48 protein-coding genes and 1 pseudogene (1 of these 49 running past the window's edge) are annotated in these 57,671 nt (G+C 63.6%); 33 read left to right on the top strand and 16 right to left on the bottom strand.

The window, feature by feature from the left end; genetic code table 11:
* From sdhA to APH25_RS07215, 9 genes are all read left to right on the top strand, one after another.
* Positions 1-619, top strand: partial view of a succinate dehydrogenase flavoprotein subunit gene (gene sdhA, locus APH25_RS07255; RefSeq protein ID WP_028632221.1) — the end only. Its footprint begins 1,154 nt before the window's first position; only the last 619 of its 1,773 coding nucleotides appear in the window; the start codon falls outside the window, past its left edge; the stop codon is at positions 617-619.
* A gap of 11 nt (positions 620-630) precedes the next feature.
* A complete protein-coding gene (locus tag APH25_RS07250; RefSeq protein WP_028632222.1) occupies positions 631-1,335 on the top strand; it encodes a succinate dehydrogenase iron-sulfur subunit in 705 nt (234 codons plus the stop codon).
* Positions 1,336-1,578: 243 nt separating this feature from the next.
* Positions 1,579-4,410, top strand: a complete 2,832-nt coding sequence (locus APH25_RS07245) for a 2-oxoglutarate dehydrogenase E1 component (protein ID WP_060481498.1) — start codon at positions 1,579-1,581, stop codon at positions 4,408-4,410.
* A 42-nt stretch (positions 4,411-4,452) separates the two neighbouring features.
* The gene (gene odhB, locus APH25_RS07240; RefSeq protein ID WP_060481497.1) at positions 4,453-5,673 is read left to right on the top strand and encodes a 2-oxoglutarate dehydrogenase complex dihydrolipoyllysine-residue succinyltransferase; all 1,221 of its coding nucleotides are present in this window, start codon (positions 4,453-4,455) and stop codon (positions 5,671-5,673) included.
* Between the two features lie 96 nt (positions 5,674-5,769).
* Complete coding sequence (gene lpdA / locus APH25_RS07235) at positions 5,770-7,206, top strand: dihydrolipoyl dehydrogenase (protein WP_028632225.1); 1,437 nt, start codon at positions 5,770-5,772, stop codon at positions 7,204-7,206.
* Between the two features lie 172 nt (positions 7,207-7,378).
* Positions 7,379-8,545: an ADP-forming succinate--CoA ligase subunit beta gene (gene sucC / locus APH25_RS07230; protein ID WP_028632226.1), complete on the top strand. Its 1,167-nt coding sequence runs from the start codon at positions 7,379-7,381 to the stop codon at positions 8,543-8,545.
* Entirely contained in the window at positions 8,545-9,429 is an 885-nt protein-coding gene (gene sucD / locus APH25_RS07225) for a succinate--CoA ligase subunit alpha (protein ID WP_016393102.1), read from the top strand. The genes sucC and sucD overlap by 1 nt, the downstream gene beginning before the upstream one ends.
* A 383-nt stretch (positions 9,430-9,812) precedes the next feature.
* Positions 9,813-11,126 (top strand): branched-chain amino acid transport system II carrier protein, encoded by a 1,314-nt coding sequence (gene brnQ / locus APH25_RS07220; protein ID WP_028632227.1) that lies wholly within the window; start codon positions 9,813-9,815, stop codon positions 11,124-11,126.
* Between the two features lie 213 nt (positions 11,127-11,339).
* Complete coding sequence (locus tag APH25_RS07215) at positions 11,340-12,089, top strand: DUF599 domain-containing protein (protein WP_028632228.1); 750 nt, start codon at positions 11,340-11,342, stop codon at positions 12,087-12,089.
* A 66-nt stretch (positions 12,090-12,155) separates the two neighbouring features.
* Here APH25_RS07215 and APH25_RS07210 read toward each other — a convergent pair whose 3' ends face one another.
* On the bottom strand, positions 12,156-12,428 hold the full coding sequence (locus APH25_RS07210) for a hypothetical protein (RefSeq protein WP_028632229.1): 273 nt from the start codon (positions 12,426-12,428) through the stop codon (positions 12,156-12,158).
* Positions 12,429-12,735: 307 nt separating this feature from the next.
* On the opposite strand from APH25_RS07210, the gene htpG reads away from it, so the two are divergent.
* From htpG to APH25_RS07195, 3 genes are all read left to right on the top strand, one after another.
* Positions 12,736-14,640 carry a molecular chaperone HtpG gene (gene htpG, locus APH25_RS07205; protein WP_028632230.1) on the top strand — a complete coding sequence of 635 codons (1,905 nt, stop codon included), beginning with the start codon at positions 12,736-12,738 and terminating at the stop codon, positions 14,638-14,640.
* A gap of 64 nt (positions 14,641-14,704) precedes the next feature.
* Complete coding sequence (locus tag APH25_RS07200; RefSeq protein WP_060481496.1) at positions 14,705-15,430, top strand: dienelactone hydrolase family protein; 726 nt, start codon at positions 14,705-14,707, stop codon at positions 15,428-15,430.
* A gap of 85 nt (positions 15,431-15,515) precedes the next feature.
* Complete coding sequence (locus APH25_RS07195) at positions 15,516-16,520, top strand: amidohydrolase family protein (RefSeq protein WP_060481495.1); 1,005 nt, start codon at positions 15,516-15,518, stop codon at positions 16,518-16,520.
* Positions 16,521-16,582: 62 nt separating this feature from the next.
* Here the strand turns inward: APH25_RS07195 and fabB are convergent, their stop codons facing one another.
* From fabB to APH25_RS07170, 5 genes are all read right to left on the bottom strand, one after another.
* Positions 16,583-17,803 (bottom strand): beta-ketoacyl-ACP synthase I, encoded by a 1,221-nt coding sequence (fabB, locus tag APH25_RS07190; protein ID WP_060481494.1) that lies wholly within the window; start codon positions 17,801-17,803, stop codon positions 16,583-16,585.
* A gap of 11 nt (positions 17,804-17,814) precedes the next feature.
* Complete coding sequence (fabA, locus tag APH25_RS07185; protein WP_008089108.1) at positions 17,815-18,330, bottom strand: 3-hydroxyacyl-[acyl-carrier-protein] dehydratase FabA; 516 nt, start codon at positions 18,328-18,330, stop codon at positions 17,815-17,817.
* Between the two features lie 207 nt (positions 18,331-18,537).
* Complete coding sequence (locus APH25_RS07180) at positions 18,538-20,466, bottom strand: ATP-binding protein (RefSeq protein WP_060481493.1); 1,929 nt, start codon at positions 20,464-20,466, stop codon at positions 18,538-18,540.
* On the bottom strand, positions 20,463-21,353 hold the full coding sequence (locus APH25_RS07175; RefSeq protein ID WP_060481492.1) for a hypothetical protein: 891 nt from the start codon (positions 21,351-21,353) through the stop codon (positions 20,463-20,465). Before APH25_RS07175 ends, APH25_RS07180 begins: the two co-directional genes overlap by 4 nt.
* Positions 21,353-23,467, bottom strand: coding sequence for a TonB-dependent siderophore receptor (locus APH25_RS07170; protein ID WP_060481491.1), 2,115 nt, complete (start codon positions 23,465-23,467; stop codon positions 21,353-21,355). Before APH25_RS07170 ends, APH25_RS07175 begins: the two co-directional genes overlap by 1 nt.
* A gap of 181 nt (positions 23,468-23,648) precedes the next feature.
* On the opposite strand from APH25_RS07170, the gene APH25_RS07165 reads away from it, so the two are divergent.
* The 14 genes from APH25_RS07165 to APH25_RS07100 all read left to right on the top strand — a co-directional run bounded on the left by APH25_RS07165 (position 23,649) and on the right by APH25_RS07100 (position 37,708).
* Complete coding sequence (locus APH25_RS07165; protein WP_060481490.1) at positions 23,649-24,674, top strand: NAD(P)H-dependent glycerol-3-phosphate dehydrogenase; 1,026 nt, start codon at positions 23,649-23,651, stop codon at positions 24,672-24,674.
* 36 nt (positions 24,675-24,710) lie between these two features.
* Complete coding sequence (locus APH25_RS07160; protein WP_060481489.1) at positions 24,711-25,058, top strand: DUF4389 domain-containing protein; 348 nt, start codon at positions 24,711-24,713, stop codon at positions 25,056-25,058.
* Positions 25,055-25,513 carry a phosphohistidine phosphatase SixA gene (sixA, locus tag APH25_RS07155; protein WP_060481488.1) on the top strand — a complete coding sequence of 153 codons (459 nt, stop codon included), beginning with the start codon at positions 25,055-25,057 and terminating at the stop codon, positions 25,511-25,513. Before APH25_RS07160 ends, sixA begins: the two co-directional genes overlap by 4 nt.
* Positions 25,514-25,625: 112 nt before the next feature.
* Positions 25,626-26,009 (top strand): hypothetical protein, encoded by a 384-nt coding sequence (locus APH25_RS07150; protein ID WP_060481487.1) that lies wholly within the window; start codon positions 25,626-25,628, stop codon positions 26,007-26,009.
* 92 nt (positions 26,010-26,101) lie between these two features.
* Positions 26,102-26,890, top strand: a complete 789-nt coding sequence (locus APH25_RS07145) for an alpha/beta fold hydrolase (RefSeq protein WP_028632241.1) — start codon at positions 26,102-26,104, stop codon at positions 26,888-26,890.
* Positions 26,887-27,741 (top strand): alpha/beta hydrolase, encoded by an 855-nt coding sequence (locus APH25_RS07140; protein WP_060481486.1) that lies wholly within the window; start codon positions 26,887-26,889, stop codon positions 27,739-27,741. Before APH25_RS07145 ends, APH25_RS07140 begins: the two co-directional genes overlap by 4 nt.
* 109 nt (positions 27,742-27,850) lie before the next feature.
* Positions 27,851-28,645 carry a DUF4892 domain-containing protein gene (locus tag APH25_RS07135; protein WP_060481485.1) on the top strand — a complete coding sequence of 265 codons (795 nt, stop codon included), beginning with the start codon at positions 27,851-27,853 and terminating at the stop codon, positions 28,643-28,645.
* Positions 28,646-28,657: 12 nt separating this feature from the next.
* Positions 28,658-29,707 carry an AI-2E family transporter gene (locus APH25_RS07130; RefSeq protein ID WP_060481484.1) on the top strand — a complete coding sequence of 350 codons (1,050 nt, stop codon included), beginning with the start codon at positions 28,658-28,660 and terminating at the stop codon, positions 29,705-29,707.
* 137 nt (positions 29,708-29,844) lie between these two features.
* Positions 29,845-29,934 carry a K(+)-transporting ATPase subunit F gene (gene kdpF, locus APH25_RS07125; RefSeq protein WP_033727914.1) on the top strand — a complete coding sequence of 30 codons (90 nt, stop codon included), beginning with the start codon at positions 29,845-29,847 and terminating at the stop codon, positions 29,932-29,934.
* Positions 29,935-29,943: 9 nt separating this feature from the next.
* Entirely contained in the window at positions 29,944-31,638 is a 1,695-nt protein-coding gene (gene kdpA / locus APH25_RS07120; protein ID WP_060481483.1) for a potassium-transporting ATPase subunit KdpA, read from the top strand.
* A gap of 9 nt (positions 31,639-31,647) precedes the next feature.
* Positions 31,648-33,702, top strand: a complete 2,055-nt coding sequence (gene kdpB, locus APH25_RS07115; RefSeq protein WP_060481482.1) for a potassium-transporting ATPase subunit KdpB — start codon at positions 31,648-31,650, stop codon at positions 33,700-33,702.
* Positions 33,703-33,712: 10 nt separating this feature from the next.
* Positions 33,713-34,264, top strand: a complete 552-nt coding sequence (gene kdpC / locus APH25_RS07110) for a potassium-transporting ATPase subunit KdpC (RefSeq protein WP_028632247.1) — start codon at positions 33,713-33,715, stop codon at positions 34,262-34,264.
* Between the two features lie 97 nt (positions 34,265-34,361).
* Positions 34,362-37,016 (top strand): sensor histidine kinase KdpD, encoded by a 2,655-nt coding sequence (locus APH25_RS07105; RefSeq protein ID WP_060481481.1) that lies wholly within the window; start codon positions 34,362-34,364, stop codon positions 37,014-37,016.
* Positions 37,013-37,708 carry a response regulator gene (locus tag APH25_RS07100; RefSeq protein ID WP_060481480.1) on the top strand — a complete coding sequence of 232 codons (696 nt, stop codon included), beginning with the start codon at positions 37,013-37,015 and terminating at the stop codon, positions 37,706-37,708. Before APH25_RS07105 ends, APH25_RS07100 begins: the two co-directional genes overlap by 4 nt.
* Positions 37,709-37,726: 18 nt before the next feature.
* Here APH25_RS07100 and APH25_RS07095 read toward each other — a convergent pair whose 3' ends face one another.
* On the bottom strand, positions 37,727-38,632 hold the full coding sequence (locus APH25_RS07095) for a LysR family transcriptional regulator (protein WP_028632250.1): 906 nt from the start codon (positions 38,630-38,632) through the stop codon (positions 37,727-37,729).
* A 116-nt stretch (positions 38,633-38,748) separates the two neighbouring features.
* Complete coding sequence (locus APH25_RS07090; protein ID WP_060481479.1) at positions 38,749-41,679, bottom strand: aminotransferase; 2,931 nt, start codon at positions 41,677-41,679, stop codon at positions 38,749-38,751.
* 243 nt (positions 41,680-41,922) lie between these two features.
* Between APH25_RS07090 and APH25_RS07085 the strand changes: the two genes are divergently transcribed.
* From APH25_RS07085 to APH25_RS26220, 3 genes and pseudogenes are all read left to right on the top strand, one after another.
* Positions 41,923-43,707: an EAL domain-containing protein gene (locus tag APH25_RS07085; RefSeq protein ID WP_060481478.1), complete on the top strand. Its 1,785-nt coding sequence runs from the start codon at positions 41,923-41,925 to the stop codon at positions 43,705-43,707.
* A 34-nt stretch (positions 43,708-43,741) separates the two neighbouring features.
* Positions 43,742-44,317 (top strand): annotated as a pseudogene (locus tag APH25_RS26225) (PAS domain-containing protein); the annotation flags it as partial.
* An 87-nt stretch (positions 44,318-44,404) separates the two neighbouring features.
* Complete coding sequence (locus APH25_RS26220) at positions 44,405-44,854, top strand: methyl-accepting chemotaxis protein (protein ID WP_236408551.1); 450 nt, start codon at positions 44,405-44,407, stop codon at positions 44,852-44,854.
* Here APH25_RS26220 and APH25_RS07075 read toward each other — a convergent pair.
* The gene (locus tag APH25_RS07075) at positions 44,835-45,215 is read right to left on the bottom strand and encodes a MerR family transcriptional regulator (protein ID WP_028632254.1); all 381 of its coding nucleotides are present in this window, start codon (positions 45,213-45,215) and stop codon (positions 44,835-44,837) included. The two genes, APH25_RS26220 and APH25_RS07075, sit on opposite strands and share 20 nt — an antisense overlap.
* A gap of 87 nt (positions 45,216-45,302) precedes the next feature.
* Between APH25_RS07075 and APH25_RS07070 the strand changes: the two genes are divergently transcribed.
* A complete protein-coding gene (locus tag APH25_RS07070) occupies positions 45,303-45,758 on the top strand; it encodes a hypothetical protein (protein ID WP_042141255.1) in 456 nt (151 codons plus the stop codon).
* On the opposite strand, the gene APH25_RS07065 is transcribed toward APH25_RS07070, so the two are convergent.
* The 7 genes from APH25_RS07065 to gloB all read right to left on the bottom strand — a co-directional run bounded on the left by APH25_RS07065 (position 45,713) and on the right by gloB (position 55,491).
* Complete coding sequence (locus tag APH25_RS07065; protein ID WP_060481477.1) at positions 45,713-47,320, bottom strand: ABC transporter ATP-binding protein; 1,608 nt, start codon at positions 47,318-47,320, stop codon at positions 45,713-45,715. The two genes, APH25_RS07070 and APH25_RS07065, sit on opposite strands and share 46 nt — an antisense overlap.
* 1 nt (position 47,321) lies before the next feature.
* The gene (locus APH25_RS07060; RefSeq protein WP_028632256.1) at positions 47,322-48,341 is read right to left on the bottom strand and encodes an ABC transporter permease; all 1,020 of its coding nucleotides are present in this window, start codon (positions 48,339-48,341) and stop codon (positions 47,322-47,324) included.
* Between the two features lies 1 nt (position 48,342).
* On the bottom strand, positions 48,343-49,416 hold the full coding sequence (locus tag APH25_RS07055) for a microcin C ABC transporter permease YejB (protein ID WP_028632257.1): 1,074 nt from the start codon (positions 49,414-49,416) through the stop codon (positions 48,343-48,345).
* 1 nt (position 49,417) lies between these two features.
* Entirely contained in the window at positions 49,418-51,253 is a 1,836-nt protein-coding gene (locus APH25_RS07050) for an extracellular solute-binding protein (protein WP_060481476.1), read from the bottom strand.
* Positions 51,250-53,079: an extracellular solute-binding protein gene (locus tag APH25_RS07045; RefSeq protein WP_201162955.1), complete on the bottom strand. Its 1,830-nt coding sequence runs from the start codon at positions 53,077-53,079 to the stop codon at positions 51,250-51,252. Before APH25_RS07045 ends, APH25_RS07050 begins: the two co-directional genes overlap by 4 nt.
* Before the next feature lie 101 nt (positions 53,080-53,180).
* Positions 53,181-54,611, bottom strand: coding sequence for a lytic transglycosylase domain-containing protein (locus tag APH25_RS07040; RefSeq protein ID WP_028632260.1), 1,431 nt, complete (start codon positions 54,609-54,611; stop codon positions 53,181-53,183).
* 100 nt (positions 54,612-54,711) lie between these two features.
* Positions 54,712-55,491, bottom strand: a complete 780-nt coding sequence (gloB, locus tag APH25_RS07035) for a hydroxyacylglutathione hydrolase (RefSeq protein WP_060481474.1) — start codon at positions 55,489-55,491, stop codon at positions 54,712-54,714.
* An 85-nt stretch (positions 55,492-55,576) separates the two neighbouring features.
* Between gloB and APH25_RS07030 the strand changes: the two genes are divergently transcribed.
* The 3 genes from APH25_RS07030 to dnaQ all read left to right on the top strand — a co-directional run bounded on the left by APH25_RS07030 (position 55,577) and on the right by dnaQ (position 57,649).
* Positions 55,577-56,350, top strand: a complete 774-nt coding sequence (locus APH25_RS07030) for a methyltransferase domain-containing protein (RefSeq protein ID WP_060481473.1) — start codon at positions 55,577-55,579, stop codon at positions 56,348-56,350.
* A gap of 13 nt (positions 56,351-56,363) precedes the next feature.
* Complete coding sequence (gene rnhA / locus APH25_RS07025) at positions 56,364-56,810, top strand: ribonuclease HI (RefSeq protein ID WP_028632263.1); 447 nt, start codon at positions 56,364-56,366, stop codon at positions 56,808-56,810.
* A gap of 80 nt (positions 56,811-56,890) precedes the next feature.
* Positions 56,891-57,649 carry a DNA polymerase III subunit epsilon gene (gene dnaQ / locus APH25_RS07020; RefSeq protein WP_060481472.1) on the top strand — a complete coding sequence of 253 codons (759 nt, stop codon included), beginning with the start codon at positions 56,891-56,893 and terminating at the stop codon, positions 57,647-57,649.
* Positions 57,650-57,671: the final 22 nt, after the last annotated feature.

Here is a 57,671-nt window from a genome sequence, read left to right as displayed (position 1 = left end):
GTTCGCCGTAGGTGAAGTGGCGTGCGTATCGGTTCACGGTGCCAACCGCCTGGGCGGCAACTCGCTGCTCGACCTGGTGGTGTTCGGCCGTGCGGCCGGCCTGCACCTGGAGAAGGCGCTGAGCGACGGCATCGAGCACCTCGACGCCAGCGACACCGACATCGATGTTGCCCTGAGCCGCCTGAACAAGCTCAACGAGCGCTCCACTGGCGAAGACGTTGCCAGCCTCAAGCGCGAGCTGCAGAGCTGCATGCAGAACTACTTCGGTGTGTTCCGTACTGGCGAATACATGCTCAAGGGTATCGAGCAGTTGGCCGGCCTGCGCGAGCGGATTGCCAACGTCAAGATCAACGACAAGTCCCAGGCCTTCAACACCGCGCGTATCGAAGCGCTGGAGCTGCAGAACCTGCTGGAAGTTGCCGAAGCTACCGCCATCGCGGCCGAAGCCCGTAAAGAGTCCCGCGGCGCTCACGCCCGTGAAGACTTCGAAGACCGTGACGACGAAAACTGGCTGTGCCACACCCTGTACTACCCGGGTGTGAAGCGCGTTGCCAAGCGTGGCGTCAACTTTGCGCCGAAGACCGTACCGGCCTTCGAACCAAAAATCCGGACTTACTAAGGGTGGCTGCTATGTTGAAAGTCGAAGTTTATCGTTACAACCCCGACACCGACACGGCCCCCAAGATGGAGTCGTTCGACGTCGACACCGGCGGCAAGGACCTCATGGTTCTGGACGTGCTGGCGCTGATCAAGGAAAAGGACGAGGGCTTCTCGTACCGTCGCTCCTGCCGTGAAGGCGTGTGCGGTTCCGACGGCATGAACATGAACGGCAAAAACGGCCTGGCCTGCATCACCCCGCTGTCGGGCGTGGTCAAGGGCAACAAGCTGGTGCTGCGCCCGCTGCCGGGCCTGCCGGTCATTCGTGACCTGGTCGTCGACATGAGCATCTTCTACAAGCAGTACGAGAAGGTGAAGCCGTTCCTGCAGAACGACACGCCGGCCCCGGCCATCGAGCGCCTGCAGTCGCCAGAACAGCGCGAGAAGCTCGACGGGCTGTACGAGTGCATCCTGTGCGCCTGCTGCTCCACGTCCTGCCCGTCGTTCTGGTGGAACCCGGACAAGTTCCTGGGCCCAGCTGCGCTGTTGCAGGCTTACCGCTTCCTGGCCGACAGCCGTGATACCAAGACCCAGGAGCGCCTGGCGTCCCTGGATGACCCGTTCAGCGTATTCCGCTGCCGCGGGATCATGAACTGCGTAAACGTTTGCCCGAAGGGTCTGAACCCTACCAAGGCAATCGGTCACGTACGTAACATGCTGCTGCAAAGCGGCACCTGATATACCCGTTGTACCTGCAGTATGCCGAGGTGCGGGCGCTGAGCCCGCACTGAGGTAAAACCCGAACCGGGGCTCACAAAGCCCTTGTTCATTACCTATGAAGATGAGACCAGCAGGGGCTTTCCGGGCTGGTACCCGGAAAATCAGCAGGATCCAGGTGGCGTGGTTCAGTCGCTGTTTTCGGACTTTTCCAGGTTTGCTGTGGCTCTCGCCGATCAGTCCCCTAACCGAGGGTGACCAAGCATGCAAGAAAGCGTGATGCAGCGCATGTGGGAAAGCGCCCACCTTTCAGGTGGTAACGCTGCATATGTGGAAGAGCTCTACGAACTCTACCTGCACGACCCTAACGCTGTGCCAGAAGAGTGGCGCACCTACTTCCAGAAGTTGCCCGCCGACGGCAGCACCGCTACCGATGTCTCGCACTCGACGATTCGCGACCATTTCGTATTGCTGGCGAAGAACCAGCGCCGCGCCCAGCCGGTGTCTGCCGGCAGCGTGAGCAGTGAACACGAGAAGAAGCAGGTTGAAGTGCTGCGACTGATCCAGGCCTATCGGATGCGCGGCCATCAGGCTGCCAAGCTTGACCCCTTGGGGTTGTGGCAGCGTCCAGCGCCTGTAGACCTGTCGATCAATCACTACGGCTTGACCAATGCCGATCTTGATACGACCTTCCGTGCCGGCGACCTGTTCATCGGCAAAGAGGAGGCGAGCCTACGCGACATCCTCGACGCGCTCCAGAAGACATATTGTCGCACCATTGGCGCCGAGTTCACCCACATCGTCGATTCCGAGCAGCGCAGCTGGTTCCAGCAGCGTCTGGAAAGCGTGCGTGGCCGGCCCGAGTTTTCCGCTGATATCCAGTCCCACCTGCTCGAGCGTGTGACCGCTGGCGAGGGCCTGGAAAAATACCTGGGCACCAAGTACCCAGGCACCAAGCGTTTCGGCCTGGAAGGCGGCGAAAGCCTGATCCCGATGCTGGACGAGATGATCCAGCGCTCCGGTTCCTACGGCACCAAGGAAGTGGTCATCGGCATGGCCCACCGTGGCCGCCTTAACGTGCTGGTCAACACCTTCGGCAAGAACCCGCGCGAGCTGTTCGACGAGTTCGAAGGCAAGAAGATGAACGAGCTGGGCTCCGGTGACGTGAAGTATCACCAGGGCTTCTCCTCGAACGTGATGACCCCGGGTGGCGAAGTGCACCTGGCCATGGCGTTCAACCCGTCCCACCTGGAAATCGTCTCGCCGGTTGTCGAAGGTTCGGTGCGTGCCCGTCAGGACCGTCGCAACGACAGCGTGGGTGACAAGGTGCTGCCCATCTCCATCCACGGCGACGCTGCATTTGCAGGCCAGGGCGTGGTGATGGAAACCTTCCAGATGTCGCAGACCCGCGGTTTCAAGACCGGCGGCACCGTGCACATCGTGATCAACAACCAAGTGGGTTTCACCATCAGCAACCCGCTGGATGCGCGCTCCACCGAGTACGCCACCGACGTGGCCAAGATGATTCAGGCGCCAATCCTGCACGTCAACGGCGACGACCCGGAAGCCGTGCTGTTCGTGACCCAGCTGGCGGTCGACTACCGCATGCAGTTCAAGCGTGACGTGGTCATCGACCTGGTCTGCTACCGTCGCCGCGGCCACAACGAGGCTGACGAGCCGAACGGCACCCAGCCGCTGATGTACCAGCAGATCAGCAAGCAGCGCACCACCCGTGAGCTGTATGCCGAAGCGCTGATCCAGGCCGGCCGTATCGATGCCGATCGCGCCCAGGCCAAGATCGACGACTACCGCAGTGCGCTGGACAACGGCCTGCACGTGGTCAAGAGCCTGGTCAAGGAGCCGAACCGCGAGCTGTTCGTCGACTGGCGCCCTTACCTGGGCCATGCCTGGACCGCACGCCACGACACCCGCTTCGACCTCAAGACCCTGCAGGAGCTGTCGGCCAAGTTGCTGGAGCTGCCTGAAGGCTTCGTGGTGCAGCGCCAGGTCGCCAAGATCTACGAAGACCGCCAGAAGATGCAGGCCGGTGGCTTGCCGATCAACTGGGGTTATGCAGAGACCATGGCCTACGCCACCCTGCAGTTCGAAGGCCACCCCATCCGCATGACCGGCCAGGACATCGGCCGCGGCACCTTCTCGCACCGGCATGCGGTGCTGCACAACCAGAAGGATGCGAGCACCTACATCCCGCTGATGAACCTGTACCCGGGCCAGCCACGTTTCGAACTGTACGATTCGTTCCTGTCCGAGGAAGCGGTACTGGCGTTCGAATACGGCTACTCCACCACCACGCCGAACGCGCTGGTGATCTGGGAAGCCCAGTTCGGCGACTTCGCCAACGGTGCGCAAGTGGTGATCGACCAGTTCATCACCAGTGGCGAGCACAAGTGGGGCCGCCTGTGCGGTCTGACCATGCTGCTGCCGCATGGCTACGAAGGGCAGGGGCCTGAGCACTCCTCGGCGCGCCTGGAGCGTTACCTGCAACTGTGCGCCGAGCAGAACATCCAGGTCTGCGTGCCGACCACGCCGGCCCAGATCTACCACCTGCTGCGTCGTCAGGTCATCCGTCCGCTGCGCAAGCCGCTGATCGTGCTGACGCCCAAGTCGTTGCTGCGCCACAAACTGGCCGTCTCGACCCTCGAAGACCTGGCCGACGGTTCGTTCCAGACCGTCATCCCGGAAATCGACACCCTCGAGCCTGCCAAGGTGGAGCGCCTGGTGCTGTGCAGCGGCAAGGTCTATTACGACCTGCTGGAAAAACGCCGCGCTGAAGGCCGCGAAGACATCGCGATCGTGCGCATCGAGCAGCTGTATCCGTTCCCTGAAGACGACCTGGTCGAGATCCTGGCGCCTTACACCAACCTCAAGCATGCGGTGTGGTGCCAGGAAGAACCGATGAACCAGGGCGCCTGGTACAGCAGCCAGCACCATATGCGTCGCATCCTCGGCCGCCATAACAAGGCACTGGCCCTGGAGTACGCGGGTCGCGATGCCTCTGCCGCACCTGCCTGTGGTTACGCTTCGAAGCACGCCGAACAGCAGGAAAAACTGCTGCAAGACGCCTTCACTGTTTAACGCCTTCGCGCACTTGAAACCGAATTTAAGGAAACACTGATAATGGCTATCGAGATCAAAGCCCCAACCTTCCCGGAATCGGTTGCCGACGGCACCGTTGCCACTTGGCACAAGCAGCCGGGCGAGGCCGTCAAGCGTGACGAACTGATCGTCGACATCGAGACCGACAAGGTCGTGCTCGAAGTGCTGGCCACCGCCGACGGCGTGCTGGGTGCCATCGTCAAGGGCGAGGGCGATACCGTCCTGTCCGACGAAGTGCTGGGTTCGATCGTTGAAGGCGGCGCGGCTGCCGCAGCGCCTGCTGCTGCCCCGGCCGCCGCCGCACCGGCCGCCGTTGCTGCCGATGCCGGTGAAGATGACCCGGTTGCTGCCCCGGCTGCGCGCAAGCTGGCCGAAGAAAACGGCATCGACCTGGCCACTGTGGCCGGTACCGGCAAAGGCGGCCGCGTGACCAAGGAAGACGTCGTTGCTGCCGTCGCCAACAAGAAGTCTGCGCCGGCCGCAGCCCCGGCTGCCAAGCCTGCTGCCGCCCCGGCACCGGTGGTGACCGCTGCTGGCGACCGCACCGAGAAGCGCGTGCCGATGACCCGCCTGCGCGCCAAGATTGCCGAGCGTCTGGTCGAAGCCCAGTCCAACATGGCGATGCTGACCACCTTCAACGAAGTCGACATGACCGAAGTCATGGCCCTGCGTTCGAAGTACAAGGACCTGTTCGAGAAGACCCACAACGGCGTGCGCCTGGGCTTCATGTCGTTCTTCGTCAAGGCGGCCACCGAAGCGCTGAAACGCTTCCCGGCCGTGAACGCCTCGATCGACGGCAACGATATCGTCTACCACGGTTACGCCGACGTCGGTGTGGCGGTTTCCAGCGACCGTGGCCTGGTGGTTCCGGTACTGCGCAACGCCGAGTCGATGAGCCTGGCAGAGATCGAAAACGGCATCGCCACCTTCGGCAAGAAGGCCCGTGACGGCAAGCTGTCCATCGAAGAGATGACCGGCGGCACCTTCACCATCACCAACGGTGGTACCTTCGGCTCGATGATGTCGACCCCGATCGTCAACCCGCCGCAGGCTGCGATCCTGGGCATGCACAACATCATCCAGCGCCCGATGGCCATCAATGGCCAAGTGGTGATCCGCCCGATGATGTACCTGGCGCTGTCCTACGACCACCGCCTGATCGATGGCAAGGAAGCCGTAACCTTCCTGGTGACCATCAAGAACCTGCTGGAAGATCCGTCCCGCCTGCTGCTGGACATCTAATCGCGCAGCTGTAAGCTGCAAGCGGCAAGCTTCAAGTCGAAGCCTGCCTGTCTTGCGGCTTGCAGCGTGCCGCTTGAAGCTAACAAGGAATCTTTTATGACCCAGAAATTCGACGTGGTAGTGATTGGTGCAGGTCCTGGCGGCTACGTGGCTGCGATCAAGGCCGCCCAGCTTGGTCTGAAGACTGCCTGTATCGAGAAGTACACCGATGCCGAGGGCAAGCTGGCCCTGGGCGGCACCTGCCTGAACGTAGGGTGCATTCCTTCCAAGGCGCTGCTGGACAGCTCCTGGAAATACAAGGAAGCCAAAGAGAGCTTCAACGTACACGGTATCTCCACTGGCGAAGTGAAGATGGACGTGGCTGCGATGGTTGGCCGCAAGGCTGGCATCGTGAAGAACCTGACCGGCGGCGTCGCCACCCTGTTCAAGGCCAACGGCGTCACCTCCATCCAGGGCCACGGCAAGCTGCTGGCTGGCAAAAAGGTCGAAGTGACCAAGGCCGACGGCACCACTGAAATCGTCGAAGCCGATAACGTGATCCTGGCCTCCGGCTCTCGCCCAATCGACATTCCGCCAGCCCCGGTTGACCAGAACGTCATCGTCGACTCCACCGGCGCCCTGGAATTCCAGGCCGTACCGAAGCGCCTGGGCGTGATCGGTGCCGGTGTGATCGGCCTGGAGCTGGGTTCGGTATGGGCCCGCCTGGGTGCTGAAGTCACTGTGCTGGAAGCCCTGGACACCTTCCTGATGGCTGCCGACACGGCGGTGTCCAAGGAAGCCCAGAAGACCCTGACCAAGCAAGGCCTGGACATCAAGCTGGGTGCCCGCGTTACCGGTTCCAAGGTGAACGGCGACGAAGTCGAGGTGACCTACACCAACGCCGAAGGCGAGCAGAAGATCACCTTCGACAAGCTGATCGTTGCGGTCGGCCGTCGCCCGGTGACCACCGACCTGCTGGCCTCCGACAGCGGCGTGAACATCGATGAGCGTGGCTACATCTATGTCGACGACTACTGCGCCACCAGCGTGCCGGGCGTCTACGCCATCGGCGACGTGGTGCGCGGCCTGATGCTGGCGCACAAGGCTTCGGAAGAAGGCATCATGGTGGTTGAGCGCATCAAGGGCCACAAAGCCCAGATGAACTACGACCTGATCCCTTCGGTGATCTACACCCACCCGGAAATCGCCTGGGTCGGCAAGACCGAGCAGGCCTTGAAGGCCGAAGGCGTTGAGGTTAACGTGGGCACCTTCCCGTTCGCGGCCAGCGGCCGTGCGATGGCTGCCAACGACACCGGTGGTTTCGTCAAAGTCATCGCCGATGCCAAGACCGACCGCGTACTGGGTGTTCACGTGATTGGCCCGTCGGCTGCCGAACTGGTGCAGCAGGGCGCTATCGCAATGGAATTCGGCACCAGTGCCGAGGACCTGGGCATGATGGTCTTCAGCCATCCGACCCTGTCCGAAGCGCTGCATGAAGCAGCGCTGGCCGTGAATGGCGGTGCCATTCACGTAGCCAACCGTAAGAAGCGTTAATCATAAGAAACCACGGCGGGCTGCCCGTCGTGAGTCTTGCGTGCATGACTCACCGCGGAAAGTCCGCCGGACCGGATCACATGGGATAACCCGGGGTCAACGGTCACAGGTGGTGCGGCGCCAGTGATGGCGCAGCGCCGAAGCGCAGTACCTAACGAAGACGGTAAAAAGCATGAATCTTCACGAGTATCAGGGTAAGCAGCTGTTCGCTGAGTACGGCCTGCCAGTTTCCAAGGGTTTCGCAGTCGACACCCCTGAAGCAGCGGCAGAAGCCTGCGACAAGATCGGCGGGAACGAGTGGGTTGTAAAAGCCCAGGTTCACGCGGGTGGTCGCGGCAAGGCGGGCGGCGTCAAGCTGGTTCGCAGCAAAGAAGACGCCAAGGCGTTCGCTGCACAGTGGTTGGGCAAGAATCTGGTTACCTACCAGACCGATGCCAACGGTCAACCCGTCTCCAAGATTCTGGTCGAATCCTGCACTGACATCGCCAAAGAGCTGTACCTGGGCGCTGTAGTCGATCGCTCGAGCCGCCGTATCGTGTTCATGGCCTCCACCGAAGGTGGCGTGGACATCGAGAAAGTCGCCCACGACACGCCTGAGAAGATCCTCAAGGCCACCATCGACCCGCTGGTCGGCGCGCAGCCGTTCCAGGGCCGTGAGCTGGCGTTCCAGCTGGGCCTGGAAGGCAAGCAAGTTCAACAGTTCGCCAAGATCTTCGTAGGCCTGGCCAAGCTGTTCAAGGACCATGACCTGGCCCTGCTGGAAGTGAACCCGCTGGTGATCAAGGCCGACGGCGACCTGCATTGCCTCGATGCCAAGATCAACATCGACGCCAACGCCATGTACCGTCAGCCGAAGCTGAAGACCTTCCACGACCCGTCCCAGGACGACGCCCGTGAAGCCCACGCTGCCAAGTTCGAACTGAACTACGTTGCCCTCGAAGGCAACATCGGCTGCATGGTCAACGGTGCTGGCCTGGCCATGGGTACCATGGACATCGTCAACCTGCACGGCGGCAAGCCAGCCAACTTCCTCGACGTAGGCGGTGGTGCTACCAAAGAGCGCGTTACCGAAGCGTTCAAGATCATTCTGTCCGACAGCAATGTCGCGGCCGTTCTGGTCAACATCTTCGGCGGCATCGTTCGCTGCGACATGATTGCCGAAGGCATCATCGGTGCAGTGAAGGAAGTCGGCGTCAAGGTTCCGGTCGTGGTTCGCCTTGAAGGCAACAACGCCGAACTGGGCGCTAAAGTATTGGCAGAAAGCGGTTTGAACATCATTGCTGCAACCAGCCTGACCGACGCTGCTCAACAAGTTGTCAAAGCTGCGGAGGGCAAGTAATGAGCGTCCTGATCAATAAAGACACCAAAGTCATCTGCCAGGGCTTCACCGGCTCGCAGGGTACTTTCCACTCCGAACAAGCCATTGCCTACGGCACCAAGATGGTCGGCGGCGTTACCCCGGGCAAGGGTGGCACCACCCACCTGGGCCTGCCGGTGTTCAACACCGTGAAGGAAGCCGTGGAAGCGACCGGCGCTGATGCTTCGGTCATCTACGTGCCGGCACCGTTCTGCAAGGACTCGATCCTGGAAGCAGCCTTCGGTGGCATCAAGCTGATCGTTTGCATCACCGAGGGTATTCCTACCCTCGACATGCTCGATGCCAAGGTCAAGTGCGACGAGCTGGGCGTGACCCTGATCGGCCCTAACTGCCCAGGTGTCATCACCCCGGGCGAGTGCAAGATCGGCATCATGCCAGGCCACATCCACCTGCCAGGCAAGGTCGGTATCGTTTCGCGTTCCGGCACCCTGACGTATGAAGCGGTCAAGCAGACCACCGACGCCGGCTTCGGCCAGTCGACCTGCGTGGGTATCGGTGGCGACCCGATCCCGGGCTCCAACTTCATCGACATCCTGAAGCTGTTCCAGGAAGACCCGAAGACCGAAGCGATCGTCATGATCGGTGAGATCGGCGGTTCGGCTGAAGAAGAAGCTGCGGCCTACATCAAGGCCAATGTCACCAAGCCTGTCGTTTCCTACATCGCTGGCGTGACTGCGCCGGCAGGCAAGCGCATGGGCCACGCTGGCGCCATCATTTCTGGCGGCAAGGGTACTGCGGACGAGAAATTCGCAGCCCTGCAGGACGCAGGCGTGAAAACCGTGCGTTCCCTGGCTGACATCGGCAAGGCCCTGGCCGAGCTGACTGGCTGGGAAGCCAAGAAGTAATACTGCAACACCCCCCACGCGCACAGAGGCCACCTTCGGGTGGCCTTTGTCGTTTTGGGGGCGGGCCTTATCAATGCCAGGCCAGCACATGCCTCCCAATCGTCCCCATAGGAATTACCTTACAGACGAATATTTCAATCTGAGGATAATTCCCCCTGTCCCCGGACGCACAGACGACAAACACGTACGCACATCGGACAAGCAGCACTGTTCCAGTGCGTTTGCGCGGCAAAACGGTTAATCTACGCGCCTATTCTGTGCCCGTGCCCCAAAAGGGAACGACACGCTTAACGGGTCTGGCCTATCACGCCGGGCAGCATTTTCCTCACCCATTGGAAAGTCCCCTCTCGAACCCCGATTCCAGCAGTGTGGTACTACCTTAAATGAAAGTTCTCAAAGGCCAGGATATCCTGGCGCTTGGCTTTATGACGTTTGCGCTTTTCGTAGGCGCCGGCAACATCATCTTCCCGCCTATTGTCGGCCTGCAATCGGGCCCGCACGTCTGGATGGCCGCCTTGGGCTTCCTGGTGACGGCGGTGGGCCTGCCGGTCATCACCGTGGTCGCCCTGGCCAAGGTTGGCGGCGGTATGGATGCCCTGAGCAGCCCGATCGGCAAGTTCTTCGGCGGCCTGCTGGCCGCTGTTTGCTACCTGTCGGTCGGCCCGTTGTTCGCCACGCCGCGTACCGCGACCGTGTCGTTCGAAGTGGGCGTTGCACCGTTGACCGGTGAAAGCCCGCTGGCCCTGTTCATCTACAGCCTGGTGTATTTCGCCGTGGTACTGGCCGTGTCCATGTACCCGGGCAAGCTGCTTGATACCGTGGGGCGTTTCCTTGCGCCACTGAAGATCATTGCCCTGGCCGTACTGGGCATCGCCGCGTTCGCGCTACCAGCCGGTACCATCGGTGAAGCGCAGCCGGCCTACGCCGCCGCCGCGTTCTCCAAGGGGTTCTCTGATGGTTACCTGACCATGGATACCCTGGGTGCCCTGGTGTTCGGCATCGTCATCGTCAACGCCATCCGCTCACGCGGCGTCGAGTCGCCGAAGCTGATCACCCGCTACGCCATCATCGCCGGCCTGATTGCCGGTGTCGGCCTGGCCCTGGTGTACATCAGCCTGTTCCGCCTGGGCGCCGGCAGCCATGAAATTGCCGCGGGCGCCAGCAACGGTGCGGCGGTACTGCATGCCTATGTGCAGCACACCTTCGGATCGCTGGGCAGCGGCTTCCTTGCCGTGCTGATCGCCCTGGCGTGCCTGGTGACAGCCGTCGGCCTGACGTGCGCATGTGCCGAATACTTCAGCCAGATGCTGCCGTTGTCGTACCGTGCGCTGGTGGTGATTCTGGCTGGTTTCTCGCTGCTGGTGTCGAACCTGGGGCTGACCAAGCTGATCATGTTCTCCATCCCCGTGCTCACGGCCATCTACCCGCCGTGCATCGTGGTGGTGGGCTTGAGCTTCGTGAAGGACCTGTGGAACTCGCCGACGCGTATCCTGGCGCCGGTAATGCTGGTATCGCTGCTGTTCGGTATGGTCGATGCCATCAAGGGCAGCAGCGCGGCCCATGTGTTGCCCGACTTCATGGCCAACCTGCCACTCAGCGATCAAGGCCTTGCCTGGCTGGTACCTTCGGTCGTTACCCTGGTGGGTGCTGTGGTGTGCGATCGCATGCTGGGCAAGCCTCGCGAGGCCCTGGCGTGATGTGTTGAAGCCCGCTGGCGGCATGGGCCAAAAGCCTGAGCTTGTCGCCTCGGTATCAAACACCCAAGCCCCGTATCCGCAAGGATGCGGGGCTTTTGTTTGGCTATAGGGTGAGTGCGCGTGTTTTTCGCTGTCACCCTGTGCCTTTTGCCGCTTGCCAGCGTCGAAATGCGGTCCCTATCCTTTTGGCACCTGGCATTTCGGGAACCCGGCATGACTTTCATTTCAAGCAATTTGAACAACCTCCTGGCGGCCTGCTGGTTTGTGCTGTGCTGGGGCGGCTACACACGCTATGCCCTCTGGAAGGGGCGGGACACCGCGTGCCTTGCCAGTGTGTTGCACCTGTACCGTGAAGACTGGATGCGCCGCATGTTGTTGCGTGACAACCGTATTGCCGATGCCAGCGTGATCGGCAACCTTGAGCGCAACGCCTCGTTCTTCGCCTCCAGCACCCTGATCATCCTGGCCGGCATCCTGACGGTGCTGGGGGCGTCCGACCGAGCCCTGTCGCTGCTCGCTGACTTGCCTCTGGTCCAGCAGGCCTCCCAAGGGATGTCGGAAATCAAGTTGCTGTGCCTGGCCACGGTGTTCGTGTACGCCTTTTTCACCTTCAGCTGGTGCATGCGGCAGTACAACTTCGCCGCGGTGCTGGTGGGGTCGGCACCCATGATCGGCGAACGCCAGGTCAATGAAATGGAGCGCAAGGCCTTTGCCGCGCGTGCGGCGCGGGTGCTGTCGCTGGCTGCCAACCAATTCAACTTCGGCCTGCGGTCGTATTATTTCGGCATGGCGATGTTGAGTTGGTTCATCAGCCCGTGGTTGTTCATGGGCATTAGCGTGGGGGTGGTGTTGATTCTGTATCGCCGCGAGTTCCATTCCGATGTACTGGACGTGATGGTATTTACGCCCACGGAAAGTTCAGCGACCGAAGTACCCGGGCAGCGTTCAAATGTGAATGACTGAAACGGCTAGCCTAATTATTTCAGGCATAAAAAAACCCGACAATGTCGGGTTTTTTTAGCGGCGCGATTACTGCTTGGCAGGTTCGGCCGGAACAGTGGTCGCCGGGGTGGCCGGGGCGGCCTCTTCAGCAGCCTTCTGGTTGGCTTCGGCCTGGTCTTTGGCGGCTTCGGCGTTTTCCTTGGCAGCGTCGTTCATCTTGTCCTGAGCATCACCCATTTTTTCCTGGGCTTGTTCACGGTGTTCTTGTGCGTCCTGGGCTTTGTCTTCGCTCGCTTTATCGCAAGCGGCCAGGCCCATGGCAGCAGCCAGCATCAGAGCAAAAGCAAATGGTTTACGCATGGGGGTGTTTCTCCTTGGTGGAATAAGTTGGCTTGTTCCTTCGAGTGGGGCCTTCTGAAATAAGTTCCACGGTAATTTCACAGGTATAAACATGTTTTTGAGGTGCAGGCACTTCTACTGTCTGCAGGGTCATGCCATGGCGCGCGGGGGTGGGCGCCTCGCTCCCCCTGGCGCAGGTGCATTCAAGGTTCGCACCGCAAAAGCCCTTGAAATCATCCGGGCAGCCCCCATCTGCATGTCATCCGCCGCCAACGCAGCCAACCGGGCCGCTTGGCGACTACTGCCATCAGATCGGAGTGTGACGACCATGAGTGTGGAGACTCAAAAAGAAACCCTGGGCTTCCAGACCGAGGTGAAGCAGCTGCTGCACCTCATGATTCATTCCCTGTACTCGAACAAGGAGATCTTCCTGCGTGAATTGATCTCCAACGCCTCCGATGCGGCCGACAAGCTGCGTTTCGAAGCACTGGCCAAGCCCGAGCTGTTCGAAAACGATGCCGACCTTAGGATCCGCCTGACCTTCGACAAAGATGCCGGCACCGTCACCCTCGAGGACAACGGCATCGGCATGAGCCGTGAAGATGTCATCACGCACCTGGGCACCATCGCCAAGTCGGGCACTGCCGACTTCATGAAGAACCTCACCGGTGACCAGAAGAAGGACTCGCACCTGATCGGTCAGTTTGGCGTTGGCTTCTACTCGGCGTTCATTGTTGCCGACCAGGTCGATGTCTACAGCCGCCGTGCTGGCCAACCGGCCAGCGAAGGTGTGCACTGGTCGTCGAAGGGCGAGGGCGACTTTGAAGTGGCCACCGTCGACAAGCCAGAGCGCGGCACCCGCATCGTCCTGCACCTGAAGAAGGATGAGCAGGAGTTCGCCGATGGCTGGCGCCTGCGCAACGTGGTCAAGAAGTACTCCGACCATATCGCGCTGCCCATCCAGCTGCCCAAGGAACAGGCGGCCGCCGAAGGCGAAGAGCAGCCGGCTGAAGAGTGGGAAACCGTCAACCGTGCCAGCGCCCTGTGGACCCGTCCGCGTACCGAGATCAAGGACGAGGAGTACCAGGAGTTCTACAAGCACATCGGCCACGACTTCGAAAACCCGCTGGCCTGGAGCCACAACAAGGTTGAAGGCAAGCTCGAGTACAACTCGCTGCTGTACGTGCCGGCCCGTGCCCCGTTCGACCTGTACCAGCGTGAAGCGCCCCGTGGCCTGAAACTGTACGTACAGCGTGTGTTCATCATGGACCAGGCCGAATCGTTCCTGCCGCTGTACCTGCGCTTCATCAAAGGCGTGGTCGACTCCAACGACCTGTCGTTGAACGTGTCGCGTGAAATTCTGCAGAAAGACCCGATCATCGACTCGATGAAGACGGCGCTGACCAAGCGCGTGCTGGACATGCTGGAAAAACTGGCCAAGAACGAGCCTGAGCAGTACAAGGGCTTCTGGAAAAACTTCGGGCAGGTGCTCAAGGAAGGCCCGGCCGAAGACTTCGCCAACAAGGAGAAAATCGCCGGCCTGCTGCGCTTTGCCTCCACCCATGACGAAAGCGGCGAGCAGAGCGTCAGCCTTGCCGATTACCTGGCGCGTGCCAAAGAAGGCCAGGACAAAGTCTACTACCTCACCGGCGAATCCTACGCGCAGGTCAAGAACAGCCCGCACCTCGAGGTCTTCCGCAAGAAAGGCATCGAAGTGCTGCTGCTGACCGACCGTATCGATGAGTGGCTGATGAGCTACCTCACCGAATTCGATGGCAAGGCGTTCGTCGATGTGGCCCGTGGCGACCTGGACTTGGGCAAGCTGGATTCGGAAGAAGACAAAAAGGCCCAGGAAGAAGTCGCCAAGGACAAGGAAGGCCTGGTGGAACGCCTGAAAGCTGCCCTGGGTGAAAGCGTGGCCGAGGTGCGGGTATCCCACCGCCTGACGGACTCGCCGGCAATCCTGGCGATCGGAGAACAGGACCTCGGCCTGCAAATGCGCCAGATTCTAGAAGCCAGCGGCCAGAAAGTGCCAGATTCCAAGCCGATCTTCGAATTCAACCCGACGCACCCGCTGATCGAGAAGCTCGACCACGAACAGAGCGAGGACCGTTTCGCTGAGTTGTCGCACATCCTGTTCGATCAGGCCGCGCTTGCCGCGGGTGACAGCCTGAAGGACCCTGCCGCCTATGTACGGCGCCTGAACAAGCTGCTGGTCGAATTGTCTGCTTGAATTGATGCATGGCAAAGCCCGCTTCGGCGGGCTTTTTTCATGGTGCACGCCTGAGGAGTGAAGGATGAGCAAGGTAATCGTCGAGTCGCTGGTGTATCACCTGGCCGGCAAAACCTACGAAAGCCGCCTGGTGTATGAGCCGGGCGCCCTGGGCCGCCCAGGGCTGGTGATGGCGCCGAACTGGATGGGCATTGCCGAAGGGGCTGAGCGCATCGCCAAGGAGGTGGCTGAGCAGGGCTACGTGGTGCTGCTCGCGGACCTGTACGGGCAGTCGATTCGCCCGTCGAATGCCGACGAGGCAGGGGCTGCAATGATGCCGCTGAAAAATGACCGCGCTGAGCTGCGCAAACGCATGCAGGAAGCGTTGGCGCAGCTACTGGGGCAATCCAAGGCGTTGCTGGCACCTGGCAAGGCCGCCGCGTTCGGCTTCTGTTTTGGCGGTTGCTGTGCGCTGGAGTTGGCGCGCTCAGGCGCCGATTTGCGTGCTGCGGTGTCGTTCCACGGCACCCTCGACACCCCCAACCCGGATGACGCAAAGAATATCAAGGGCTCGGTCCTGGTGTTGCATGGCGCGTCCGACCCGCTGGTACCGAAGGACCAGCTGCCAGCGTTCGAGGCGGAAATGGATGCAGCCAAGGTGGACTGGCAACTGCTGAGCTACGGCGGTGCGGTTCATTCCTTCACTGACCCGGGCGCCAACGTGCCAGGCAAGATGCAGTACGACAGGCGCACTGCCGAGCGGGCGTTCCGGTCGATGCATAACCTGCTGAGTGAAGTGTTCCACCCCTAGTGCACGGGCTTGTAAGAGGGGTGCGCTGAACCGTCCCGGCTGCTGGCGGGTCTATTCGGTTCGTCCCCGTACAAGGAAGCTGACCATGAACGCCAAAGCGCTGGCCTGCGCCGTTGTAGCTGCCTGGCTATGCCAGGCAGCACAGGCCCGTGAGTACCGCTACAGCGATGCTCACCTGCATTATGTGGATTTCTTCCAGGAAACCGAGGGCATGCCGGCGCTACTCAAGGCCATGGATGCCGCAGGTATCGACCAATCGATGATTTCCGGCATTCCGGTTGCCAAGAAATGGCACGAGGACGAGCCCAAGCGGCCACGCTATTACGCCGGCGATGACGCCGATGCCTACTGGTACAGTGCCACGGACACCTACGTGGCAGCCGCCATCCAGAAACTGCCCCCTGAACAGCGTCAGCGCTTTCATCCCTTTCTGACCGGCATCAACCCGGTCGACAAGAATGCCGTGAGCCACATCGAGCGCATGCTCGACCTGTACCCAGGCTTGTGGCAGGGCATCGGCGAAGTGTTCACCCGCCATGACGACCTGACGGCGCTGACCAGTGGCGAGACGCCGCGGGCCAATAACGAGGCCATGACGCGCATCTATCACCTGGCCGCCGAGCGCGACCTGCCGGTACTGCTGCATTCGAACATCACCTCCAAGCGCGAGCGTAACCCGTTGTACCTGGCGGAGATCGAGGAGCCCCTGCGCGATCACCCCCACACACGCTTCATCTGGGCCCATGCCGGCAGCAGCATGGAGATCCACCGGCATCAGACCCGCATGGACTTCTTGCTCCCCGTATTGACCCGGCTGCTGGAGGATTACCCCAACCTCTATGTGGACCTGTCCTGGAGCGTGCTTGAGCCTTACCTGCTGGATGAGCAGGGCAAGCCGCAGCAGCCATGGCTGGCGCTGGTGCAGAAATACCCCGACCGGTTCATGCTGGGGTCGGATGTCGTCGGGCGGTTCGGGAGCCTTGGCGAGCAGATGCACGGGTTCAAACCGTTTCTGGACGCGTTGCCCGAACCTGTGGCTAACAAGGTCGCGCGCGATAACTTTCTGGCGGTGTTACCCAAGCCCAGGTAAACGCCTGAAAACAAAAACGCCCCGAACCAGTCGGGGCGTTTTGCATCTACCGCAGCAGCGCCTTACTTGCCTTCCCAGCGCTTGAGCACCAGGGTGGCGTTGGTGCCGCCGAAGCCGAAGCTGTTGCTCATGACCGTGTCGATCTTGGCGTTTTCTTCGGTTTTGCGCAGGATTGGCAGGTCGGCAACCTCAGGGTCCAGCTCGTCGATGTTGGCGGAGCCGGCGATGAAGTTGTTTTCCATCATCAGCAGGCAGTAAATCGCCTCGTGTACACCGGCAGCGCCCAGCGAGTGGCCCGACAGGCTCTTGGTCGAGCTGATTTTCGGCGCATTGCCGCCAAACACTTCCCGCACACCCTTGATCTCGGCAACGTCACCTACGGGGGTGGAGGTGCCGTGGGTGTTCAGGTAGTCGATTGGGGTGTCGACAGTCGCCAGTGCCTGCTGCATGCAGCGAATGGCGCCTTCACCGCTTGGCGCGACCATGTCGTAGCCATCGGAAGTGGCGCCGTAACCGACGATCTCGGCGTAGATCTTTGCGCCACGGGCGAGGGCGTGCTCCAGCTCCTCGACCACGACCATGCCGCCGCCACCGGCGATGACGAAGCCGTCACGGTCGGCGTCGTAGGCGCGGGAGGCCTGCTCCGGGGTGTCGTTGCGCTTGGTCGACAGGGCGCCCATGGCATCGAACAGGAACGACTGGCTCCAGTGCTCTTCTTCACCGCCACCGGCGAACACGATGTCCTGCTTGCCCCACTGGATCTGCTCCAGCGCGGTGCCGATGCAGTGCGCGGACGTGGCGCACGCCGACGAGATCGAGTAGTTCAGGCCCTTGATCTTGAACGGGGTGGCCAGGCACGCCGACACGGTGCTGCCCATGGTGCGGGTAACCCGGTACGGGCCCACACGCTTGACGCCTTTCTCGCGCAGGGTGTCCAGCGCTTCCATCTGGTTCAGGGTCGATGCACCGCCGGAGCCTGCCACCAGGCCGGTACGCGGGTTGGAAACCTGCTCTTCGGTCAGGCCGGCATCCTTGATCGCGTCCTGCATGGCCAGGTAGGCATAGGCAGCGGCATGGCCGACGAAGCGGAAGACCTTGCGGTCGATCAGTTCTTCGAGGTTGAGGTCGATGGACCCGGAAACCTGGCTACGCAGCCCCATTTCCTTGTATTCCGGGTTGGAACGGATACCCGAACGGCTGTTGCGCAGGTTTTCGGTGACGGTAGCTTTGTCATTGCCCAGGCACGATACGATGCCCAGACCAGTGATAACGACGCGGCGCATGCGAATAACCCTTAGAAATTGTCAGTGGAGGTGAACACGCCGACCCGCAGGCCTTCGGCTGTGTAGATCTCGCGGCCGTCTACGCTGACAGAACCATCGGCGATGGCCATGTTCAGCTTGCCTTTCAGGACGCGCTTGATGTGAATGTTGTACGTGACTTTCTTGGCGGTGGGCAGCACCTGGCCGAAGAATTTCACCTCGCCCGAGCCCAGCGCACGACCGCGGCCTGGCAGGCCCTGCCAGCCGAGGAAGAAACCGACCAACTGCCACATGGCGTCAAGGCCCAGGCAGCCTGGCATGACGGGGTCACCTTCGAAGTGGCAGGCGAAGAACCACAGGTCCGGGGTGATATCCAGCTCGGCGACCAATTCACCTTTGCCGTACTTGCCGCCTTCTTCACTGATGTGGGTGATGCGATCGACCATCAGCATGTTCGGCGCGGGCAGTTGCGCATTACCTGGGCCGAACAGCTCACCGCGACTGCAGCGCAGCAGGTCTTCCCGAGTAAAGGCGTGTTGTTTGGTCATGCGAGCTCCTCAATAACCCCCTGCGGCAGGGGATGAATCTTCCCGGCCGGCCCGTTACGCATCGCGTCCGGGGCGGCAGCCTACAGGTAGACTATTGCGTTGTGGTGAAAGTCACAGTGCGCCTGTCGAAAGAAGTACAGGTGTGCACTGAAACGTCTATTTTCAGGTCCGAAGAACGTCCTGTCCAGTCTTTAAGACTGCCGCACTTTAGCATTTATCGCCAGTCGCGGTTGCCTCCCCCGGCAGCCAACGCTGCAACACCTGCTGCAGTTCACTGCGGCGCAAGGGTTTGCTCAGGTAATCGTCCATGCCCGCAGCCAGGCATCGCTCGCGGTCGCCCTGTAACGCATTGGCCGTTAGGGCGATGATCGGTAGGGCTTTGCCGTTGGGCAGCAGGCGGATACGGCGGGTAGCCTCGAAACCGTCCATGAACGGCAGGCCGCAATCCATCAGGATCGCATCGAACCGTTGCTGTTCTACTTGGGCGACGGCTTGTTGACCGTCGTCGGCCGTGCTTACGTCCAGGCCCAGGCTGCGCAGCATGGCCTCGGTGACGCTCTGGTTGACCAGGTTGTCCTCGACCAGCAGCACCTGGCGCCCTTCAACCCACTGCAGTTGGCCCCGTTCGGGTGCTGCCGACGCCGCAGACCGGGTCGTGAGGGTGAGGGGCATTTCCAGGGTAAAGGTGGACCCGCGGCCCTCGCCGCTCTGGCCACGCAGGTTGCCACCCATGCGTTCGGCCAGCGTTCGGGCGATGGACAAGCCCAGCCCGGTGCCCCCGTAACGGCGCGAGATCGAGCTGTCGGCCTGCTGGAACGCCACGAACATCAGTTCGAGGCGTTCGCTGTCGATGCCGATACCGGTGTCGCGTACATCACAGGTAAGCCAGATCAGCTGGTCATCCAGGGCTTGCCAGCGCGCCTGCACCTGCACATGGCCATGTTCGGTAAACTTCAGCGCGTTGCCGATCAGGTTCAGCAGGATCTGGCGGATGCGCGTAGGGTCACCGTTCACCTGCAACTGCGCGGTATCGGCTGCCAGTTCCAGTTGCAGGCCCAGGCCCCGTTGCTGGGCAGTGTGCTGGAACGACTGCACGCAACTGCTGATGAGTTCGCCGAGGTTGAAATCGATGTGCTCCAGTTGCAGCGCATCGCGCTCGATCCGCGAGAAATCGAGAATATCGTTGATGACCTTGAGCAGGTGCCCGGTGGATTCGCTGGCCACCGCCGTGTAGTCGGCCTGCTCATTGCTCAGCGGGGTGGTCTCCAGCAGTTGCAGCATGCCCAGTACGCCATTCATGGGTGTGCGCAGTTCGTGGCTCATCATGGCCAGGAAGTCCGACTTGGCGCGGTTGGCCTGCTCGGCTTCTTCCCGTGCCTGGATCAGCTCGGCGATGGCCTGTTTCTGCTCGGCGCTGGCCTGTTCCAGGGCGTGGGCCAGGTTATTGATGTGGCGGGCCAGGTGGCCGAGTTCGCTGTCATCCACCACCGGCACGGGCGTGTCGTACTGCCCCTGCTGAATGGCTTTCACCGCATGGCCCATGTCACTGATCGGCTTGGCCAGGTTCAGCGCCAGGCGCCGGGCCAGCAGGAAGGTGAACAGCAGGGCGAACAGGGCCAGTACGGCGGCCTTTATGACAATTTCCTGCTGCCGCTGGCTGAAGGCATCGTCCGACATGCCAACGATCACCCGGCCAAGGTAATCATCCCCAATGGCCGGTGCAGCGCTCGGGCCTTGCTGCAGGAAGTCGTTCTCCAGGCGGATTTGCTGCAGGCGGATGGGCGCCTGGAACACTTCCACCCGCTGCGCGCGGTTGACGCTTTCGTCCGACTGCTCAACGTAGACCAGGATATGGTTACGGCTGTCCTGCACTTCCAGAAAGCGCACGTGCGGGATGGTCAGGGTGGCGCGCATGAGGCTTTCGAGCACTTCGTTGTTACCCGAAATCACCCCGTACTCCGACGCCGGTGCCAACTGGTTGGCGATCAGTTGGCCGGTGTGGTTGAGCTCCTGGCGCAAGTCCTGGATGCGCACGAACGTGAAGAAACTGATCAGCAGCAGGGTCAGCAACAGGGCAGGGCCGAGGCTGATGATCTGGGTGCGGGTATGGATGTCCCAGCTCAGGCGTTTGCTCATGGCGTGGGGGCTCCTTCGGCCAGCGCCTTGGCGGCAACGTTGACGTCGATGGGTTCAAGGCCGAGGGCGCGTGCCACCTGCTGGTTGCCGCTGACCCCGAACTGGTGGGGGTACAGGCTGCGCGGCCACCGTGCAGGCGCTTGGTCGAGCAGGTGGTCCAGTACCGCGATCCAGTCGTCCTGGTCGCTGTAGGTGCTGGCCAGGGCGCCGGCGCGCACGAACGCGGCGTTCGGGCCAATCAGTGCCATTTGCCGGCCATAGCTGCTCAACAGCAGGTTTTTCGCAGTCTTGGAGTTATACAGGTCAGGGTCGTCGAGCCCCAACAGCACATCACTGTTGCCCAGCACGTGTTGAAGCGGGCGGCTGTCGAGCGGATCTGGCCACGCCTGGGCGACGATCTCCAGCCCCAAAGGGCCGGCAGCCTGGCGCAGTTCGTCAAGCAAAAAGCGGCTGTGTTCACCGTAGAGCACCCCAACGCGCTGGGCCTGCGGTAACAGGTAATGGGCCAGGCGCAGTTGCCGGCCCAGCGGCGGGTCGCTCCACAGCAAGGTGAGAAACCCGGGGCGGGACTTTCCCAGGCGCTGTTCAACCTGTACCCGCCCTACGCGCATCGCCAGTGCCGGCGGGCCGGCGCTCTCCGACAAGCGCCATTCCAGTGCATCGTTATCCAGCAGTACCAAGCGCTGATCAGGTTTCAGGCTGCCTGGGCGCGGCAGGTCGGTGGCCGACTGAAAGTGCACATGGTCATGGGGGCGGCGGCTTTCCAGTGCCGCAATGAAACTGCGGATACCCGGCTGGTCCTGGGCCCCGACCAGCAGGATTTCGCCGGCAGACAATGGCCCCATTGGCCATAGACACAGCAGCATCAGGCGCAGCAGCAGGGCCATCAGAACTCCAGCTCCGCGCTCACGCTCAGCCGATGGCGGCTGTCGTAGCGGTTCTGCACGGCGGTGGTCGGTTCGTCGTCCAGGCGCTGTTGCCACAGTGCGGCCAGCTCGAGGCTGTTGCCGTAGACCCGCCAACGCTTGGCCAGGCGCAGGTCCAGGCGTTCGTAGCGGTATTGGTTGAGCGCATCGTCGCCATAATAGAACACCGCACTGGACCAGCCATCGCCCCAGTTCCTCATCCAGCCAGCCGACCCGCTGTTGTGCGCACTCAGGCGGCGGTCATCCGGGTTGCTGGCCCAGGCGTCCACATGGGCGTAGGTCAGGCGCAGCCGGTCGCGCAGGGTAGGGCGCCAGTCAAGCTGCGCCTCGCTACCGCTGAAGCGGGCGCGGTTGGCATTGCTGGCGATGTACTGGTTATTCTTCAGCGGCTCGCTGATCATCCCGGTGATCTCGTCGTAGAACAGCTTTACATCCATGCTCAGGTCGATATCGCTGAAGTAGCCGTTGTAGCCCACTTCGCGTGAGCGCATGCGCTCCTGCTCCAGGTCGCCAGGCCCGCGCGTCTTGACGAAGTATTGGCCGCGCTGCTGGCCAAAGGCATACGGGCTGAGGTTGGTGACTGTGTAGCTCCAGTTGACGTTGTTCTCGAACATGTCCGGCGAGCGCACCGCCTCCGAGTACACCGCCCGCAGGCCGTGGCGCGGGGTGATCAGGTAATTGACCGCCACCCGCGGCGTAAGCGAGCTGCCAGACAGGCGCGAGTCCTCCAGCATGGCGCCACCCTGCACGATCCAGTGCTCGTCCGCGCGCCATTCCAGTTGCCCGAACAGGCGCCAGGTCTGGTCATCGACGCTGCCGTTGAAGTAGGTCTGGGAGTCGGCACGATCATACCGGTAGTTCATGCCACTGAGCAGGCGCAGGTTGTCGGTCAGGCTCAAGGTGTCCTGGATTTCCAGGTCGTAGCGGGTTTCGCGGGTGCTCTGGTCGACGTCGCCGCAGACCACATTCTTGCCACCGCCGGTTTGCCACTGCGCCTTGATGGCCTCGACCAACGCCTGCTCCTGTGGGTTGCTGCTGGGGGGCGGGTTGTTGGCGCCACGGGCCACCTGCTCGGCGTAGTTGGGGTTGAGCTGCCACAGGCGCGTGAGCTCGGGGCTGAACGACAGCGCCGCATCGCACGCCCGCCAGACCTGCTGGCGGTCGAAGTGCTGCGCCGAGCCTTGCACGTAAAGGCTGTGGTCCGGGTTGAAGTCGATGTTCCAGCGGACTGACCCTGCGTAATCCTTGGCGTCGACGTCGGCATTGTCGCCGCGCTGGGTGACGTAGGGGAACACGGGCTGGTACGTATAGGGCCGCTGGTTGCTGCCCTCCTTGGCTGCCAGTTGCCATTCCAGGGTCTGGTCGGGTGCCAGGGTGTGGCTGGCGCTGAGGTTGAAGCGGGTGGCGCGGCGGCTGTCCCGGTAATCCTGGCCGAACTGGTTGTGGTCGAAGCCGTCATCCTGCTGCCCCGACAGCGACAGGCGCATGTCGCCGCCGTCCCAGCCGAAACCGTGGCTGGCATAGAAGTCATTGATACCGTTCTGGCCACGGGTCATTTTCAGGCGCGTGCCATGGCTGTCTGCCGGGTTGCGGGTGAGAATGTTGACCACGGCCATCAGTGCGTTGGCGCCATAGCTGACGGTGTTGGGCCCGCGGAACACCTCGATGCGCTCGATGTCTTCCATGGCCAGCGGTATATCGCTCCAGTCCACCGTGGCCAGCCCGGCCCGGTACACCGAACGCCCGTCGATCAGCACCTGCATGCGGCGCGCCTCGTTGGCGTTGCTGCCGTGGTAGTTGACCGTGGGCTGGTTGCCCGCGCCGTAGCCCACCATCATGCCCGGGACCAGGCGCAGCAGCTCGGGGATATCCCGTGCACCACTGGCGCGGATCAGTTCGCTGTCCAGCACGGTCATGCTGCCTGGCACCGCCGCGGGGGATTGTTTCAGCCGCGTCGCGGTCAGAACCTGTGGCAGGTCGGTATTGTCGATGAACAGGTCGTCGGCCACGGCTGGCGCACCGAAGAGGGCGGTCAGTACGAGCAGGTGCGGGTACGGGGGCGAGCCAGGGAACACGGAGCGGCCTTGTATCAGAGTTGAATTAAACAGGCATGGTAACTGACCTTTCGCGTTTTGCCAGTGATCTGCGCCGGGTTGCACGCCGGTTGTGGGATTATCGCCACCCGCCTTGGCGCGGGCCTGGCGAGCCGTATAATGCGCCCGTCGCCACTTACTTTTTGGCTTTAACGGATTGGATATGACTGAACAGCAACCTGTTGCAGTTCTGGGGGGCGGCAGCTTCGGCACCGCCGTGGCGAACCTGCTGGCGGAAAACGGCGTGCCCGTGCGCCAGTGGATGCGCGACCCGGCCCAGGCCGAGGCCATGCGCGCCAACCGCGAGAACCCGCGCTACCTCAAGGGCATTCGCCTGCAGGACCGCGTTGAACCGGTCAATGACCTGCTGGCTACGTTGCAGGCCTGCGACCTGATCTTCGTCGCACTGCCGTCCAGCGCCTTGCGCAGCGTGCTGGCCCCCCATGCCGAGCTGCTCAGCGGCAAGGGCCTGGTCAGCCTGACCAAAGGCATCGAGGCACAGACGTTCAAGCTGATGAGCCAGATCGTCGAAGAAATCGCTCCTCAGGCACGTATCGGCGTGCTGTCCGGCCCCAACCTGGCCCGGGAAATCGCCGAGCATGCGTTGACCGCAACGGTGGTGGCCAGTGAAGACGAGCTGCTGTGCCAGCAGGTACAGGAGGTGCTGCACGGGCGTACCTTCCGGGTCTACGCCAGTGGCGACCGGTTTGGCGTCGAACTGGGCGGGGCGCTGAAGAACGTCTACGCCATCATCGCCGGCATGGCAGTGGCCCTGGGCATGGGCGAGAACACCAAGAGCATGCTGATTACCCGCGCCCTGGCCGAGATGACCCGTTTTGCGGTAAGCCAGGGTGCCAACCCCATGACTTTCCTGGGGCTCGCGGGTGTCGGTGACCTGATCGTCACCTGTTCCTCGCCCAAAAGCCGTAATTACCAGGTTGGCCATGCCCTGGGCCAGGGCCTTAGCCTTGGAGAGGCGGTCAACCGCCTGGGCGAAGTGGCCGAGGGCGTGAACACCCTCAAGGTGCTCAAGGCCAAGGCCCAGCAGGCGCAAATCTACATGCCGCTGGTGGCGGGCCTGCACGCCATTCTGTTCGAAGGCCGTACGCTGGATCAGGTCATCGAGCACCTGATGCGCGCCGAGCCCAAGACCGATGTCGATTTCATTTCCATCAGCGGCTTCAACTGAGCCGCAGGTGGCCTTCGTCGCAGCAAGGAGCGAAACATGAACGATACCCCCGAACGCGCCCAGCGCGAGTCCATCATCCTGCGGGTGGTGTGGATGCTGGTGTTTGCAGTGGTGTGGCAACTGGCCGAGCTGCTGCTCGGCGGCCTGGTGCTGGTGCAGCTGGTCTATCGCCTGATCTATGGTGCCCCCAGCGCCAGCCTGATGAATTTCGGCGACAGCCTCAGCCAGTTCCTGGCCCAGATCGGCCGTTTCGGCACTTTCCACACCGACCAGAAGCCCTGGCCGTTCGCTGACTGGCCAGCCGCGCGTGCCCCCGAAGGCGAGGCCGGGCACAGCGTGCCACCGGCCCCGCACCCGGTTCGCGATGAGGAGCCGAAGCTGTGAACCTGTGGGTATTGCGCCACGGCGAAGCCGAACCACGGGCCAACACGGATGCCGAACGGCGCCTGACGGCCCATGGCCGCGAACAGGTGCTGCACAGCGCCGCACGCCTGTTGGGCAAGCCCTTGCAGGCAATAATCGCCAGCCCGTATGTACGGGCCCAGCAAACCGCTGCGCTGGTGCATGGCACCCTCGGTTTTACCGAACCGGTCCGCACCGTGCCTTGGCTGACCCCTGAAAGCGACGTGCAGCAGGTGATCGGCGAAATCGAGCAACTGGGCTTGCAGCATGTGTTGCTGGTCAGCCACCAGCCCCTGGTCGGCCACCTGGTGACGATGCTCGAGCAGGGGGCTCACCAGCGTCCTGCGGCCATGAGCACAGCCAGCCTGGCTGAACTGGAAGGCGACTGGCCACTGGCCGGGCTGATGACGCTCAAGGGCATCCATTCGCCTGCGTAAGCGGGCGCCATGGGTGAACTTTCTTTAGTCGGCAACTGGCATTTCTGTCAGTTGCCCCGGGTGCTGGCCTGTTGCTAGCTTGGCCGCACATTTCGCGCTCAAGGCGGCTTGCATGACAGGCGATATCTGGGAGTTGTTGAATTCGCTGGACCTGCAGTCCACCGTGGCCAAGGTAGAGCAGGGCGTTGCGCTTGATTTTGCCCAGCATAGCCTGCTGCGGGAGGTGGCCGATGCCAGGTTCTACCAGCTGATGCGCAAGGTCAGCGCCGCCAGCTTGGAGCCTGCCACCCGTGAGCTCATCGAAGCTGACCTGAGGGCCCTGCAGGAGGCCTGCCTGCATGTTGCCCATTTGCTGCAAGTCAGCTGCCTGGCCCTGCGCCGCCTGGGCCTCGACGCCGCCGAACAGCGCCTGGCCCGCGAGGCCCTGGAAAGCCAGCAGGCCTGCATTCAGGCCTGCCTGCGCCGCTCGCTGGCGAGCTTCGACCGCTCGGCGTGACCTGATTGCCCTTGCCGATGACCTATCCGAACGTTGCCTGAATGTGCGCGGGTGCCGACAATGGGCCATCACCCATCGCCCGGATACGCGCCATGTCGCAGCCGATCTTCTTCGCCCACGCCAACGGCTTTCCATCGGCCACCTACGGCAAGCTGTTCGCTGCCCTGGCGCCGGACTACCACGTGCAGCACTTGCCCCAGCATGGCCACGACCCGCGCTTTCCGGTGGATGACAACTGGCAGAACCTGGTGGACGAGCTGTTGCATCACCTGGCGTTGCAACCGCAACCGGTATGGGGGGTGGGCCACTCGCTGGGGGGCGTTTTGCACCTGCACGCGGCCCTGCGCCGGCCCGACCTGTACCGCGGTGTGGTCATGCTTGACTCACCCGTGCTTACCCGTGCCGATCAGTGGCTGCTGCGCATCGCCAAGCGGCTGGGGTTCATCGACCGCATCACCCCCGCAGGGCGTACGCTGGGCCGCCGTTCGGAGTTCGAGGACCGGGACAGCGCGCGGCAGTATTTCGCCGGCAAATCGCTGTTCCGCCAGTTTGACCCGGAGTGCCTGGACGCGTACATCGAGCACGGGCTTCTTGAGCAGCAGCAGAAACTGCAGTTGCGCTTCGACCCCGCCACCGAAATCAGCATCTACCGCAGTATCCCCCATACCAGCCCGGCGCCTGCTCGCCAGTTGCAGGTGCCGTTGGCGATGGTGTGCGGCGAGCGCAGCGACGTCATCCGCCGCCACCATACCTTCACCGTGCGTGGCATGCCGCGGGGCGAGTTTCACAGCGTGCCAGGTGGGCACATGTTTCCGCTCGAGCGGCCCGCCGACACCGCCAGCCTGTTGAAGGGGCTGTTCGACCGCTGGGGGCAGGCATGAGCGCGGCGGTGGAAGAGGTTCGCCTGAGCCTCGGCCATATCGAGCTGGCCGCCCATTTGTTCGGCCCCGAGGACGGCCTGCCGGTCATTGCCCTGCATGGATGGCTGGACAACGCCAACAGCTTCGCGCACCTGGCCCCACGGCTGAAGGGCCTGCGCATCGTGGCGCTGGACCTGGCAGGCCATGGGTACTCGCAGCATCGCCCGCCGGGTGCCGGTTATGCGCTGGCAGACTATGCCCATGACGTGCTGCGGGTGGCTGAGCAGCTGGGTTGGCAGCGGTTCGCGCTGCTTGGGCATTCGCTGGGGGCCATCATCTGCGTGCAACTGGCCGCTGCCTTGCCCGACCGGGTCAGCCACCTTGCCCTGATCGACGGCGTAATACCGCCCACCGGCGGTGAACAGGATGCGGCCGAGCGACTGGGCATGGCGTTGCAGGCGCAACTGCGGCTCGATGGCAAGCGCAAGTCGGTGTATGCCACCCAGGAGCAAGGCGTGCACGCCAGGATGAAAGGCATGGTGGCCGTCAGCCGCGAGGCCGCCGAGCTGCTGGCCCAGCGGGGCCTGATGCCTGTGCCGGGGGGGTACAGCTGGCGCAGTGACAGCCGCTTGACCCTGCCATCGCCGGTACGCCTCAGCGAAGCCCAGGCGATGGCCTACGTGATGCGGGTCAGTTGCCCGGCGCGGCTGGTGGTTGCGCAGAGTGGCATGCTGGCGCGCAACACGCGGCTGCTGGAGCAGCTACCCTTCGAGCAGGTGACACTGCCCGGTGGCCATCACCTGCACCTGAACGATGAGCAGGGGGCGCAGCTTGTCGCAGACTGTTTCAATCGCTTCTTTGGCTTTGCTTGACTTGCACCGGACAAGTGTCGAGGCTTGGCGGGTTGATCAGGGAGACAACCATGCAACTGCCAGACATCCACATGCTTCACCTCGGCGCCGCGCGCCGCGTGGTTCGCCAATGAGCGCGCCCATTGCCCTGCGTTGTGCCTTGGCGGCCGGGCTTGCGCTGGCCAGCCCGCTGCTGTGGGCCAGCAGCCTGCCGGTGCCGGTAGATGCCAAGGTGGTCGACCAGCGGCCATCGGTGGAGCAGGAGCGCATTTACCCCATGGGCCCGCTGCGCAAGATCAGCGGCCGCCTGCGGGTTGAAAACAAGGTCGAAAGCCGTGGCCAGGTCAGTTCGGTTACCTACGAACTGCCGGTCGAACGTACCGCCCGTGAAGCGTTCACCAGTGCCCGCGAGGCCCTGCAGCAGGCGGGCGGCTACCCGCTGTTCTGGTGCCAGGGCCGCGATTGTGGCGAGGCCAGCATCTGGGCCAACGACGTGTTCGCCAATGCCCGCCTCAATGGGGGTGACGAGCAGCAGGCATTCATCCTGCTGCGCCGCTCTGCAGAGCAAGCCGACACCCTGGTCGCGCTGTACAGCGTTACCCGCGGCAACCGCCGTGCATACCTGCATGTGGAAGAATTCGTCGCAGCCAGCCCGCTTGGCGAGCTGTTGCCCACTGCCGCCACCGTACTGCGCGAAATGCGCGACACCGGCAAGCTCGACTACCCGGACCTGGCAGCGCCCAACGCTGCCTGGGCCACCCTGTTGGCGCGCAGCCTGAACCTCGACAGCACGCTGCGGGCAAGCCTCAGCGGTGCCAAGGCCGAAGACTGGCGCCAGGCACTGATAAAGGCCGGGGTACGCAGTGCGCGCCTTGAAACGGGTGATGCGCCAACCGATGGCCTGCACCTCGAACTGATCCGCTGAACGAGCAACACCATGCTTAACAACGACCGCCTGCTGGTCCAGATCCTGCTGCTGGCACTGCTGGGCGCTGGCCTTTGGGTCATGGCGCCTTTCATCTCGGCCCTGTTGTGGGGCGCGATCCTGGCCTTCGCCAGTTGGCCGGTGATGCGCCTGCTGACCCGCGCACTGGGCGGTCGCGAAACCCTGGCAGCCAGCCTGCTGACCACCGCCTGGATTCTTATCGTGGCCCTGCCGCTGGTATGGCTGGGCTTCAACCTTGCCGACCACATTCGTGACGCCACGGCATTCGTGCGGGATGTGCAGGTCGATGGCCTGCCAGACGCCCCCGCCTGGGTAGGCAGCCTGCCTTTCGTCGGTGAACGGCTGGTGAGTGGGTGGCAGTCCCTGGATCAGCAGGGCGCTGCACTGCTGGCGTCGGTCAAGCCCTACCTGGGGCAGGTGGGCAACTGGCTGCTGGCCCGCAGCGCGCAGATCGGCAGCGGGGTGCTGGAGCTCACCCTGAGCCTGGTATTCGTGTTTTTCTTCTACCGTGACGGCCCACGCCTTTCGGCGTTCGTGCTGCGCCTGTTGCACCGGCTGATGGGTGAGCGTGCCGAGTATTACCTCAACCTGGTCGCCGGCACCGTGCAACGGGTGGTCAACGGGGTGATCGGCACTGCCGCGGCGCAGGGCCTGCTGGCCATGATCGGCTTCCTGATTGCGGGTGTGCCCGGCGCCATCGTGCTGGGCCTGGTTACCTTCATGCTCAGCCTGATCCCCATGGGCCCGCCGCTGGCCTGGATTCCGGTCACCGGCTGGCTGGTGTGGAAAGGGGATTACGGCATGGCCGTGTTCATGAGCATCTGGGGCACCTTCGTCATCAGCGGCGTGGACAACGTGCTCAAGCCCTACCTGATCAGCCGCGGTGGCGACCTGCCCTTGGTCATCGTGCTGCTGGGCGTCTTCGGCGGGCTGTTGGCCTTTGGCTTCATTGGGCTATTCATCGGGCCGACATTGCTGGCGGTGGGCTACAGCCTACTGCTGGACTGGAGCCGCAATGCCGAACAGCCGCCGTCTGCCTGACGCCCCGTAGCCAGGCCCAGGTCAGATCTTTACGCATTCTTTATACCAAGCCCCCCTGAGCGATCTCGCCCCTTTACGCGCCTGAACCGGACAATTCCCCCAAAGCGGCCACTGCCGCACCAAGGGGAGAACCATTGATGAACGTACTCGACGGGCTGTCACTGCTGCTGGCAGTGGCATTGGCGGTTTACCTGCTGGTGGCGCTGTTGTGCGCCGACCGCAGCTAGGTGGCCCCCATGCACAGTTACGACATCGCGTTGCTGCTGGCATTTTTTGCCATCGTCCTGTTACCTGCACCCTGGCTCGGGCGCTTCTACTACAACGTCATGGAAGGCCAGCGCACCTGGCTCACCCCCGTGCTGGGCCCGGTCGAGCGGGCGTGCTACCGGCTGGCAGGGGTGTCGCCAGGGCATGAGCAGGGCTGGCGGCACTATGCGCTGGCCCTTCTGGCGTTCAACCTGGCCGGGTTCGTGCTGCTGTTCGGGGTTTTGTTGCTGCAAGGCCATTTGCCCCTGAACCCCCAGCACCTGCCAGGGCAAGAATGGTCACTGGCACTCAACACGGCCGTGAGCTTCGTGACCAACACCAACTGGCAGGCCTACAGCGGGGAGGCTTCCGTCAGCTACCTGAGCCAGATGCTCGGGCTGACCGTGCAGAACTTCGTCAGCGCCGCCACAGGCCTGGCAGTGCTGGTTGCCCTGTGCCGCGGCATTGCACGGCGCACGTCGGCCACGTTGGGTAATTTCTGGGTCGACCTGACACGTGCCACGCTTTACGGCCTGTTACCCCTGTGCCTGGTGCTGGCACTGCTGCTGGTGTGGCAGGGCGTACCGCAAACCTTCACCGACTATGCCCATGCCTTGACCCTGCAAGGTGCCGAACAGGTCATCCCGCTGGGCCCTGCTGCCAGCCAGATCGCCATCAAGCAGCTGGGCACCAACGGCGGTGGCTTCTTCGGCGTCAACTCGGCGCACCCGTTCGAGAACCCCACGGCGTTGAGCAACCTGCTGGAGGTAGGCGCGATCATCCTCATCCCGGTGGCCTTGGTATTCACCTTCGGCCACTACGTGAAAGACCTGCGCCAGAGCCGCGCGATTCTGGCCTGCATGCTGGCCCTGTTCCTGATCGGTGGCGCCACCGCGCTGTGGTCCGAACACCAGCCCAACCCGGCCCTGCAAAGCAGCCAGGTGCAGCAGACCGCACCGCTGGAGGGCAAGGAAAGCCGCTTCGGCGTAACGGGCTCTGTGCTGTGGACGGCTACCACCACGGCCGCTTCCAATGGTTCGGTCAATGCCATGCACGACAGCCTCAACCCACTGACCGGCATGGTCGCCATGATCAACATGATGGTCGGTGAGGTGATCTTCGGCGGGGTGGGGGCGGGCCTTTACGGCATGCTGCTGTTCGTGTTGATCGCGGTGTTTCTGGCCGGGCTGATGATTGGCCGCACACCCGAATACCTGGGCAAGAAACTGCAGGCCCGTGAGGTGCAACTGCTGGTGGCGACCCTGCTGGTGATGCCGGTCGGCGTGCTGGTGCTCGGGGCCATCGCTGCCAGCCTGCCAGGCCCTGCAGCGGCCATCAGCAACCCAGGGCCCCACGGCTTCAGCCAACTGCTGTATGCCTATACCTCGGGTGCTGCCAACAACGGTTCGGCGTTCGCCGGGTTTGGCGCCAACACCGTGTTCCACAACCTGATGATCGCGCTGGCGATGCTGATCGGGCGCTTCGGCTACATCCTCCCGGTGCTGGCGCTGGCCGGTAGCCTGGCGGCGAAGCGCAGCGCTGCGCAGGGGCTTAACAGTTTCCCGACCCATGGGCCGCTGTTCACCGGCCTGCTGCTGCTGACCATCCTGCTGGTAGGGGGGCTGACCTTCCTGCCCACACTGGCCCTTGGGCCGGTCGCCGAACACCTGAGCCAGGTCTACTGAGGACTCACCATGAACATGCCCATTCCTGAAGTGAAGGCCCGGCACGCCTCCGTCGACCAGACCCGCCTGGCTGCCCTGTGGCGCCCGGCCCTGGTGCAGGCGTTCATCAAGCTCGACCCGCGCCAGCTCAAGCGCTCCCCGGTCATGCTTGTGGTGGCCATCACCGCGCTGCTGACCACGCTGTTGTGCCTGGCGCCCGACAGCGGGGTGAGCACGGGCGTCGCCGTGCAGATCGCGCTGTGGCTGTGGTTTACCGTGCTGTTCGCCAATTTCGCCGAAGCCTTGGCCGAAGGCCGCGGCAGGGCCCGCGCCGACAGCCTCAAGGCAGGCAGCCAAGGCCTGGCTGCCCGGCGCCGCCTGGGCGATGGCAACTACGAGACGGTCGCCGCCAGTGCGCTGCGCAAAGGCGATGTGGTACGGGTGGAGGCTGGCGAGATGATCCCCGGCGACGGCGAGGTCATCGAAGGCATCGCCGCCGTCAACGAGGCCGCCATTACCGGTGAGTCCGCCCCGGTGATTCGTGAGTCGGGCGGGGATCGCTCGGCGGTTACCGGCAACACTCGGTTGGTGTCTGACTGGCTGGTGATCCGCATCGTCAGCAACCCCGGTGAATCGACCCTGGACCGAATGGTGGCCTTGGTCGAAGGCGCCCGCCGGCAGAAAACCCCGAACGAGATTGCCCTGGATATCCTGCTGATCGGGCTCACCCTGGTATTTCTGATCGTGGTGGTGACCTTGCAGCCGTTCGCCCACTTCGTCGGTGGCAGCCTGCCGCTGATTTTCCTGGCCGCGTTGCTGGTCACGCTGATCCCCACCACCATCGGCGGGCTGCTCTCCGCCATCGGTATCGCCGGCATGGACCGCCTGGTACGCCTGAACGTCATCGCCCGCTCGGGCCGCGCAGTGGAGGCGGCCGGCGACGTGCACACGCTGATGCTCGACAAGACGGGCACCATCACCTTCGGCAACCGCCGCTGCAGTGCCTTGCATGCAGCACCTGGCATTACCCCGCGCGAGCTGGGGGAGGGCGCCTTGCTGGCGTCGCTGGCCGATGACACGGCCGAAGGCAAATCGATCGTGGAATACCTGCGCCAGCTGCATGACTTCGTCGAACCGGCTGCTGGCCAGTTCGACCCGGTGGTATTCACCGCGCAGACGCGGCTGTCGGGCATTGATGTGGGCCCGCGCCGCTACCGCAAGGGCGCGGTGGACGCGGTGCTGGCCTTCGTTGGCATGCAGCGCCTGGACGTGCCAGCCGCGCTGGCCCGCGAGATAGAACGCATTGCCCAAAGCGGCGGTACGCCATTGCTGGTATGCGTCGACAAGCGCCTGCTGGGGGTGATCCACCTCAAGGATGTAGTCAAGCCGGGTATCCGCGAGCGTTTTGCCGAATTGCGCAAACTGGGTATCCGCACCGTGATGGTGACCGGTGACAACCCCCTGACGGCCGCTGCCATCGCCGCCGAGGCGGGGGTTGACGACGTGCTGGCCGAAGCAACGCCTGAGAAGAAGCTGGCCCGCATTCGCCAGGAGCAGAACGACGGGCGCCTGGTCGCGATGTGCGGCGACGGGGCCAACGACGCTCCAGCGCTGGCACAGGCGGACGTAGGCATGGCCATGAACGATGGCACCCAGGCTGCCCGCGAGGCCGCCAACATGGTCGATCTGGACAGCGACCCCACCAAGCTGCTGGACGTGGTGCAGGTGGGCAAGGCGCTGCTGGTGACCCGTGGCGCACTCACCACCTTTTCCATTGCCAACGACGTGGCCAAGTACTTCGCCATCCTGCCGGCGTTGTTTGCCGCCATCTACCCGCAACTGGGGGCGCTCAACCTGATGCACCTGGCCAGCCCGCAGAGCGCGATCCTGTCTGCCATCGTGTTCAACGCACTGATCATCGTGGTGCTCATCCCGCTGGCGCTGCGCGGGGTGCGGGTGCAGGCCGCCAGCGCCGCGCAGCTGCTGCGGCGCAACCTGCTGATCTACGGGCTGGGCGGCATCGTCGTGCCGTTCGCCGGGATCAAGCTGATCGACTTGCTGCTCAACGCCTTGCACCTGGTCTGAGGAGGCCAACATGAATGCTTACCTACGCCCGGCCTTGAGCCTGGTGCTGTTGATGACCCTGTTGACGGGTGCGTTGTACCCCCTGGCCGTGACCGGTATTGCCCAGCTTGTGTTCCCCACCCAGGCCAACGGCAGCCTGGTGCGTGACGAGCAGGGCCAGGTGCGCGGCTCGGCGTTGATTGCCCAGGCGTTCACGGGCGATGCGTGGTTCCATTCGCGGCCTTCGGCAGGCGCCTATGCCACCGTCGCCAGTGCGGCCAGTAACCTGTCGCCGGGCAACCCGGCCCTGGCCGAGCGGGTGAAGGGCGACGCTGCACAGCTGTACCAGGCGCAACTCGGGCCGGTACCGCTGGCGCTGCTCACAACCTCTGGCAGCGGCCTGGACCCGCACCTGCCGCCAGAGGCTGTGGCCTACCAGATCCCGCGCGTGGCAGCAGCGCGAAACCTGCCCCCGGCGCGCTTGCAAGGCCTGCTGGAACAGGCCACCCTGCACCCGTTGATTGGCCCGCCGGTGGTCAATGTGCTGGCGCTCAACCAAGCATTGGCACGCCTGAGCGACTAGCCGTCGAGACAATGGCAGGCACGCGCGCAGCTCGCGACGGCGTGCCCAGCAGGCCCGAACGACGCACCTCACCCAAGCAGAACCCAAGGACCGAAACATGAGCGATTCCGCCCGCGCCGACGCCCTGCTGGCCACGCTCCCGCGTACCGGCCGGGGCCGCTTGAAGGTGTTTCTCGGCGCTGCCCCCGGTGTCGGCAAGACCTTCGCCATGCTCAAGGACGCCCACGCCCGCCAGCGCCAGGGCCAGGCGGTGCTGGCGGCAGTGGTGGAAACCCACGGGCGCGCCGAAACCGAGGCGCTGCTGGCAGGCTTGAAACAGCAACCCCTGCTGCGCAGCCAGTACCGCGGCGTCACCCTGGAGGAAATGGACCTCGATGGTGTGCTTCAGGGCGCTGCGGGCCTGGTACTGGTCGACGAACTGGCCCACACCAACGCCCCCGGCGGCCGCCATGCCAAACGCTGGCAGGACGTGCAGGAACTGCTGGCCGCCGGTATCGATGTGTACACCACCCTCAACGTCCAGCACCTCGAGAGCCTCAATGACAAGGTGCAGGACATCACCGGCGTGCGGGTCCGCGAAACCGTACCGGACTGGGTGCTGCAGGATGCCTTCGAACTGCTGCTGATCGACCTGCCGCCCCGCGAACTGCTGGAGCGCCTGCGGGCGGGCAAGGTCTACGTGCCAGAACAGGCGCGGGCGGCGGTGGATGCATTCTTCTCGCCGAGCAACCTCAACGCCCTGCGTGAACTGGCCATGCAGGCCGCTGCGGCCCAGGTGGACGTGGATGTTGCCCAAGGTTACCGCCAGCGCGGTGAGGCGGCACCTGCCTTGCGTGGGCGCTTGCTGGTGGGCGTTGACGGTGACGATCAGGCTGAACGGCTGGTGCGTCATGCCAGCCGTGTGGCGCAGCGCCGGCACCTGCCATGGAGCCTGGTGCATGTGGACAACGGCGGGGTACGTGACGAAGCAGGCCGCCAGCGCCTGCAAGCGGCGCAGCAGCTGGCCGAGCGCTTGGGCGGCGAGGTGGTGGTGCTGCGGGCAGGGGAGGTGGCGCACACGTTGATTCAGCACGCGGCCGAGCGGCGCGCCAGCCTGGTGCTGGTGGGGCAGACCCGACAGCGCCTGCGCCGGCGGCTGTTCGGGGCGGGCGTGGCCACGCGGCTGCTGCGTGCCAGCCACGGCCTGGAGGTCAACGTACTGGCCCGTGACGCGCAGCGCCCGGCACCAAGGCCAGTGGTGCGGCAGGTCTGGGTGTGGCGTCATTACGTGCTGGCGCTGTTGGCTACCGTGACGGCAGCCGGCCTGGCCTGGGCGGTTGCCAGCGTGCTGGCGTTGCCCAACATATCGCTGGTGTTTCTGGCGGCAGTGCTGCTGGTGGCAGTGCGCAGCAGCCTGGGCCCGGCGTTGGCGTGCGCGCTGTTGTCGTTTCTGGCCTACGACTTTCTGTTCATCCCGCCGAATTTCTCGTTGAGCATCCAGCGCGAAGAAGACGTGCTGACCTTGGTGTTCTTCCTGCTGATGGCTGCACTCACCGGCAACCTGGCGGCCCGTCAGCGCCGCCAGTTGCAGGCCCTGCGTGAAACCCAGGCGCAAACCAGCCAGTTGCTCGACCTGTCACGCCGGCTGACGGTGGCGACCGACCGCCAGGCGGTGCTCACTGCGGCCAGCCAGTACCTCGATGGCCAGCAAGGCTTGCAGGTGTGCCTGCTACAGCGCGATGCCGAGGGCCAGTTGCAGGTGGCCAGTGGCGAGGTGCCCCGCTTCAGCGCCACTGAACAGGCGGCGGCGCAGTGGGCCTGGCAGCATCGCCAGGCGGCAGGCCGCGGCAGTGATACGCTGCCGGATGGCCGCTGGTGGTGGTGGCCATTGGTGGTCGATGAAACCCCCCTGGCGCTGCTGGGGGTTTGCCTGCGCTCCGGTCAGCCCCTGGGCGACCCGCACCGGCGCCTGTTGCGGGCGTTGGGGCAACCCTTGGCCCAGGCCCTGGCCCGCGCGGACCTGGCCGAACAGCTGGAGGCGGCGCGCCTGCAAGGTGAGACGGAGCAACTGCGCAGTGCCTTGCTGGCATCGGTGTCCCACGACCTGCGTACGCCGCTGACGGCCATGCGCGGCAGTATCGACAGCCTGTTGGCACTGGGCGAAGCGATCCCGGTGAGCGACCGCCGCGAGCTGTTGGAGGGCACCCGCAACGAGGCGGAGCGCCTGGACCGCTACATCCAGAACCTGCTGGACATGACCCGCCTGGGCCACGGCAGCCTCAAGCTGGCCCGTGACTGGGTAGCCCCGGCCGACATTGTCGGCAGTGCCTTGCAGCGCCTGCGTGCAGTGCTGGCACCCTTGCAGGTGCACACTGACGTGCCTGCGCAATTGCCGCTGCTGTTCGTGCACGCCGCGCTGATCGAGCAGGCACTGGTCAACGTGCTGGAAAACGCCGCGCGCTTTTCGCCGCCTGCAGGCCGTTTGCAGTTGCAGGTAACCGTGCACCACCCGCAATTGCGCATGGCCGTCAGCGACGAAGGGCCCGGTATTCCCCTGGCTGACCGGGCGAAGATCTTCGACATGTTCTACACCGCCGCCCGTGGCGACCGGGGCGGGCAGGGCACCGGGCTGGGCCTGGCGATCTGCCAGGGCATGATTGGTGCCCATGGGGGGCAGATTCTGGTCGACGACGGCATTGATGGTAAGGGCACCTGCATCACCCTATGCTTGCCGCTCCCCGTCCAACCTGAAAGCGAAAGTGAAATGCCATGAGCCACACCGCCACCTTGCTGGTCATTGATGACGAACCGCAGATTCGCAAGTTCCTGCGCATCAGCCTGGCATCCCAGGGCTACAAGGTGCTCGAGGCGGCCACCGGCGCCCAGGGCCTGGCCGAGGCCGCCTTGGGCAAGCCTGACCTGGTGGTGCTCGACTTGGGGTTGCCAGACATGGACGGCCAGCACGTGCTGCGCGAGCTGCGTGAATGGAGTGCGGTACCGGTGATGGTGTTGTCGGTGCGCGCCAGCGAACTGCAGAAGGTGGATGCCCTGGACGGTGGCGCCAACGATTACGTGACCAAGCCCTTCGGCATCCAGGAGTTTCTGGCGCGGGTGCGGGCGCTGTTGCGCCAGGTGCCGCAAGCAGAGGGCGCCGAGGTTGCACTGCGCCTCGGGCCGCTGACCGTGGACCTCGCGTTTCGCCGTGTCACCCTCGACGGCGCCGAGGTGGCTCTTACGCGCAAGGAATATGCGCTGCTGGCGCAGCTGGCCCGCCACCCAGGCCGGGTCATCACCCAGCAGCAGCTGTTGAAGGATATCTGGGGGCCCACCCATGTGGACGATACCCACTACCTGCGCATCGTGGTCGGGCATCTGCGGCAAAAGCTTGGCGACGACCCGACTGCCCCGCGCTACATCATCACCGAACCCGGGGTGGGCTATCGGCTGGTGGCGCTGGCGGGTTGAGCCGGCCGGCAAGTGGCTTCATGCCCTGGGCGGCTCCTGTTCGAACAGTTTGCGCATGATCTCCAGGTAGCGCCGGGCGCCGAGCCCCAGCGGGCGCGGCTTGACCCAGATGATGTCCACCCACAGGCGCAACCGGCTGGCCATGTTGTCGAAGCGCACTTCGGCCAGCGCGCCAGAGGCGATCAGCGGTTCGACCAATGGCTGCGGCAGGTAAGCCCAGCCCAGCCCCGACTGCACCAGGTCCAGCGTGGCCAGGTAACTGTCGGTCAGCCAGATACGCCGTGACAACACCATGCGCGGGTCGGAGCCTGTGGCCTTGCCGGATGCCACGATGATCTGCCGCTGCTCGGCAAAGGCCTCTTCAGGCAGGGGCATGCCGCCGTTCTGCCCTGCGGGATGGCGCGGTGAAGCCACGGCCACCAGCAACTGGCTGCCTGCTTCCAGGAAGGATTCGCGCTCGTCGATGCCAGGCCTTTCGAACACCAGGGCCAGTTGCACACTGCCGTCATGCAGCAGGCGGATGGCCTCGGTCTGGGTGGCGGAGCGGATCTCCACTTCCAGGCTGGGAAACTCCTGCGCCAGGGCCTGCAGCGGCTGGCTCCAGGCGCCGGTTTGCAACTCGGGGGCCATGGCGATGGTGAGGCGTTTTTCCAGGCCCTTGTGCAGCTGCAGCGCCTGGGCATCCAGCAGGTTCAGCTGGCAGATTACCTGCCTGGCCTGCGGCTCCAGCGCCAACGCGGCGCTGGTGGGCAGGGCCTTGCGCGTGGTGCGGTCGAACAGCGCAAGGTCCAGCTCGGCCTCCAGCTGAGCGATCGCCATGCTGACAGCCGATGGCACCCGCCCCAGCTTGCGTGCCGCAGCTGAAAAGGAGCCCGCTTCCAGCACCGCCAGGAAGATTGCCAGGGAGTCGCTGGTGAAGGCCATGGTGGTTACCTTGAAAGCACAGACGCAGGGCTTGGAGGGTAGGGGATGCAGCATGAAAAAGCACTTCGGCGCTCAAGCTTGCAAGCGCCAACTGCTTCAAGGCGAACACCCAACCATCACACCCCTTCAGCCAACACCCGGTCAATGCTGTCGACAAAGTAATCCACGCTGGCCTGCGTCGTGCACATCGGTGGCTTGATCTTGAGGATATTCAGGTAATCCCCCGTGGGCTGCATGAAAATACCCAGGTCACGCAAGCGATTGCACAACACCATGGTTTCCTCCGTGGCCGGTTCCAGGGTGTCGCGGTCACGCACCAGCTCAAGCCCAAGGTAGAAGCCTGAGCCATGGGCAGCGCCCACCAGTGGGTGTCGGTCTACCAGCGCCTGTAGCCTGGCCTTGAAGTAGCGGCCTGTGTCGCGGGCGTTGTCCCACAGGCCTTCATCTTCCATCACATCCAGCACCGCCATGCCGATGCGGCAACTCACCGGGCTGCCGCCGGCCGAAGAGAAGAAGTAACCCTCGGCCTCGAGGGCTTCGGCAATTTCGCGGCGGGTGATCACCACGCCGAGGGGCTGGCCGTTGCCCATGCCTTTGGCCATGGTGATGATATCCGGCACCACGCCCTGCTCTTCGAAACCCCAGAAATACTCACCCAGGCGGCCGTATCCCACCTGCACTTCATCGGCGATGCACACCCCGCCACGGGCCCGCACGCTGGCGTAGGCGGCTTTCAGGTAGCCGGCCGGCAAGGCGATGCCACCGGCATTTCCGTAAACTGGCTCGCAGATGATGCCCGCCAACTGCCGGCCGCTGGCGTCAAGGCTGGCCAGCTTGGCGTCCACGTCGCGCAGGTAGTCGGCGGCGCTGTCGGCACCGCGAAAGCGCCCGCGGAAGGTGTTCGGTGCTTCCACCGGGTGCACCCAGGCGGGGCGGGTTTCCAGGGCTTTGGGGTTATCGGCGATGGAGGTGGAAATGGCATCGGTGGCCACCGACCAGCCATGATAGGCCTCCAGCACACTGAGCATGTCGCGCCCACCGCTGTAGGCCCAGGCCAGGCGGATTGCCAGGTCGTTAGCCTCGGTGCCGCTATTGACCATGAACACCCGGTCGAAGCCGTCGGGCGCCAGGTCAAGCAGCCGCTCCGAGAACTCGGTGATGGCCGCATAGTGGAAGCGTGAATTGGTGTTGAGCAACGACCATTGCCGCGCCGACTCGGCCACCATGCGTGGGTGGCCATGGCCCAGCACGGCCACGTTGTTGAGCATGTCCAGGTATGAGCGGCCTTGCATGTCGATCAGGTAATTACGCCAGCCCCGCTCGATGTGTGGCGGTTGGGCGTAATAGTGTTTCTGCGAGCGGGCAAAGCTGGCATCGCGCCGCGCCAGCAGCGCCTGTGGGTCTGGCAAGGGATCGGCGTCGCAGTCAACGCCCAGCAATGCTGCCGGCGAGGGGCATAATGCCAGCCAGGCCGGGGCTTGGGCGGGCGTGGCGAAGAATGGCGGCCGCAGGTTGCTGTCCAGGCACAGCTGTACGCTCAGCCTGTCACCGGTTTGGCCAAGGGGCTCGCCCTGATGCACGCGTTGCCCGTCCAGCGGCCCTGCGCTCAGCCCGTACAGCCACAGGCTCCAGCGGGCAGTGCGCAAGCAGCCGGCGCCGTCACCGTGGGCCTCCCAGGTACCGGCCTGGGGCGCCTGCACCGGGCTGCCTGGCGTCACGTGCAGCTCCACGCCCAAGGCGCAGGTGGCAGGCGCCTGCGCGCGGTCAATGTGGGTTTGAGACAGGCGATACTGCCCGTGCAGCGTGCATGCAGGCGCCGCCTGGGCGGCCAGCAGGCGCTGGTCGAAACCGGGTTGCTCCCAGTTGCCGGCTTCGCAATGGACGCTGAGCACCCCCAGGTCGAGCTGGGTGACAGGTTGCCCGGCCAAACCAGGCAGCAAGGCCAGGCAGCCGTCCAGCGCAGGGCCTTCAGGTTCCAGCCCCGCCGCCTGGAGAATGGCCGCTTCCATAAGGGCCAGTGGCACGGCCATGGCCGTGTCGAAGATGGCCCATTCATGCGCGACATTGTCACGGGTGTACTGGTTGCCGGGGTCGACCGCCAGCTGTTGGGCGCTGCTCAGCACCAGCACGGCGGCGCGCTTGAGCACCAGCGGCCAAAGGGCGCACAGCTCCGCCTCGGTCAGCGGGTTGACTGCCTGGTAAGCGCTCACCGCGGGCAGGATCATGAACGGGTCGCCGTCGGCATGGTGCAGCAGGGCAGAACAGGTGACCGACAGGTCGGCGATGCGCCAGGTGCTGATAAGGTCGCCGAAATCGATCACGCCCTGCAGCCGCCATTGACGCTGTGGGTCGAGGGCCCACACGGTATTGTCATCGGTGATATCCAGGTGCACAGCCTGCGTAGGCAGCCGATCGACCAGCGGCGCCAGGCGCTCGCCTGCCACACGGGCGGCTTCGTGCAGGCGGGCGCGCTGGCCGGCGTCTTCAATCAACGGCAGCAAGTGGTTGATCAGGGTGCGGGCATGGCGGGGGTCCCATTGGAGCGTGCGGGCCAGCCCCGGGTGGTCGAAACCGGCAAGCGCCCTGTCGACCTGTGCACAGAGTGCGCCCAGGCGGCCCACCACATCGGGTGACAGGTGGGCGACACGGGTCAACGGCTGGCCGTCGATATACTCCAGCAAGCGTACGCGCAGCGGCTGCTCGCCGATGTTCACTGCCAGCAGGGTGTCGCCGCTGTGTGCCGCGATCACCGCAGGCACGGGCAGGCCTTGGGCCTTCAGATGATCCAGCGCGGCATGTTGCGCCTGCAGTTCGGTTTCAGCATAGCTGCCGTGGCAGGCCTTCAGCACGTAGCGCCCTTGCGACGTTTCCACGCGCAGGTTGAAGTCCTGCTGGCTGCCAAGCGCCTGCAGTTCACCCGAGAGGCCGTAATGCGCTTGCAACAGGGTGGCGGCCTGGCTGGCACCGAGCACCGGGCTTGCCAGGCTGGCCCGCGCAGCCAGTTGGTCGATCAAGGGTGTAGAGGCGTCAGCTGGAAAGTTGTGCATGGGGCTACCGTCATCGAGGTGGAGGCAGCCCGTATTTATGCGGGTTTTGCCAGACAACGAAAGACGATCATTTTCAGTTTTTCTGAAAAGCAGCAGCCCCGATAGCTTGACGGAGATCAACCACTCGGCAACATCCTTCAAAAAACTTGTACAAGTAGTTAGGTTTGTACAAGTATTTGGTGTAGCGTAGCGCCATTATTCCCCTTCTGATGATCCACTGCCCTGTAGGACTGGTGAAACGAGATGATGGTTGCACCCGTTCCGATCAACGAACAGGACCGCCTGGCAGAGGTTGCCGAGTGGTGCGTGTTGCACCATGAGCCCAGTACCGAGTTGAAGGCGCTGGTCGACCTGGGGCGCCGCTACTTCGGGGTGCCCACCTGCGTGGTTTCGATCGTCGGTGAGTGCCAGCAGTGGTTTGCGGCACGGGCCGGGCTGGATGCACAGACAATGCCCCGGGACATTTCGTTCTGTGCCCACACCATTTTGCAGGCTCAGCCCATGGAAGTGCTGGACGCCACTGCCGATATTCGCTTCGCGCGCAACCCGCTGGTCACCGGCGAACCCGGCGTACGCTACTACTGCGGTGCGCCGCTGATGGTCGGGCAGCGGATTGCGATTGGCAGTTTCTGCATCATCGACACCACCACGCGTCCACCGCTGGACGACGCGCAAAAAGCCATGCTGGTGGCCTTCGCCGAAACCGCCATGCAGATCATCTCTGGCTTGCGCCGGAATGTATTCACGGACCAGGACACTGGGCTGTTCAACCGCCTCAAGCTCGAATACGACGTGAGCGCGGCGCTGGGCCGTTGGCAGCCGTTGACCCTGTTGGCGGTAGACATCATGCCCCCCGAGGCGCTCAACGACATCATCCGCGGGTTGGGCTACAACTTCGCCCACGACCTGACCCTGCAGGCCATGGCACGCATTGCTGCGCAGTTGAACGGTGGGCTATGCCTGTACAAGATAAGCCCTACGCGCTTTGCGGTCTTGCTGGAAGACGTTGGCAACGTTCAGCCCTTGTGCCAGCGCATCGTGGCTGCACTGCAGGCGCCTGCCCAGTGCCACCAGGTGCCGGTGTTGCTGGATGCCGGCATCGGCATTGCGCCAATCACACCCCCGGCCGACGAACGCAACAGCCTGGAATGGTTACGCAGGGCGGTGGCTGCAGCGGACTCGGCGCGGCGCAATGTGAGGCGCTATGCCTGGTATATGCCGGAGGTCGATGCCGCCCAGCGCCGTGCGTTGCTGCTGCTGGCATCCCTGGGGCACGCCTTGCTCAATGAAGGTGAGCTCAGCCTGCACCTGCAACCGCGCATTGAACTGCCTTCTGGCCAATGCCGGTCGGCAGAGGCGCTGCTACGCTGGCACCACCCCCAGTTGGGTAATGTATCCCCGGCAGAATTCATCCCCTTGGCAGAGAAAACCGCGCTCATGGCCAGCCTCAGCCTTTGGGTGATGCGCGCTGTGGTGGGCATTCTGGACAGTACCCGGGGCATGGATTTCAGCATCAGCCTGAACGTCACGGCCCGTGACCTGGAGAGCCCGACCTTCATGGATGCGCTGTTGGGCACATTGCAGGGCGCAGCCATCTCCCCCAGGCGGGTTCAACTGGAATTCACCGAAAGCGTGCTGATCGAGCAGCCCGAGGCGTTGCAGTTGCAGTTGCAACGCGCCCAGCAAGCCGGCATCGACATTGCCATTGACGACTTTGGCACCGGCTACTGCAACTGGGTTTACCTGGCGCGGATACCGGCCAGCATCGTCAAGCTCGACAGGTCGCTGGTGCACCACGCGCTGCCAGGCTGCAGAGAGGCATTGCTGGTGCGGTCGGTGATCGACCTTGCCAGCCACCTGAAATACCGGGTACTGGCAGAAGGGGTTGAAACGGCGCAACAGCTCGCCCAGGTGTCGGCCTGGGGATGCGCCGAGGCCCAGGGGTTCCATATCGCCCGGCCCATGCCGGTCGCCGATTTCGTGCAATGGTTCTGCAACACCCGGCAGATCAATCAGGTCGCCGGCTAATGACAATGGCGCACTCCACCCGCAGGTGACATTCATGTTCAATCGCCAACTAAAAGCAACGCTAGCCGCGCGTGATGCCGAACTCGCTGAACTCCGTCAGCGCCTTCAACAATTGGAAAGCGGCGTTTTCCTGCGTCTGGACGACCAGCGCCGCGTCGCCACCTGCAGCCCGGCCTTTGCTGCGGCGCTGGGGGTGGAGGCTGGCGAAATGGTGGGGCAACCGTTGGCCCAGTGGCTGGCCGAACCTGCCCAGGAGAGCCAGGCGCTGGTAGATGCCCTGTTACGCTCCAGTGCAGTGATCCAGTTCGACCTGACCGGCAAGGTGCTCTCGGCCAACGCCAACTTCCTCAACGCCCTGGGGTATCGGCTGGAAGAAGTGGTCGGCCAGCACCACCGCATGTTCTGCAGCGCCGAGGAAGTGTCCGGGGACGGCTACACCACCTTCTGGCGCACCCTCAATGCCGGCCGTTATGTGACCGGCCGCTTCAAACGCCTCGATAAACAGGGCCATGAAGTGTGGCTGGAAGCCAGCTACAACCCTGTCAGCGACGCCAGTGGCAAATTGGTGAGGGTGGTGAAATTCGCCTCGGTGGTCACCGACCAGGTGCAGCGCGAGGAGGCGGTGCGCCAGGCCGCGCAGGTGGCCCTGGAAGTGTCGCGGCGTACCGACGGCGGCGCCAGCGAGGGTGTGTTGGTAATGCACGAGGTGGGGCAGTCGATGCAGGGTGTGGCCCGTCAGTTGCAATCGGCTGGCGATACCATCAGTGCGCTGGGTGAACAGTCCACGGTCATCAGCGCGATCGTGCAGACCATCGGTGCCATTGCCTCGCAGACCAACCTGCTGGCCTTGAATGCCGCCATCGAGGCTGCCCGGGCGGGTGAGCAGGGGCGTGGCTTTGCGGTGGTGGCCGATGAAGTGCGCAAGCTGGCCGGCCGCACCAGCACTGCCACGGCCGAGATCGATGCCGTGGTAGCGCGCAACCAGGCCCTGGTCAGCCAGGCCGTTGGCGAAGTGCAAAGCAGCCGCACCGAAGCCGCCAATGGGCTGCAACTGGCCGGGCATGCCGGCCACGTCATCACGGGTATACAGGAAGGCGCCAAACGGGTGGTGGCGGCGGTGGAGCGGGTCAGCGAGGACCTGCGCTAGCGGCGGGTAACTCCGGGCGCAGCGGGCAGGCCAGGGTCAGGCGTTGCTGCAAGGCAGCACGCAGGGCTTGCAGGTCTGCCAGGCGCTGTTCCACCAAGGCCAGTTTGTCCCGTAGCAGCGCCTCCACTGCTCGGTCCGGGTCTGGGGCGGCCCAGAGCGCTTGCACGTTGCTGCCGATCTCGTTCAGGCTGAACCCCAACTGCTGCGCAGTGCGAATGAACGCGACCAGTTGCGCGGTTTCCTGATCGTAGTCGCGGTAGCCATTGGCCAACCGGTGCGAGCGGATCAGCCCACGTTCCTCGTAAAAGCGCAGGGTGTCACGGCTGACGCCGCAGGCCTGGGCCAGTTGACCAATACGCACTGTGTTTTTCCTGAACATGGGCTTGACCCTGGAGCATACTCCAGGCTTTAGCCTGCTGCCTTCATTGAATTGCAGAAGGCATCGAACATGTGGAGTAACACCCAGTATCGCCAGCTGGTGCGGGCCAGCGGCCTCTACGACTTGCTGATCACAGTGGGCTTCGCCACCCCCTGGACCTTTGCCTGGCTGCATGGCTGGCTCAGCACGCTACACGGCACCCTCGGCCTTGCAGGGGAAATACCCGTGTTCGAACCCATGCACGTGATGATGGCCAACCTGATGGGCTCGATCGTGTGTGTGTGGGCGTGGCTGCGGATCCGTCACCCGCAGGTGTTGTTCGGCCGCTACGACGCCGCAGGCCGGGTGCTGTTTTCTGCCTGGCAGTTGTATGCGCTGGCCAACGGGGCCTCCGCGTTGCTGTGGGGCATTCTGGTGCTGGAAGTGCTGTGGGCGATTGCGCAGCTGGCGCCTGTGGCGAAGGCGCCAGCTGCTGCCTGTCATGACACGTCAGCCTGCAGAAATGCCGCCTCCAGCAGTTGCTGAGTGTAAGCATGCTGCGGGGCCTGGAAGATCGCCTGGGCATCGCCTTGCTCCACCACATGCCCATGCTTGATCACCATCAACTGGTGGCTCAGCGCCTTGACCACGGCCAGGTCGTGGCTGATGAACAGGTAGGTAAGGTTGTACTTGTGCTGCAGGTTGCGCAGCAACTCGACCACCTGGCGCTGGACGGTGCGGTCCAGCGCGGAGGTGGGTTCGTCCAGCAGGATCAGGGCAGGTTTGAGCACCAGTGCCCGGGCGATGGCGATGCGCTGACGCTGGCCACCAGAGAACTCATGCGGGTAGCGATGACGGGTTTGCGGGTCGAGCCCGACCTCTTCAAGCGCAGCGATGATCGCCGCCTCTTGTTCTGCGGCGGTGCCGATACGGTGAATGCGTAGCCCCTCACCGACGATGTCCGCCACGCTCATGCGCGGGCTCAGGCTGCCGAACGGGTCCTGGAACACCACCTGCATCTCCCGGCGCAGCGGGCGCACCGCTTGCTGATTCAGCCCTTGCAGGTCCTGCCCGTTGAACCGGATGGCGCCGCGGCTGGCTATCAGGCGCAAAATGGCCAGCCCCAATGTGGACTTGCCCGACCCGGACTCACCGACGATGCCCAGTGTCTGGCCCTGGGGCAGGCTGAAATTCACCCCATCCACGGCCTTGACATGGTCGACGGTGCGGCGCAGCAGGCCTTTCTTGATCGGGAACCAGACCTTCAGGTCATCCACCTCGAGCAGCGGTGCGCCTTGCGGGTTGTGGGCCGGCAGCCCGCTGGGCTCGGCGTTGATCAGCATCTGCGTATAGGGGTGTTGCGGTGCGCTGAACAGCGTCGCGCACTCGGCCTGCTCGACGATCTTGCCGCGCTGCATTACGCACACCCGGTGGGCGATGCGCCGCACCAAGTTGAGGTCATGGCTGATCAGCAGCAGCGCCATGCCCAGGCGTGCCTGCAGCGCCTTGAGCAGGTCGAGAATCTTCAACTGCACGGTCACGTCCAGCGCCGTGGTGGGTTCGTCGGCAATCAGCAGTTCGGGCTCGTTGGCCAGTGCCATGGCGATCATCACCCGCTGGCGCTGGCCGCCGGACAGCTCATGGGGCAGGGCCTTGAGGCGCTTGTGCGGCTCCGGTATGCCCACCATGTCCAGCAGTTCCAGCGTGCGTGCAGTGGCCTGCTTGCCGGTCAGCCCCTTGTGCAGCAGCAGGATCTCGTTGATCTGCTTTTCGATGCTGTGCAAAGGGTTCAGCGAGGTCATTGGCTCCTGGAAAATCATCGCAATGCGGTCGCCACGGATGCGCTGCAGGCTCTTTTCGTTTTGCTGAAGGAGGTCCTTGCCTTCGTAGCGGATGCTACCCGCCGGGTGACGTGCCAGGGGGTAGGGCAGCAAGCGCAGAATGGAGTGCGCGGTGACGGACTTGCCCGACCCGCTCTCGCCGACCAGCGCCAGGGTTTCGCCCTTGCGGATATCGAAGCTGATGCCATCCACTACGCGGTTGACGTGCTCGCCGGTCACGAACTCCACGGCCAGGTCGCGCACTTCGATCAGGTTCTGTTCACTCATGTCACTTCCTCGGGTCGAAGGCATCGCGGGCGGATTCGCCGATGAACACCAGCAGGCTCAGCATCAGGGCCAGCACGGCGAACGCGCTGATGCCCAGCCAGGGCGCCTGGAGGTTGGACTTGCCCTGGGCCACCAGCTCGCCCAGCGACGGCGCCCCTGGCGGCAGGCCGAAGCCGAGGAAGTCCAGGGCGGTCAGCGTGCCGATGGCACCGGTGAGGATGAAGGGCATGAAGGTCATGGTCGAAATCATGGCGTTAGGCAGAATGTGCCGGTACATGATGGCGCCATTGCGCATGCCCAGTGCCCGGGCGGCGCGCACGTATTCCAGGTTGCGCCCGCGCAGGAACTCGGCGCGCACCACGTCCACCAGGCTCATCCACGAAAACAACAACATGATGCCCAGCAGCCACCAGAAATTGGGTTGCACGAAACTGGCCAGGATGATCAGCAGGTACAGCACGGGCAGGCCCGACCAGATCTCCAGAAAGCGCTGCCCGGCTAGGTCTACCCAGCCACCGTAGAAGCCCTGCAAGGCCCCGGCGATCACCCCCACGATGGAACTGAGCACGGTGAGGGTGAGGGCGAACAGCACGGAAATGCGGAAGCCGTAGATGACCCTGGCCAGCACATCGCGGCCCTGGTCATCGGTGCCTAGCCAGTTGTCCGCCGAAGGCGGCGCGGGGGCCGGCACGCGCAGGTCGTAGTTGATGCTCTGGTAGCTGAACGGGATCGGTGCCCACAGCACGAAGCTGTCTTTCTTTGCCAGCAGGTCGCGTATGTACGGGCTCTTGTAGTTGGCTTCCAGCGGGAATTCACCGCCGAAGGTGGTCTCCGGGTAGCGCTTGAACGCCGGGAAGTACCACTCACCGTCGTAGCGCACGGCGATGGGTTTGTCGTTGGCGATCAGCTCGGCGCCCAGGCTCAGGCCGAACAGAATCAGGAACAACCACAGCGACCACCAGCCACGGCGGTTGGCCTTGAAGCGCTCGAAGCGCCGGCGGTTGAGAGGGGACAAGGCCATGTCAGTGCTCCCGGCTGGCAAAGTCGATGCGCGGATCGACCAGGGTGTAGGTCAGGTCGCCGATCAGTTTCACCACCAGCCCCAGCAGGGTGAAGATGAACAGGGTGCCGAAGACCACCGGGTAGTCGCGGTTGATGGCCGCCTCGAAACTCATCAGCCCCAGGCCGTCGAGGCTGAAAATCACTTCGATCAGCAGGGAACCGGTGAAGAAGATGCCAATGAACGCCGACGGGAAACCGGCGATCACCAGCAGCATGGCATTACGGAACACATGCCCGTACAGCACCCGCGGCCTGCTCAGGCCCTTGGCCTTGGCGGTGACCACGTACTGCTTGTTGATCTCGTCCAGGAAGCTGTTCTTGGTGAGCAGGGTCATGGTGGCGAAGTTGCCGATGACCAGCGCGGTGATGGGCAGCACCAGGTGCCAGAAGTAGTCGAGCACCTTGCCGGTGGTGCTCAGCTCGTCGAAGTTGTTCGAGGTGAGGCCGCGCAGTGGGAACCAGTCGAAGTAGCTGCCACCGGCAAACAGCACGATCAGCAGGATGGCGAACAGGAACGCCGGGATGGCGTAGCCGACGATGATCGCCGAGCTGGTCCATACATCGAAATGGCTGCCGTGGCGCACAGCCTTGGCGATGCCCAGGGGGATCGAGATCAGGTACATGATCAAGGTGCTCCACAACCCCAGCGAGATCGACACCGGCATTTTCTCGATGATCAGGTCGATCACCTTGGCATCGCGGAAGAAGCTGTCACCGAAGTCCAGCCGGGCGTAGTTCTTGATCATGATCCACAGGCGCTCGGGCGGTGATTTGTCGAAACCGTACATGTGCTCGATTTCGGCGATCAGCGCCGGGTCCAGGCCTTGGGCGCCCCGGTAGTTGGAGCCGGCCACGGACACTTCGGCGCCGCCGCCGGCAATGCGGCTGGTGGCGCCTTCAAAGCCCTCCAGCTTGGCGATCATCTGTTCCACCGGGCCGCCAGGGGCAGCCTGGACAATGATGAAGTTGATGACCAGGATGCCGAACAGGGTCGGGATGATCAGCAGCAGGCGCCGCAGGATGTAGGCCAGCATCTCAGTTGGCCTCGTTCGCGGGGGCGGCGCTTACGGCCGGGGTAACCTCGGGCTTGATCCACCAGGCGTCGATGCCGATGTCATATTTGGGCGAAACCTTGGGGTGGCCTATGTGGTTCCAGTAGGCCACGCGCCAGGTTTTGATGTGCCAGTTGGGGATCACGTAGTAGCCCCACAGCAACACCCGGTCCAGGGCGCGGCAATGGTCGATCAGGCTCTGGCGCGAATCGGCGTTGATCAGCGCTTCCACCAGTTGGTCGATGGCAGGGTCCCGCAGGCCGATGAAGTTGCGGCTGCCGGGGTTGTCGGCGGCATTGCTGGACCAGAACTCGCGCTGTTCGTTGCCGGGCGAGTTGGACTGCGGGTAACTGCCCACGATCATGTCGAAGTCCCGCGAACGCAGGCGGGTTATGTACTGGGAAACGTCGACGCGGCGGATGTTCAGCTCGATGCCCAGGTCAGCCAGGTTGCGCTTGAAGGGCAGCAGAACCCGTTCGAATTCGGTTTGCGTCAGCAAAAACTCGATGCTCACGGGCTTGCCCTGGGCGTCGACCATCTTGTCGTCGACGATCTTCCAGCCGGCGTCCTGCAGCAATTTGTAGGCCTGGCGCTGCTGGTCGCGAATCATGCCGCTGCCGTCGCTCACCGGGTTGTGGAAAGCCTGGTTGAACACAGGGTCTGGCACTTTGCCGCGCAATGGCTCGAGGATGCTCAGCTCGCTGGGGCTGGGCAGCCCGCGAGCCGCCATGTCCGAGTTCTCGAAGTAACTGCCCGTGCGCGTATAGGCGCCATTGAACAGCTGCTTGTTGGTCCATTCGTAGTCCAGCAACAGGCTCAGTGCCTGGCGTACACGCACGTCCTGGAACACCGGGCGACGGATATTGAAGATGAAGCCCTGCATGCCGGTAGGGTTGCCGTTGGGCAGTTCTTCCTTGATCAGCCGGCCATCGCGTACGGCAGGCACGTTGTAGGCGGTGGCCCAGTTCTTGGCGCTTACTTCCAGCGCGTAGTCGAATGCACCTGCCTTCAGCGCCTCCAGGGCGACCGTGGTGTCGCGGTAGGAGTCGTAGGTCATTGCATCGAAGTTGTAGAGCCCGCGGTTGATCGGCAGGTCCTTGGCCCAGTAGTCCTTTACCCGCTCATAGCGCACCGAGCGCCCGGCCTTGACCTCGGCGACCTTGTACGGGCCGCTGCCCAGGGGCACTTCCAGGTTGCCACGCTTGAAGTCGCGGGTGGCGTACCAGTGCTTGGGCAGCACCGGTAGCTGGCCGAGGATCAGCGGCAGTTCGCGGTTGCCCTTGTGCTTGAACTTGAACAGCACCTTGAGCGGGTCTTCGGCGATTACGTCTTCGACGTCGGCGTAGTACTGCCGGTACAGCGGCGCGCCGTCCTTTACCAGCGCATTGAAGCTGAACACCACGTCTTCGGCACGCATTGGCGTACCGTCATGGAAGCGCGCTTCGGGGCGCAGGTAGAAGCGCACCCAGCTGTTGTCCGGCGCTTTTTCGATCTTGCCGGCCACCAGCCCGTATTCGGTAAACGGCTCGTCCAGGCTCTGGCGCATCAACGTGTCGTAGATGATGCTGATGTTCTCGGCCGACACGCCTTTGTTGATGAACGGGTTGAGGCTGTCGAAGCCACCGAAGCTGGACTGGCGGAAGGTGCCGCCCTTGGGGGCGTCCGGGTTCACGTAGTCGAAGTGCTTGAAGTCGGCGGGGTACTTGGGCGGCTCGTCATACAGGGTCAGTGCATGCTGGGGGGCCGCCAGGGCGGGAAGGCTCAGGCAGGCCAGCAGAAGGCTGCCTGCCAACCGGCGCAGTCGGTGGGTTGGCGTCATTGGGCTTTCTCCGAAGTCTTGATCCACCAGCTGTTCAGCCCAAGGGTGTAGGGCGGCGTGGTGATGAAGGCGAAGCGGTTGCGGTAGGCCAGGCGATGGTTGTCCAGGTACCAGTTGGGGATCATGTAGTACTGCCACGAAAGCACCCGGTCCAGTGCACGGGCAGCGGCAACCTGGTCATCGCGGGTGCGTGCGGCCAGCAGCGTGTCGAGCAGGTGGTCCACCACAGGGTCCTTGACGCCTGCGTAATTCTTGCTGCCCTTGGTTGCCGCCTGGCTGGAGTGGAAGTACAGCCACTGTTCAAGGCCGGGGCTGAGGGTCTGGTTGAGTGTCATCAGGATCATGTCGAAATCAAACTGGTCCAGCCGCTGTTTGTACTGGGCGCGGTCCACGGTGCGCAAGTGTGCGTCGATACCGATGCTGGACAGATTTTCGACATAAGGTTGCAGGATGCGTTCAAGGTTGGGGTTCACCAGCAGCACCTCCATGCGCAGCTGCTGGCCCTTGGCGTCGACCAGGCGCTGCCCGTTCAGCTTCCAGCCGGCTTCACCCAGCAGGCCCAGGGCTTTGCGCAGGGTTTGGCGGCCAGTGCCACGGCCATCCGTATGGCTCACCTGGTAGGGTTCGGTGAACAGCTTGGCTGGCAGTTGATCGCGAAACGGCGCCAGCAGCAGCCACTCCTTGCCACTTGGCAGGCCCTCGGCGGTGAATTCGCTGTTGGGGTAGTAGCTGGTAGAGCGGCGGTAGGCGCTGCTGAACAGCGCGCGGTTGGTCCACTCGAAGTCCAGCATCAGCCCCAGCGCCTCGCGCACCCGCGGGTCGCTGAAGGTGGCGCGGCGGCTGTTCATGAACAGGCCCTGGGTTTGCGTGGGTATGCGGTGGGGGATCTGCGCCTTTATCACCTCGCCCCGGCGCACGGCGGGGAAGTTGTAGCCGTTCGCCCAATTCTTGGCCTGGTGCTCGATGTAGATGTCGAACTCACCCGCCTTGAACGCCTCGAAGGCCACCGTTGCATCGCGGTAGAACTCGTATTCGACGCGGTCGAAGTTGTACTTGCCGCGGTTCACCGCCAAGTCCTTGCCCCAGTAGTTCTTCACGCGCTCGAACACCAGCCGGCGGCCCGGCTGGACCTCGGTGATGCGGTAGGGGCCACTGCCCAGCGGTGGCTCGAAGGTGGTGGCCTTGAAATCGCGGTTCTGCCAATAGTGCTTGGGCAGCACCGGCATTTCGCCAAGGCGCAGGATCAACAACGGGTTGCCCGCCCGCTTGAACACGAAACGGATGCGCAACGGCCCAAGGATGTCCACCCGCTGCACTTCCTGCAGGTTGGTGCGGTAAAGGGGGTGGCCTTCCTTGAGCAGCGTGCGGTAGCTGAAGGCAACGTCTGCCGAGGTAATCGGCTTGCCATCGTGCCAGCGGGCTTCGGGGCGCAGGTTAAACACCACCCAACTGCGGTCTTCGCTGTATTCGACCGAACGCGCGATCAGGCCATAGCTGGACGTAGGCTCGTCGCCAGAGGGGTCGTACTGGCCGGTGCCCACCATCAGCGTTTCGTTCAGCTCGCTCACGCCGTACTGCTGGAAGTTGGGCGTGGTGACCGGGCTCGACCCCTTGAAGGTATAGGGGTTGAGGGTGTCGAATGTGCCGAAGGCCATGGCCCGCAAGGTGCCACCCTTGGGTGCTTGCGGGTTGACCCAGTCGAAGTGGGTGAAGGTGGCTGGGTATTTGAGCGTGCCGAACTGCGCGTATCCGTGGCTTTCGCTCACCATCGCGACTGTGGGAAAGCTCAAGGCCAGGCTGAGCGTAAGCAGGAGGGGACGTATCAAGTCGGCATCCGATCCAGAGGCATTGGGCTTTGATCGGGGTACAGTAACAGCTTGCCAGTGTAGGAAAAAGCTTCAGGCTGCATGCCCGAAGCTGCACACTTTCAGTGGCCGAGGTAGACGGTCAGGGTCTGGCCGGGTTTGAGGGCATGGCCGCTGCGTGGGTTCCAGCGCTTGAGGTGGGTCATCTCCACATTGAAACGCTTGGCCACCAGGTACAGGGAGTCGCCTTTACGCACCTTGTACTGAGTAGAGCGCTGGGCAGCGCTGGCGACCCGGTTGGCCGCTGCACTCGGCGCATTGCCGCCGCGCAGGGCCAGCACCTGGCCGGCGCGCAGGTTGTTGCCACTCAGGCGATTCCAGCGCTTGATGTCCTGCACCGATACACGGTTGGCCTGGGCAATCGCACCCAGGTTGTCCCCGCGCTTGACGCGGTAGCTGCGGGCTGCGGCAGGTGCCTTGGCCTCTGCCACGGCCCGGGCGAAGGCTGCCTGCGGCGGCTGCAGGGTCACCAGTTGCTCGGGTTTGAGGTTGGAAAGGCTGGCGGTAAGCAACTGCGCCTTGGCGGTAGGCACCAGCAATTGCTTGGGGCCGTCGACGGTCATGCGCTTCTTGAATGCCGGGTTGAGCTGAATCAGCTCGTCTTCGTCGATGTTGGCGAACGCCGCTACGCGGGTTAGGTCGAGGCGGTCATTGATGGCCACCGCCTCGAAATAGGGTTCGTTGGCGATCGGCGTAAGGTTGACGCCGTAGGCTTCAGGGGTAGACACCACCTGCGACAGGGCCAGCAGCTTGGGCACGTAGTCGCGAGTTTCCTGAGGCAGTGGCAGGTTCCAGTAGTCGGTGGGCAGGCCAAGCTTTTCGTTGCGCTCCATGGCACGGCTTACCGTGCCTTCGCCTGCGTTGTAGGCCGCCAGGGCCAGCAGCCAGTCCCCGTTGAACATGTCGTGCAGGCGGGTGAGGTAGTCCAGCGCCGCGTTGGTCGAGGCGGTGACGTCGCGGCGCCCGTCATAGAAGTTGGTCTGGCGCAGGTTGAAATGGCGGCCGGTGGCCGGCATGAACTGCCACATGCCGGCAGCACTGGCGCGGGAGTAGGCCATCGGGTTGTAGGCGCTTTCGATGGCTGGCAGCAGCGCCAGCTCCAGCGGCATGCCGCGTTCTTCCAGGCGTTCGACGATGTAGTGCAGGTACAGGCTGCCGCGCTCGCCCGCGCTCTCGATAAAAGTGGGATTGCTGGCGAACCAGAGGCGCTGCTGGTCGATACGTGGGTTGACGTCGATGTAGTCCTGCAGCACGAAGCCCTGGCGCATGCGCTCCCAGACGTCGCGCGGTGCCTGTTCCACGGGTTTGGCCAGCAACGGCGCGGGCTTTGGCTTGATTCGCGCCTGGTAATTGTGCGCGCGAACGCTGTCGGATTCTTCGAGCTGACGGGTGCTCTGGCAACCCACCAGGGTGGCGGCCAGGGCCAGCGCACTGACCTGGGCCAGGCGCGTCAGCGCGACGGAATGAGAGGTTCTGCGGCTACGGGAAGACATCGGCGGGTACGGGTATCCGGGCGAAAAATTTCGGCGATTCTAGGAACCGCACCCTACCGGGTCAACCTTTCCCCACCACTTGCGATATATCTTGGGGTTATCAGAACTGGTCTTTCCAAGACCTCAAGGCAGCAAAAACAGCGACATGCGTGGTGTTGGAATGTCCCTTCCATTCGTCTGCTTTTTGTTTAACTAATGTTTCAGAGGTGCGCAAAAATGGATTTGTGCGCCGTTCCAGGCCGATGGTGGAAGGCAGTGTGATGCGATCCTCTGCACGCAGGCGGCTGACGTCATCAAAGCGTTGCTGGATGTCCGCGTTGCCAGGTTCTACTGCCTTGGCGAAGCGCAGGTTGCTCAGGGTGTATTCGTGGGCGCAGTACACCTGGGTGTGCTCCGGCAACGCCGCCAGGCGGGCCAGGGCAGGCTGCATCTGCTCGGGTGTGCCCTCGAACATGCGCCCGCATCCGGCCGCGAACAGCGTGTCGCCACTGAACAGCACCGCGGGTGTGGGTTGGTCGCTGAAGAAGGCGATATGCCCCAGGGTATGGCCGGGTACGGCCAGTACCTGGTAGGTCTGGCCCAGCACGGTGACCTGGTCACCCTCGCCCAGGGCCACGTCGCGGCACGGAATCGCTTCGCTGGCCGGCCCGTAGACCCGTGCGCCGGTCTGCCGCTTGAGCTGTTCAACCCCGCCCACATGGTCATTGTGGTGGTGGGTGATCAGGATGTCCGTCAGCGCCCACTCCGGGTGCGCGGCCAGCCAGCGCTGCACCGGGCCGGCATCGCCCGGGTCGACCACCGCGCACTGGCGTTTGGCATTATCCTGTAACAACCAGATGTAGTTATCGGAGAAAGCGGGGAGAGCATCGATCTGTATCATGGTGCGGATCCGATTCGCCTAGCTTGGCATATGAAGGCATCTTAGCCGCGATGGCGCGGCGCGAGAACCTTCGAGGGAGAGCACAATGACCGACCAAGCCTTTGCCCAGGCCGACCCGGAGTGGGTCACGCTGACCAGCCTGGCCCGTGAGTGGTTCAACGGCCCGGTGGGCCGGTTGATGCTCCAGGAGGAACAGAAGCTGCTCGAGGAGGAACTGGGGCGCTTCTTTGGTGGCTATCTTGTGCACTACGGCCCGTGCGCCGAGGCGCCACCCAGTGCGCCCAAGGTGCAACGCAATGTGCGCCTGGGCGCCCCTTTGCCGGGGGTTGAAATCGTCTGCGAAGAGCAGGCCTGGCCATTGAGCGAACACGCCGCCGACGTGGTGGTGCTGCAGCATGGCCTGGATTTCAGCCTTTCACCCCACGGCCTGCTGCGCGAGGCTGCCAGCGCCGTGCGCCCAGGCGGGCATCTGTTGATCATCGGCATCAACCCGTGGAGCAGTTGGGGCATCCGCCATTGCTTCAGCCAGGGGGCCTTGCGCAAGGCCCGCTGCATCCCTGCATCCAGGGTAGGGGACTGGCTGAACCTGCTGGGCTTCGCGCTGGAGAAACGCCGCTTCGGGTGCTATCGTCCGCCGCTCGCTTCACCCGCCTGGCAGCAACGCCTGCAAGGTTGGGAGCGCATCGCTGGTGGCTGGCAAAGTGCAGGCGGCGGTGTCTACCTGCTGGTGGCGCGCAAGATGGTGGTGGGCCTGCGCCCATTGCGGCCCGAACGGCGCGAGCCGATGGGCAAGCTGCTGCCGTTGCCGCTGGCCAAGGTGAACCGCGCTGCGGCCAGTACCGATACCGAACAGAACTGAACATGAGTGGTGCATGAGCGAAAGCGTCGAGATGTATACCGATGGTGCCTGCAAGGGCAACCCTGGCCCGGGCGGCTGGGGCGTCCTGATGATTTTCAAGGGCGTGGAGAAGGAACTGTGGGGTGGTGAGCGTGAAACCACCAACAACCGCATGGAGCTCATGGCCGCCATCCAGGGGCTGATGGCCCTCAAGCGTGAGTGCGACGTGGTGCTGACCACCGACTCGCAATACGTGATGAAAGGCATCAACGAGTGGATGGTGAACTGGAAGAAGCGCGGCTGGAAAACCGCCGCCAAGGAACCGGTCAAAAACGCCGACCTGTGGCAGCAGCTTGACGAACAGGTCAACCGCCACCGCGTGACCTGGAAGTGGGTGCGTGGCCACATCGGCCACCCCGGTAACGAACGCGCTGATCAGTTGGCCAACCGCGGCGTCGACGAGGTCCGCGCCGGGCGCTGATCGACAGGCTGGCACGTGGTGCCTGGCGCTTGCTGGTATACTGCGCGCCCCTGTAACTGATGTAACTTGGAGCACGCCACGTGGAGCAGCAGCAAGACAAACGGTTCGTCATTCTCGATACCGAAACCACGGGCATGCCGGTGAGCGAGGGGCACCGCATCATCGAGATCGGCTGTGTCGAGGTGATTGGCCGGCGGCTGACGGGGCGGCATTTTCATGTGTACCTGCAGCCGGACCGCGAGAGCGACGAGGGGGCGATCAACGTTCACGGCATCACTGACGCCTTCCTGATCGGCAAGCCCCGGTTTGGCGATGTGGCCGAAGAGTTCTTCGACTTCATCCGCGGCGCCACCCTGGTCATCCATAACGCGGCGTTCGACGTCGGGTTCATCAATAACGAGTATGCCTTGCTGGGCCAGCAGGACCGGGCGGACATCTCGCAGCACTGCGCCATTCTCGACACCCTGTTGCTGGCGCGGGCGCGCCACCCGGGGCAGCGCAACAGCCTGGATGCCCTGTGCAAACGCTACGACATCGACAACTCCGGCCGTGAGTTGCACGGCGCGTTGCTCGACTCCGAACTGCTGGCCGACGTTTACCTGGCGATGACCGGGGGCCAGACCAGCCTGTCGCTGGCGGGGCATGGTACTGACGCTGATGGAGACGGGCAGGGTAGTGGCGGCAGTGAAATCCGCCGCATCACCGGTCGCGCACCAGGGCGGGTGGTGATGGCTAGCGCCGAAGAACTGGAGGCCCATGCCGAACGCCTGGCGGCCATCGCCAAGTCGGCGGGTGGCCCGTCGATGTGGCAGGCCTTGAATGAGGCGACAGCTGGGTAGTGAGGGGGCCTGTGGGGGCAAC

The sequence above is a fragment of the Pseudomonas sp. NBRC 111119 genome, assembly GCF_001320125.1.
In the GTDB taxonomy this organism is placed as follows: domain Bacteria; phylum Pseudomonadota; class Gammaproteobacteria; order Pseudomonadales; family Pseudomonadaceae; genus Aquipseudomonas; species Aquipseudomonas parafulva.
The sequence above is the reverse complement of the archived record's forward strand: the minus strand, read 5'-3'. Positions and strand labels throughout refer to the sequence as shown.

Excerpts from the sequence above, each read along its gene's own strand:
- APH25_RS07060 (WP_028632256.1), bottom strand. The coding sequence starts at position 48,341 with ATGGCCTTGTCCCCTCTCAACCGCCGGCGCTTCGAGCGCTTCAAGGCC.
- kdpA (WP_060481483.1), top strand. The coding sequence starts at position 29,944 with ATGCACAGTTACGACATCGCGTTGCTGCTGGCATTTTTTGCCATCGTC.
- APH25_RS07150 (WP_060481487.1), top strand. The coding sequence starts at position 25,626 with ATGACAGGCGATATCTGGGAGTTGTTGAATTCGCTGGACCTGCAGTCC.
- APH25_RS07070 (WP_042141255.1), top strand. The coding sequence starts at position 45,303 with ATGTGGAGTAACACCCAGTATCGCCAGCTGGTGCGGGCCAGCGGCCTC.
- APH25_RS07135 (WP_060481485.1), top strand. The coding sequence starts at position 27,851 with ATGAGCGCGCCCATTGCCCTGCGTTGTGCCTTGGCGGCCGGGCTTGCG.
- lpdA (WP_028632225.1), top strand. The coding sequence starts at position 5,770 with ATGACCCAGAAATTCGACGTGGTAGTGATTGGTGCAGGTCCTGGCGGC.
- APH25_RS07160 (WP_060481489.1), top strand. The coding sequence starts at position 24,711 with ATGAACGATACCCCCGAACGCGCCCAGCGCGAGTCCATCATCCTGCGG.
- APH25_RS07030 (WP_060481473.1), top strand. The coding sequence starts at position 55,577 with ATGACCGACCAAGCCTTTGCCCAGGCCGACCCGGAGTGGGTCACGCTG.
- gloB (WP_060481474.1), bottom strand. The coding sequence starts at position 55,491 with ATGATACAGATCGATGCTCTCCCCGCTTTCTCCGATAACTACATCTGG.
- APH25_RS07200 (WP_060481496.1), top strand. The coding sequence starts at position 14,705 with ATGAGCAAGGTAATCGTCGAGTCGCTGGTGTATCACCTGGCCGGCAAA.
- fabB (WP_060481494.1), bottom strand. The coding sequence starts at position 17,803 with ATGCGCCGCGTCGTTATCACTGGTCTGGGCATCGTATCGTGCCTGGGC.
- APH25_RS07245 (WP_060481498.1), top strand. The coding sequence starts at position 1,579 with ATGCAAGAAAGCGTGATGCAGCGCATGTGGGAAAGCGCCCACCTTTCA.
- APH25_RS07195 (WP_060481495.1), top strand. The coding sequence starts at position 15,516 with ATGAACGCCAAAGCGCTGGCCTGCGCCGTTGTAGCTGCCTGGCTATGC.
- kdpB (WP_060481482.1), top strand. The coding sequence starts at position 31,648 with ATGAACATGCCCATTCCTGAAGTGAAGGCCCGGCACGCCTCCGTCGAC.
- brnQ (WP_028632227.1), top strand. The coding sequence starts at position 9,813 with ATGAAAGTTCTCAAAGGCCAGGATATCCTGGCGCTTGGCTTTATGACG.
- APH25_RS07105 (WP_060481481.1), top strand. The coding sequence starts at position 34,362 with ATGAGCGATTCCGCCCGCGCCGACGCCCTGCTGGCCACGCTCCCGCGT.
- APH25_RS07180 (WP_060481493.1), bottom strand. The coding sequence starts at position 20,466 with ATGAGCAAACGCCTGAGCTGGGACATCCATACCCGCACCCAGATCATC.
- APH25_RS07175 (WP_060481492.1), bottom strand. The coding sequence starts at position 21,353 with ATGGCCCTGCTGCTGCGCCTGATGCTGCTGTGTCTATGGCCAATGGGG.
- APH25_RS07210 (WP_028632229.1), bottom strand. The coding sequence starts at position 12,428 with ATGCGTAAACCATTTGCTTTTGCTCTGATGCTGGCTGCTGCCATGGGC.
- fabA (WP_008089108.1), bottom strand. The coding sequence starts at position 18,330 with ATGACCAAACAACACGCCTTTACTCGGGAAGACCTGCTGCGCTGCAGT.
- APH25_RS07215 (WP_028632228.1), top strand. The coding sequence starts at position 11,340 with ATGACTTTCATTTCAAGCAATTTGAACAACCTCCTGGCGGCCTGCTGG.
- APH25_RS07145 (WP_028632241.1), top strand. The coding sequence starts at position 26,102 with ATGTCGCAGCCGATCTTCTTCGCCCACGCCAACGGCTTTCCATCGGCC.
- APH25_RS07040 (WP_028632260.1), bottom strand. The coding sequence starts at position 54,611 with ATGTCTTCCCGTAGCCGCAGAACCTCTCATTCCGTCGCGCTGACGCGC.
- APH25_RS07085 (WP_060481478.1), top strand. The coding sequence starts at position 41,923 with ATGATGGTTGCACCCGTTCCGATCAACGAACAGGACCGCCTGGCAGAG.
- APH25_RS07250 (WP_028632222.1), top strand. The coding sequence starts at position 631 with ATGTTGAAAGTCGAAGTTTATCGTTACAACCCCGACACCGACACGGCC.
- rnhA (WP_028632263.1), top strand. The coding sequence starts at position 56,364 with ATGAGCGAAAGCGTCGAGATGTATACCGATGGTGCCTGCAAGGGCAAC.
- kdpC (WP_028632247.1), top strand. The coding sequence starts at position 33,713 with ATGAATGCTTACCTACGCCCGGCCTTGAGCCTGGTGCTGTTGATGACC.
- odhB (WP_060481497.1), top strand. The coding sequence starts at position 4,453 with ATGGCTATCGAGATCAAAGCCCCAACCTTCCCGGAATCGGTTGCCGAC.
- APH25_RS07140 (WP_060481486.1), top strand. The coding sequence starts at position 26,887 with ATGAGCGCGGCGGTGGAAGAGGTTCGCCTGAGCCTCGGCCATATCGAG.
- sucD (WP_016393102.1), top strand. The coding sequence starts at position 8,545 with ATGAGCGTCCTGATCAATAAAGACACCAAAGTCATCTGCCAGGGCTTC.
- APH25_RS07050 (WP_060481476.1), bottom strand. The coding sequence starts at position 51,253 with ATGACGCCAACCCACCGACTGCGCCGGTTGGCAGGCAGCCTTCTGCTG.
- sucC (WP_028632226.1), top strand. The coding sequence starts at position 7,379 with ATGAATCTTCACGAGTATCAGGGTAAGCAGCTGTTCGCTGAGTACGGC.
- APH25_RS07095 (WP_028632250.1), bottom strand. The coding sequence starts at position 38,632 with ATGGCCTTCACCAGCGACTCCCTGGCAATCTTCCTGGCGGTGCTGGAA.
- APH25_RS07100 (WP_060481480.1), top strand. The coding sequence starts at position 37,013 with ATGAGCCACACCGCCACCTTGCTGGTCATTGATGACGAACCGCAGATT.
- APH25_RS07065 (WP_060481477.1), bottom strand. The coding sequence starts at position 47,320 with ATGAGTGAACAGAACCTGATCGAAGTGCGCGACCTGGCCGTGGAGTTC.
- APH25_RS07165 (WP_060481490.1), top strand. The coding sequence starts at position 23,649 with ATGACTGAACAGCAACCTGTTGCAGTTCTGGGGGGCGGCAGCTTCGGC.
- APH25_RS07055 (WP_028632257.1), bottom strand. The coding sequence starts at position 49,416 with ATGCTGGCCTACATCCTGCGGCGCCTGCTGCTGATCATCCCGACCCTG.
- htpG (WP_028632230.1), top strand. The coding sequence starts at position 12,736 with ATGAGTGTGGAGACTCAAAAAGAAACCCTGGGCTTCCAGACCGAGGTG.
- APH25_RS26220 (WP_236408551.1), top strand. The coding sequence starts at position 44,405 with ATGCACGAGGTGGGGCAGTCGATGCAGGGTGTGGCCCGTCAGTTGCAA.
- kdpF (WP_033727914.1), top strand. The coding sequence starts at position 29,845 with ATGAACGTACTCGACGGGCTGTCACTGCTGCTGGCAGTGGCATTGGCG.
- APH25_RS07090 (WP_060481479.1), bottom strand. The coding sequence starts at position 41,679 with ATGCACAACTTTCCAGCTGACGCCTCTACACCCTTGATCGACCAACTG.
- APH25_RS07130 (WP_060481484.1), top strand. The coding sequence starts at position 28,658 with ATGCTTAACAACGACCGCCTGCTGGTCCAGATCCTGCTGCTGGCACTG.